At 68.3% G+C, this 48,141-nt stretch carries 56 protein-coding genes, 1 tRNA gene and 3 pseudogenes (1 of these 60 running past the window's edge); 24 read left to right on the forward strand and 36 right to left on the reverse strand.

What is annotated here, in order from left to right; translation table 11 throughout:
- Window positions 1-125, reverse strand: partial view of a phosphoribosylaminoimidazolesuccinocarboxamide synthase gene (locus NDI65_RS16150; RefSeq protein ID WP_089776656.1) — the 5' portion only. Its footprint begins 895 nt before the window's first position; the window shows 125 of its 1,020 coding nt (coding positions 1-125); it begins with the start codon at window positions 123-125; the stop codon falls past the left edge of the window.
- Between the two features lie 138 nt (window positions 126-263).
- Between NDI65_RS16150 and NDI65_RS16155 the strand changes: the two genes are divergently transcribed.
- Window positions 264-1,022, forward strand: coding sequence for a Sir2 family NAD-dependent protein deacetylase (locus tag NDI65_RS16155; protein ID WP_089776655.1), 759 nt, complete (start codon window positions 264-266; stop codon window positions 1,020-1,022).
- Window positions 1,023-1,060: 38 nt separating this feature from the next.
- On the opposite strand, the gene NDI65_RS16160 is transcribed toward NDI65_RS16155, so the two are convergent.
- Window positions 1,061-1,309, reverse strand: coding sequence for a hypothetical protein (locus tag NDI65_RS16160; protein WP_089776654.1), 249 nt, complete (start codon window positions 1,307-1,309; stop codon window positions 1,061-1,063).
- 107 nt (window positions 1,310-1,416) lie between these two features.
- Here NDI65_RS16160 and NDI65_RS16165 point away from each other — a divergent pair, with 107 nt between their 5' ends.
- Window positions 1,417-3,462 (forward strand): ATP-binding protein, encoded by a 2,046-nt coding sequence (locus NDI65_RS16165; protein ID WP_310893840.1) that lies wholly within the window; start codon window positions 1,417-1,419, stop codon window positions 3,460-3,462.
- A 24-nt stretch (window positions 3,463-3,486) separates the two neighbouring features.
- Here the strand turns inward: NDI65_RS16165 and NDI65_RS16170 are convergent, their stop codons facing one another.
- The gene (locus tag NDI65_RS16170) at window positions 3,487-3,909 is read right to left on the reverse strand and encodes a DUF5518 domain-containing protein (protein ID WP_089776652.1); all 423 of its coding nucleotides are present in this window, start codon (window positions 3,907-3,909) and stop codon (window positions 3,487-3,489) included.
- 108 nt (window positions 3,910-4,017) lie between these two features.
- Between NDI65_RS16170 and cofH the strand changes: the two genes are divergently transcribed.
- From cofH to NDI65_RS16185, 3 genes are all read left to right on the forward strand, one after another.
- Window positions 4,018-5,385, forward strand: coding sequence for a 7,8-didemethyl-8-hydroxy-5-deazariboflavin synthase subunit CofH (gene cofH / locus NDI65_RS16175; protein WP_310893841.1), 1,368 nt, complete (start codon window positions 4,018-4,020; stop codon window positions 5,383-5,385).
- 1 nt (window position 5,386) lies between these two features.
- A complete protein-coding gene (locus tag NDI65_RS16180) occupies window positions 5,387-5,935 on the forward strand; it encodes a hypothetical protein (RefSeq protein WP_089776650.1) in 549 nt (182 codons plus the stop codon).
- 130 nt (window positions 5,936-6,065) lie between these two features.
- Complete coding sequence (locus NDI65_RS16185) at window positions 6,066-6,668, forward strand: hypothetical protein (RefSeq protein ID WP_089776649.1); 603 nt, start codon at window positions 6,066-6,068, stop codon at window positions 6,666-6,668.
- A 39-nt stretch (window positions 6,669-6,707) separates the two neighbouring features.
- Here NDI65_RS16185 and cofG read toward each other — a convergent pair whose 3' ends face one another.
- The 6 genes from cofG to NDI65_RS16215 all read right to left on the reverse strand — a co-directional run bounded on the left by cofG (window position 6,708) and on the right by NDI65_RS16215 (window position 12,274).
- Window positions 6,708-7,874 carry a 7,8-didemethyl-8-hydroxy-5-deazariboflavin synthase subunit CofG gene (gene cofG, locus NDI65_RS16190; protein ID WP_089776648.1) on the reverse strand — a complete coding sequence of 389 codons (1,167 nt, stop codon included), beginning with the start codon at window positions 7,872-7,874 and terminating at the stop codon, window positions 6,708-6,710.
- Window positions 7,875-8,197: 323 nt separating this feature from the next.
- Window positions 8,198-8,818 carry a 2-phospho-L-lactate guanylyltransferase gene (gene cofC / locus NDI65_RS16195; protein ID WP_089776647.1) on the reverse strand — a complete coding sequence of 207 codons (621 nt, stop codon included), beginning with the start codon at window positions 8,816-8,818 and terminating at the stop codon, window positions 8,198-8,200.
- 6 nt (window positions 8,819-8,824) lie between these two features.
- Window positions 8,825-9,619, reverse strand: coding sequence for a hypothetical protein (locus NDI65_RS16200; protein WP_089776646.1), 795 nt, complete (start codon window positions 9,617-9,619; stop codon window positions 8,825-8,827).
- Window positions 9,588-10,775: a tubulin/FtsZ family protein gene (locus tag NDI65_RS16205; protein WP_004969204.1), complete on the reverse strand. Its 1,188-nt coding sequence runs from the start codon at window positions 10,773-10,775 to the stop codon at window positions 9,588-9,590. Before NDI65_RS16205 ends, NDI65_RS16200 begins: the two co-directional genes overlap by 32 nt.
- A 211-nt stretch (window positions 10,776-10,986) precedes the next feature.
- A complete protein-coding gene (locus tag NDI65_RS16210) occupies window positions 10,987-11,892 on the reverse strand; it encodes a complex I NDUFA9 subunit family protein (RefSeq protein ID WP_049920600.1) in 906 nt (301 codons plus the stop codon).
- Window positions 11,893-12,028: 136 nt separating this feature from the next.
- Window positions 12,029-12,274, reverse strand: a complete 246-nt coding sequence (locus tag NDI65_RS16215; RefSeq protein ID WP_007275612.1) for a hypothetical protein — start codon at window positions 12,272-12,274, stop codon at window positions 12,029-12,031.
- An 85-nt stretch (window positions 12,275-12,359) separates the two neighbouring features.
- Between NDI65_RS16215 and tmk the strand changes: the two genes are divergently transcribed.
- The gene (tmk, locus tag NDI65_RS16220) at window positions 12,360-12,953 is read left to right on the forward strand and encodes a dTMP kinase (RefSeq protein ID WP_007275613.1); all 594 of its coding nucleotides are present in this window, start codon (window positions 12,360-12,362) and stop codon (window positions 12,951-12,953) included.
- 24 nt (window positions 12,954-12,977) lie between these two features.
- On the opposite strand, the gene NDI65_RS16225 is transcribed toward tmk, so the two are convergent.
- Window positions 12,978-13,298: a hypothetical protein gene (locus NDI65_RS16225; RefSeq protein WP_007275614.1), complete on the reverse strand. Its 321-nt coding sequence runs from the start codon at window positions 13,296-13,298 to the stop codon at window positions 12,978-12,980.
- 160 nt (window positions 13,299-13,458) lie between these two features.
- On the opposite strand from NDI65_RS16225, the gene NDI65_RS16230 reads away from it, so the two are divergent.
- A complete protein-coding gene (locus NDI65_RS16230; protein WP_089776645.1) occupies window positions 13,459-14,505 on the forward strand; it encodes a thiamine pyrophosphate-dependent dehydrogenase E1 component subunit alpha in 1,047 nt (348 codons plus the stop codon).
- A gap of 15 nt (window positions 14,506-14,520) precedes the next feature.
- On the opposite strand, the gene NDI65_RS16235 is transcribed toward NDI65_RS16230, so the two are convergent.
- On the reverse strand, window positions 14,521-14,754 hold the full coding sequence (locus NDI65_RS16235; RefSeq protein WP_089776644.1) for an Lrp/AsnC ligand binding domain-containing protein: 234 nt from the start codon (window positions 14,752-14,754) through the stop codon (window positions 14,521-14,523).
- Window positions 14,755-14,862: 108 nt separating this feature from the next.
- On the opposite strand from NDI65_RS16235, the gene NDI65_RS16240 reads away from it, so the two are divergent.
- Window positions 14,863-15,546: a TrkA family potassium uptake protein gene (locus tag NDI65_RS16240; protein WP_089776643.1), complete on the forward strand. Its 684-nt coding sequence runs from the start codon at window positions 14,863-14,865 to the stop codon at window positions 15,544-15,546.
- A gap of 2 nt (window positions 15,547-15,548) precedes the next feature.
- Window positions 15,549-15,785: an Lrp/AsnC ligand binding domain-containing protein gene (locus NDI65_RS16245; RefSeq protein WP_089776642.1), complete on the forward strand. Its 237-nt coding sequence runs from the start codon at window positions 15,549-15,551 to the stop codon at window positions 15,783-15,785.
- A 66-nt stretch (window positions 15,786-15,851) separates the two neighbouring features.
- Here NDI65_RS16245 and NDI65_RS16250 read toward each other — a convergent pair whose 3' ends face one another.
- From NDI65_RS16250 to NDI65_RS16270, 5 genes are all read right to left on the reverse strand, one after another.
- On the reverse strand, window positions 15,852-16,349 hold the full coding sequence (locus NDI65_RS16250) for a DUF5813 family protein (protein ID WP_310893842.1): 498 nt from the start codon (window positions 16,347-16,349) through the stop codon (window positions 15,852-15,854).
- A 394-nt stretch (window positions 16,350-16,743) separates the two neighbouring features.
- Window positions 16,744-16,920 (reverse strand): hypothetical protein, encoded by a 177-nt coding sequence (locus NDI65_RS16255; protein WP_167344077.1) that lies wholly within the window; start codon window positions 16,918-16,920, stop codon window positions 16,744-16,746.
- Between the two features lie 52 nt (window positions 16,921-16,972).
- Window positions 16,973-17,758, reverse strand: a complete 786-nt coding sequence (locus tag NDI65_RS16260) for a tetratricopeptide repeat protein (RefSeq protein ID WP_089777272.1) — start codon at window positions 17,756-17,758, stop codon at window positions 16,973-16,975.
- A gap of 211 nt (window positions 17,759-17,969) precedes the next feature.
- A tRNA-Leu gene (locus NDI65_RS16265) sits at window positions 17,970-18,054 on the reverse strand.
- Window positions 18,055-18,095: 41 nt separating this feature from the next.
- The gene (locus NDI65_RS16270; protein ID WP_148416170.1) at window positions 18,096-18,440 is read right to left on the reverse strand and encodes a ferredoxin; all 345 of its coding nucleotides are present in this window, start codon (window positions 18,438-18,440) and stop codon (window positions 18,096-18,098) included.
- 289 nt (window positions 18,441-18,729) lie between these two features.
- Between NDI65_RS16270 and NDI65_RS16275 the strand changes: the two genes are divergently transcribed.
- Window positions 18,730-21,294, forward strand: a complete 2,565-nt coding sequence (locus NDI65_RS16275; RefSeq protein WP_089776639.1) for an extracellular solute-binding protein — start codon at window positions 18,730-18,732, stop codon at window positions 21,292-21,294.
- A gap of 91 nt (window positions 21,295-21,385) precedes the next feature.
- Entirely contained in the window at window positions 21,386-22,735 is a 1,350-nt protein-coding gene (locus NDI65_RS16280) for a hypothetical protein (protein ID WP_310893843.1), read from the forward strand.
- A gap of 39 nt (window positions 22,736-22,774) precedes the next feature.
- Here NDI65_RS16280 and NDI65_RS16285 read toward each other — a convergent pair whose 3' ends face one another.
- Window positions 22,775-23,293: a peptidylprolyl isomerase gene (locus NDI65_RS16285; RefSeq protein ID WP_058566607.1), complete on the reverse strand. Its 519-nt coding sequence runs from the start codon at window positions 23,291-23,293 to the stop codon at window positions 22,775-22,777.
- A gap of 83 nt (window positions 23,294-23,376) precedes the next feature.
- On the opposite strand from NDI65_RS16285, the pseudogene NDI65_RS16290 reads away from it, so the two are divergent.
- Window positions 23,377-23,472, forward strand: a pseudogene (locus NDI65_RS16290) (DUF2892 domain-containing protein); the annotation flags it as partial.
- Between the two features lie 69 nt (window positions 23,473-23,541).
- Window positions 23,542-24,567 carry a succinylglutamate desuccinylase/aspartoacylase family protein gene (locus NDI65_RS16295; protein WP_310893844.1) on the forward strand — a complete coding sequence of 342 codons (1,026 nt, stop codon included), beginning with the start codon at window positions 23,542-23,544 and terminating at the stop codon, window positions 24,565-24,567.
- Window positions 24,568-24,636: 69 nt separating this feature from the next.
- On the opposite strand, the gene NDI65_RS16300 is transcribed toward NDI65_RS16295, so the two are convergent.
- Window positions 24,637-25,719: an anthranilate phosphoribosyltransferase gene (locus tag NDI65_RS16300; RefSeq protein ID WP_310893845.1), complete on the reverse strand. Its 1,083-nt coding sequence runs from the start codon at window positions 25,717-25,719 to the stop codon at window positions 24,637-24,639.
- A gap of 108 nt (window positions 25,720-25,827) precedes the next feature.
- Between NDI65_RS16300 and NDI65_RS16305 the strand changes: the two genes are divergently transcribed.
- Window positions 25,828-26,871 (forward strand): Lrp/AsnC family transcriptional regulator, encoded by a 1,044-nt coding sequence (locus tag NDI65_RS16305; RefSeq protein WP_089781882.1) that lies wholly within the window; start codon window positions 25,828-25,830, stop codon window positions 26,869-26,871.
- A 79-nt stretch (window positions 26,872-26,950) separates the two neighbouring features.
- On the opposite strand, the gene NDI65_RS16310 is transcribed toward NDI65_RS16305, so the two are convergent.
- Window positions 26,951-27,820 carry a PHP domain-containing protein gene (locus NDI65_RS16310; protein WP_310893846.1) on the reverse strand — a complete coding sequence of 290 codons (870 nt, stop codon included), beginning with the start codon at window positions 27,818-27,820 and terminating at the stop codon, window positions 26,951-26,953.
- 206 nt (window positions 27,821-28,026) lie between these two features.
- On the opposite strand from NDI65_RS16310, the gene NDI65_RS16315 reads away from it, so the two are divergent.
- Window positions 28,027-29,772: a Rieske (2Fe-2S) protein gene (locus NDI65_RS16315; protein ID WP_089781879.1), complete on the forward strand. Its 1,746-nt coding sequence runs from the start codon at window positions 28,027-28,029 to the stop codon at window positions 29,770-29,772.
- 64 nt (window positions 29,773-29,836) lie between these two features.
- Here NDI65_RS16315 and NDI65_RS16320 read toward each other — a convergent pair whose 3' ends face one another.
- Window positions 29,837-30,871, reverse strand: a complete 1,035-nt coding sequence (locus tag NDI65_RS16320) for an FAD-dependent oxidoreductase (protein WP_089781877.1) — start codon at window positions 30,869-30,871, stop codon at window positions 29,837-29,839.
- A gap of 156 nt (window positions 30,872-31,027) precedes the next feature.
- Here NDI65_RS16320 and NDI65_RS16325 point away from each other — a divergent pair, with 156 nt between their 5' ends.
- From NDI65_RS16325 to msrB, 5 genes are all read left to right on the forward strand, one after another.
- The gene (locus tag NDI65_RS16325; protein ID WP_089781875.1) at window positions 31,028-31,759 is read left to right on the forward strand and encodes an HAD family hydrolase; all 732 of its coding nucleotides are present in this window, start codon (window positions 31,028-31,030) and stop codon (window positions 31,757-31,759) included.
- Window positions 31,756-32,532 carry an aldo/keto reductase gene (locus NDI65_RS16330; RefSeq protein ID WP_089781873.1) on the forward strand — a complete coding sequence of 259 codons (777 nt, stop codon included), beginning with the start codon at window positions 31,756-31,758 and terminating at the stop codon, window positions 32,530-32,532. Before NDI65_RS16325 ends, NDI65_RS16330 begins: the two co-directional genes overlap by 4 nt.
- Before the next feature lie 86 nt (window positions 32,533-32,618).
- Entirely contained in the window at window positions 32,619-33,323 is a 705-nt protein-coding gene (locus NDI65_RS16335) for an ATPase domain-containing protein (protein WP_089781871.1), read from the forward strand.
- A gap of 13 nt (window positions 33,324-33,336) precedes the next feature.
- Window positions 33,337-33,756: a hypothetical protein gene (locus NDI65_RS16340; protein WP_089781869.1), complete on the forward strand. Its 420-nt coding sequence runs from the start codon at window positions 33,337-33,339 to the stop codon at window positions 33,754-33,756.
- Window positions 33,757-33,819: 63 nt separating this feature from the next.
- On the forward strand, window positions 33,820-34,221 hold the full coding sequence (msrB, locus tag NDI65_RS16345) for a peptide-methionine (R)-S-oxide reductase MsrB (protein ID WP_089781868.1): 402 nt from the start codon (window positions 33,820-33,822) through the stop codon (window positions 34,219-34,221).
- Between the two features lie 93 nt (window positions 34,222-34,314).
- Here the strand turns inward: msrB and NDI65_RS16350 are convergent, their stop codons facing one another.
- The 3 genes from NDI65_RS16350 to NDI65_RS16360 all read right to left on the reverse strand — a co-directional run bounded on the left by NDI65_RS16350 (window position 34,315) and on the right by NDI65_RS16360 (window position 35,767).
- On the reverse strand, window positions 34,315-34,767 hold the full coding sequence (locus NDI65_RS16350) for a hypothetical protein (protein WP_089781866.1): 453 nt from the start codon (window positions 34,765-34,767) through the stop codon (window positions 34,315-34,317).
- Window positions 34,764-35,063 carry a winged helix-turn-helix domain-containing protein gene (locus NDI65_RS16355; RefSeq protein ID WP_089781884.1) on the reverse strand — a complete coding sequence of 100 codons (300 nt, stop codon included), beginning with the start codon at window positions 35,061-35,063 and terminating at the stop codon, window positions 34,764-34,766. The genes NDI65_RS16350 and NDI65_RS16355 overlap by 4 nt, the downstream gene beginning before the upstream one ends.
- Before the next feature lie 266 nt (window positions 35,064-35,329).
- Window positions 35,330-35,767, reverse strand: a complete 438-nt coding sequence (locus NDI65_RS16360) for a hypothetical protein (protein WP_089781864.1) — start codon at window positions 35,765-35,767, stop codon at window positions 35,330-35,332.
- Between the two features lie 247 nt (window positions 35,768-36,014).
- Between NDI65_RS16360 and NDI65_RS16365 the strand changes: the two genes are divergently transcribed.
- Complete coding sequence (locus NDI65_RS16365; RefSeq protein WP_089781862.1) at window positions 36,015-36,293, forward strand: hypothetical protein; 279 nt, start codon at window positions 36,015-36,017, stop codon at window positions 36,291-36,293.
- A gap of 46 nt (window positions 36,294-36,339) precedes the next feature.
- On the opposite strand, the gene NDI65_RS16370 is transcribed toward NDI65_RS16365, so the two are convergent.
- Together NDI65_RS16370 and NDI65_RS16375 are read right to left on the reverse strand one after the other, a co-directional pair.
- Window positions 36,340-36,768, reverse strand: a complete 429-nt coding sequence (locus NDI65_RS16370; RefSeq protein ID WP_089781860.1) for a universal stress protein — start codon at window positions 36,766-36,768, stop codon at window positions 36,340-36,342.
- Between the two features lie 147 nt (window positions 36,769-36,915).
- Window positions 36,916-37,719 carry a DUF4332 domain-containing protein gene (locus tag NDI65_RS16375; protein ID WP_089781857.1) on the reverse strand — a complete coding sequence of 268 codons (804 nt, stop codon included), beginning with the start codon at window positions 37,717-37,719 and terminating at the stop codon, window positions 36,916-36,918.
- Between the two features lie 83 nt (window positions 37,720-37,802).
- On the opposite strand from NDI65_RS16375, the gene NDI65_RS16380 reads away from it, so the two are divergent.
- Entirely contained in the window at window positions 37,803-38,822 is a 1,020-nt protein-coding gene (locus NDI65_RS16380) for an NAD-dependent epimerase/dehydratase family protein (protein WP_089781856.1), read from the forward strand.
- A 77-nt stretch (window positions 38,823-38,899) separates the two neighbouring features.
- Here the strand turns inward: NDI65_RS16380 and NDI65_RS16385 are convergent, their stop codons facing one another.
- Window positions 38,900-39,511, reverse strand: a complete 612-nt coding sequence (locus NDI65_RS16385) for a class I SAM-dependent methyltransferase (RefSeq protein ID WP_089781854.1) — start codon at window positions 39,509-39,511, stop codon at window positions 38,900-38,902.
- A 149-nt stretch (window positions 39,512-39,660) separates the two neighbouring features.
- Between NDI65_RS16385 and NDI65_RS16390 the strand changes: the two genes are divergently transcribed.
- A complete protein-coding gene (locus tag NDI65_RS16390) occupies window positions 39,661-39,888 on the forward strand; it encodes a hypothetical protein (protein WP_089781852.1) in 228 nt (75 codons plus the stop codon).
- A gap of 126 nt (window positions 39,889-40,014) precedes the next feature.
- Here NDI65_RS16390 and NDI65_RS16395 read toward each other — a convergent pair whose 3' ends face one another.
- Entirely contained in the window at window positions 40,015-40,623 is a 609-nt protein-coding gene (locus NDI65_RS16395) for a translation initiation factor IF-2 subunit beta (protein ID WP_004975572.1), read from the reverse strand.
- 138 nt (window positions 40,624-40,761) lie between these two features.
- On the opposite strand from NDI65_RS16395, the gene NDI65_RS16400 reads away from it, so the two are divergent.
- A complete protein-coding gene (locus tag NDI65_RS16400) occupies window positions 40,762-40,980 on the forward strand; it encodes a hypothetical protein (protein ID WP_042662293.1) in 219 nt (72 codons plus the stop codon).
- A gap of 63 nt (window positions 40,981-41,043) precedes the next feature.
- Here the strand turns inward: NDI65_RS16400 and NDI65_RS16405 are convergent, their stop codons facing one another.
- The 9 genes and pseudogenes from NDI65_RS16405 to NDI65_RS16445 all read right to left on the reverse strand — a co-directional run.
- On the reverse strand, window positions 41,044-41,763 hold the full coding sequence (locus NDI65_RS16405; RefSeq protein WP_042662292.1) for a fumarylacetoacetate hydrolase family protein: 720 nt from the start codon (window positions 41,761-41,763) through the stop codon (window positions 41,044-41,046).
- Between the two features lie 91 nt (window positions 41,764-41,854).
- Window positions 41,855-42,076, reverse strand: coding sequence for a hypothetical protein (locus tag NDI65_RS16410; protein WP_089781850.1), 222 nt, complete (start codon window positions 42,074-42,076; stop codon window positions 41,855-41,857).
- A 182-nt stretch (window positions 42,077-42,258) separates the two neighbouring features.
- A complete protein-coding gene (locus tag NDI65_RS16415) occupies window positions 42,259-43,101 on the reverse strand; it encodes an ion transporter (RefSeq protein ID WP_089781848.1) in 843 nt (280 codons plus the stop codon).
- A gap of 91 nt (window positions 43,102-43,192) precedes the next feature.
- Window positions 43,193-44,011 (reverse strand): hypothetical protein, encoded by an 819-nt coding sequence (locus tag NDI65_RS16420; RefSeq protein WP_089781846.1) that lies wholly within the window; start codon window positions 44,009-44,011, stop codon window positions 43,193-43,195.
- Window positions 44,012-44,139: 128 nt separating this feature from the next.
- The gene (locus tag NDI65_RS16425; RefSeq protein WP_310893847.1) at window positions 44,140-45,510 is read right to left on the reverse strand and encodes a nucleobase:cation symporter-2 family protein; all 1,371 of its coding nucleotides are present in this window, start codon (window positions 45,508-45,510) and stop codon (window positions 44,140-44,142) included.
- A gap of 145 nt (window positions 45,511-45,655) precedes the next feature.
- A complete protein-coding gene (gene hpt / locus NDI65_RS16430) occupies window positions 45,656-46,201 on the reverse strand; it encodes a hypoxanthine/guanine phosphoribosyltransferase (RefSeq protein WP_042662288.1) in 546 nt (181 codons plus the stop codon).
- A gap of 69 nt (window positions 46,202-46,270) precedes the next feature.
- Window positions 46,271-46,513, reverse strand: a pseudogene (locus tag NDI65_RS16435) (L-lactate permease); the annotation flags it as partial.
- A gap of 576 nt (window positions 46,514-47,089) precedes the next feature.
- A complete protein-coding gene (locus NDI65_RS16440; RefSeq protein ID WP_310893848.1) occupies window positions 47,090-47,908 on the reverse strand; it encodes a hypothetical protein in 819 nt (272 codons plus the stop codon).
- A 138-nt stretch (window positions 47,909-48,046) separates the two neighbouring features.
- A pseudogene (locus tag NDI65_RS16445) lies at window positions 48,047-48,141 on the reverse strand (IS5/IS1182 family transposase); the annotation flags it as partial.

The following is a 48,141-nucleotide window of genomic DNA, read 5'->3' on the forward strand; positions in this document are numbered from 1 at the left end:
GGGACGTGGTCGGGCATCTCGCCCCAGTCGAACACCGAGTAGCGGTCCGAGAAGACGAAGCGGCCCCGCCCGAGGTCGGTCGCCGTCGGCTCCTCCTCGACGCGGAAGTCCTTCACGCTGGTCATGGTCGTCCTCTGGACTCATCCCACTAAGAAGCTTCCACTTCCGTGCGTATCTCGACCGATGACGAGAGGAATGTATGCACAAACGCGCGCACCGAGCGAATCGTATCGCTTTTTCGCGGCTGGCCCGTCCGTCGGGCTATGGACGCTGCCCTCGAATCAGACGCCGCGTGGGTCGCCCGCCGACTCCGCGAGGCCGACACGGCCGTCGCCTTCACCGGCGCGGGGATGAGCACGGCCTCGGGCATCCCCGACTTCCGCGGCGACGACGGCATCTGGGAGACCGAGTTCGACCCGGCGTCGTTCCACCGCGACCGCTTCGTCGACGACCCCGCGGGGTTCTGGCGCGACCGCGTCCGCTTACAGGAGCGCATGTTCCCCGACGGCGTCGAGCCGAACCCCGGCCACGAGGCGATTTCGGCCCTCGAATCGCGGGGCGTCCTCGACGCGGTCGTGACGCAGAACACCGACGGTCTCCACCGCGAGGCCGGTTCGGACCGCGTCGTCGAACTCCACGGCAACGCCGCCGAGGTCGTCTGCGAGGACTGCGGCGCGCGAACCGACGCCGAACCCGCGTTCGAGACGGTCCGCGCCGGCGACGCGCCGCCGCGGTGCGAGGACTGCGGCGGCCTGCTCAAGCCCGGCGTCGTCCTGTTCGGCGAACACCTCCCGCGGGTCGCCTACAGCGAGGCGAACCGCCTCGCCGGCGACGCCGACGTGTTCCTGTCGCTCGGGTCGTCGCTGACGGTCCACCCGGCGGCGGGTCTCGCCGGCCGCGCCGCCGAGGCCGGCTCGCTCGTCGTCGTCAACTTCGACGCGACGCAGTACGACGACCGCGCCGACCGCGTCGTCCGCGGGGACCTCGCGGCGTTCCTCCCCGAGGTCGAAAAACGAATCTGACCGCGACCGCGTGACTTCGTGACCGCGCGACCGCCCCGTCAGGAGTAGAACGGTTCGTCGTCGCGGTGGTTGTCGACGTTCTCCGTCTCGGCCGCCTCCTCCTCGCGCATCTCGTCTTCGGCGTCCGGTTCCTCCCCCTCGTCCGGACGCTCGGCGTCGACTTCCTCGGACTCCTCGGGCGACGACGCGCCGGCGTCGCCGCCGCCGTCGACCGTGACGCCGTGGCCGTCGTCGTCTTCGACGCTCGGTTCGCGGTCCGTCACGTCCGCTTCGGTGTCGTCGGACATCGGGCCACTAGCTCACGGCTCACGCGGCAAATAGGTGGTGGCCGACTGTCACGAACGTCGGTCGCGCCCACCAATCAATTGATGCTCCCTCCCCGTCATGTCGGTGCATGACTCGGTTTGCCTCGCCGGGAGCGCCGGCGAGGACGGCACCGTCCGTTCTCTTCGTCGCTCCCGACCGAACCCGGGCGGACGCCGTCGCGGCCGCGCTCGACCGCCACGACGTGTCCGTCACCGTCGAATTCGACCTCGGAACCGCGCTCGGCCGCGTCGACGACCGGACGGTCGACTGCCTCCTGATTCCCGGCCAGTTCGGCCGACACACCGCCGTCGACCTCGTCGCGCTGGTCCGCGACCGCCATCCCGAACTCCCCGTCGTCCTCCTCGGCCCCGGTCGGTCGGACGACGACGACGCGGCGGCCGCCTCGCCCGCCGGTCCGCTCGTCGCCGACCCCGCCGTCCATCGCTTCTCCGACGACATCGAATCCATCTCGTACGACCGCCTCGCCGACCGCGTCCGGGCGTCGGTCGCCCGCTACCGCAGTTCGCAGGCCCAGCGCACCGAACGCGACATCGTCTCCCGGCTCGAACGCCGGATTCAGCGCACCGAGCGCAAGATAACGTCGCTCCACGGCGTCGCCATGCGACTCGCGTCGGCCGCCGACGCCGACGACATCTACGAGGAGACCGTCGAGGCCGCAGAGCGCATCCTGAACCTCGACATCTGTTTCGCCTTCGAGGCCGAGGCGGACCGGTTCGTCCCGCGGGCGCAGTCGTCGACGCCGACCGCCCGCGAACTCCGCCCGGTCCCGAAGGACGCGGGCGCGATGGGCGAGACGTTCCGCACCGGCGAGTCCCACCGCGCGGTCGACATGGAGCTCCACGCGTTCGGCCGCCCCGAGTTCGGCGACTACCGCTCCGGGCTCAGCGTCGCCATCGGCTCGTTCGGCGTGTTTCAGGCGGTGTCGGAACAGACCGGCGCGTTCGACGAAATCGACCTCGAACTCGCGGAACTGCTCGTCGCCCACACGAACGCGGCGCTCCAGCGGCTCAGCTTCGAGCGCCGGCTCCGTATCGAACGCGACCAGTACGCCGCCCTGTTCGAGAACAGCGCCGACTGCATCATCGACTCGGAGTTCGTCGACGGCGAGTCCGTCATCCGCGCGGTCAACCCGGCGTTCGAGGCGACGTTCGGCTACGACGAATCCGAGGTCGTCGGCCGCGCCATCGACGACGTGGTCGCGCCGGACAACCGTCTCGACGAGGCCGCGAAGCTCACCGAGATGGTCCGCGCCGGCGACTTCGTCCAGACGGAGGTTCGAAGGCGGACCGCAAACGGCGAGCGGGACTTCCTCCTCCGGTCGGTCCCGGTCGGCGAAGACACGATATACGCGGTGTACACGGACATCACGGCGCGACGGGACGTCGAACGCGAAATGGAGGCCCAGAACCGCCGGCTCGACGAGTTCACGAGCGCCGTCTCCCACGACCTCCGAAACCCGCTTTCGGTCGCCACGGGCCACCTCGACATCGCCCGCGAGGAAGTCGACAACGACCACCTCGCGGCGGTGGCGCGGGCGCACGACCGGATGAGCGCGCTGACGGAGGAACTGCTCGTCCTCGCGCGGCAGGGCACCGACGCGTTCGCCACGACGCCGGTGCCCCTCGCGGAGACCGCAGCGCGGTGCTGGGAGCACGTCGAGACCGGGGACGCGGCGCTCGTCGTGGCGACCGACCGGACCGTCGTCGCCGACGCGGGTCGGCTCCACCAACTGTTCGAGAACCTGATGCGGAACGCAGTCGAACACGGTTCGACGGGCAACCAGACTGCGTCTGGTGACCCCGTGGAACACGGCTCCCCGGAGCGACCGGGGTCCGACTCTACCGACGGCGGCGACGACGCCGAGACCCGCCTCACCGTCACCGTCGGCGCGCTCGACGACGGCTTCTACGTCGAAGACGACGGTGCGGGCGTCCCGCCCGAACTCCGCTCGCGCATCTTCGACACCGGCTTTTCGACCGGCACCGCCGGAATCGGCTTCGGACTCACAATCGTCTCGAACGTCGCCGACGCGCACGGCTGGACGGTCTCGGTCGGAGAGAGCGACGCGGGCGGCGCTCGCTTCGGGTTCACCGGCGTGGAATCCGAGCCCTGAGCGCCGAATCGGGGCGGAGCGGACTCAGGCGAACTCCTCGTGGAGGTACGCGCCGAGGTAGCCGCCGAGCGCGCCGAGGCCGACGGTGTAGACGAGGAGCAGTGCGAGGCCGAACAGCGCGACGATGACGATGCCGAGGATGCCGAGGCCGAATCCCAACTCGAACGGGGTGACGCCGATGGCGAAGATGCCGAAGAAGCCGAGGACGACGACGCCGAGAACCACGCCGACGAGACTCACGAACAGCCCGGAGACCGCGCCGGATTTCACGCCGAGTTCGCGGTCGCTTCCGGTCAGGTAGCCGGAGATTGCGCCGCCGAGGACGGTCGACCCCGGAAGCGGCGAGAGGACGATGCTGGCGACCGCGCCGACGAGCGCCGAAAACAGCAGGCTCTCGCGGTCGTCGCGGAGAGCGGACTCGGTTTCCGAAGACGGGGTGTGTTCCATACCGGACACAACACGACCGGGGGTCTAATGCTTTCTCCGCCGCGGCGTCCCGCGGTCGGTGTTCCGGTACCGCCCCGTTTTTAGGACCGTGGCGCGTTGCAAACGAGCATGACCGGTGCCGCCCACGACTTCGGGTTCGACCACGTCCCGGAGACAGACCAGTCGTTCGAGAACGCCTTGGCGAAGGCGCGAGCGGGCGAGCGCCTCACGGTCGACGACGGCGTCGAACTCATCACGACGGGGACCGACCGCGAGGGAATCGACGCCGCGCGCAAGGAACTCGTGCTCGAAGCCGCCGACCGGCGGCGCGCCGAGATGGTCGGCGACGACGTGACGTTCGTCGCCAACCTCAACAACAACGTGACGACGGCCTGCAACACCGGCTGTCTGTTCTGTAACTTCAAGAACACCGCCCACCTGTTCGAGTCCGACTCCGACGCCGACCACGGCGGCTTCACGAAGACGCCCGCCGAGTCCCGCGACATCGTCGCCGACGCGGTCGAGATGGGCGTCTACGAGGTCACGTCCGTCTCCGGCCTCCACCCCGCGCTCGTGCTCGACGAGGAACACCGCGAGATTCTCGAAGCCCACGACAACCCCGCCGCCGAGGTGAACTACAAGCCGCCCGAGGCGTACGACACCGACCCCGCGAGCTACGCCGAACAGCTTTCCGCCATGTCGGCCGACGGCGCGCACGTCCACTCGATGACCCCCGAGGAGGCCCACCACGCCAAGCGCGGCACCGACTGGAGCTACGAGGAAGTCTATCGCCGCCTCGCCGACGCGGGCCTCGCCAGCGCGCCCGGCACCGCCGCGGAGATTCTCGTCCCCGAGGTGCGCGAGGTCATCTGCCCCGGCAAAATCGGCACCGACGAGTGGGTCGCCGGGATGGAGGGCGCGATGGAGGCCGGCCTCGACGTGACGGCGACCATCATGTACGGCCACGTCGAGACCGAGAAACACCGGGTGCTCCATCTCGACGTGATTCGGGACCTGCAGGACCGCTACGGCGGCATCACCGAGTTCGTCCCGCTGTCGTTCATCCACCAGAACACGCCGCTGTACGACCGCGGCCTCGTGACCGGCGGCGCGTCCGACGACGAGGACGAACTGATGGTCGCCGTCGCGCGGCTGTATCTCGACAACGTCGACCACATCCAGTCGTCGTGGGTGAAGTTCGGGAACGCGAAGGCGCTGAAGCTCCTCAACTGCGGCGCGGACGACCTGATGGGGTCGATTCTCTCCGAGGAGATAACGAAGCGCGCCGGCGGCGGCTTCGGCGAGTTCCGCTCGTTCGACGACTACGTCGACATGATAACCGCCATCGGTCGCCGGCCGGTCGAGCGCTCGACCGATTACCGGACTCGCCGCCCAATCGACATCGACGACGGCCCGCACGGCCCGACGCTCGGCCCCCGCGCCGACGGGACGCCGCTCCTCGACGGTCGCCGCGGCCCGGCGACCGCCGACGACTGAGATGATGGTGACCACCCACGCGGCCGTGGGGCTGACCCTCGCCGCGCCGCTGGTCTGGGTCGCGCCCGAACTCGCCACCGCGGCGGCCGTCGGCGCGCTCGCCGGCGGCGTCTTCCCCGACGTGGACCTCTTCGTCGGCGTCCACCGCAAGACCCTGCACTTCCCCGTCTACTACAGCGTCGCCGCCGCGGTGTCCGGAGCCGTCGCCATCACGTCCCCCTCGTCGCTCACCGTCGCGGCCGCCTTCTTCTTCCTGTCGGCGGCGCTCCACTCCGCGTCCGACTGGCTCGGCGCGGGCGGCGAACTCCGGCCGTGGGACCGCACCTCCGACCGCGCGGTGTACGTCCACCCCGCGAAGCGCTGGCTCCGGCCCCGCTATCTCGTCCGCTACGACGGCGCGCCCGAGGACCTCGCGCTGACGCTCCTGTTTTCGGTCCCCGGGTTTCTCGCCTTCCCCGGCGGCATCCGCGTCGCCGTCGCGGTCGGCGTCGCCGTCGCGCTGTTCTACACCGGCTTCAGAAAGCGGATGCCCGAGTGGTTCGGCATCTGAGTCCATCGAGCGGGGCGCTGTGACCCGATTCGCGGGTGTTCGACTCGACCACGAAACTCATACGTCTCGGTCGCCGAGTAGGCGAAGCGATGACACTTCGACGACTTCGTCCGGGGGCGGTCGCCCCGTGATGGCCCCGACGCACGTGGCGATGAGCCTCGCGCTCGCCGCCGCCGTCGTTTTCGTCGCCCCCGCCGCCGCACCGCTCGTCGTCGCGGCGGCACTCGTCGGCGGCGTCTTCCCCGACCTCGACATGGTCGTCGGCGTCCACCGCAAGACGATCCATCAGGTCGAGGCGTTCGTCGTCGGCTCAGTCGGAGCGGGCGCGGTTGCGGTCGTCACGGGCGACCCGCTGGCCGCGGCCGCGGCGACCGGATTCGTCGCGGCGGCGCTCCACTGCGCGGCCGACTACCTCGGCGGCAGCAGCGAGGCCCGCCCGTGGGAGGCTCGAACCGACCGCGGCGTCTACGTCCGCAGTCTCGGCGGCTGGGTCGAACCCCGGCGTCTCGCCGCCTACGACGGCTCTCCCGGCGACCTCGCGCTCGCCGCGGCGCTGTCGGTGCCGGGGTTCCTGACGCTCGGCGACGGCCCGCGTGGGATTCTCCTCGCCAGCCTCGCCGTCGGCGTCGCCTACACGCTCGTCAGAAAGCGCGTGCCACAGCTCTCGGGGCGCGCGCCCGCCGTGACCGCCACGGTCGTCGCGCTCTACTCAGTTCTCGTTCGTCGTCGGTAGCACGCGACGCCAGACCGCCGACCGACGGCCGCGCCGCTCTCACCGCGGAATCGACAGCGGCCCGTCGCCCCGGGCGACGTTTCGGAACCGCCGCCCGTGAACGTCGTCGGCGTCGAGACGCTCGGTAATCGGGTCGCGGAGCCACTCGCGGTCCGGCGCGGTCGCGGGCGGGTCCCCGGTTTCGCCGGCCGGTCCGAGCGCCCCGTCCGGCAGGAACCGCTCGTAGACCGGCAGTCGCTCGCGGAGCGGCACGCCCGCCTCGTCGGCGATGTCGGCGAGCTCCCGCAGCGCGGGCCACTCGTAGTCGGGGTTGACGTAGTCGTCCGTGACCGGCGAGACGCCGCCGAGGTCGTCGACGCCGCAGGCCACGAGGTCGGCCGCCGCCGAGAGGTTCGGCGGCACCTGTACCGACACCTCCTCGGGGAGCGCGACCCGCGCCATCGAAACGACCCGGCGCATCGCGTCGAGCGACGGGCGCTCGTAGTCCGACCGCTCGTTGGGGACGACGTTCTGGACGATGACCTCCTGTATGTGGCCGTAGCGCTCGTGGAGCGCGCGGATGGCCAGCAGGCTCTCCGCGCGGTCGCGCCACGTCTCGCCGATACCGACGAGGATGCCCGTCGTGAAGGGGACGCCCACCTCGCCCGCGGCGCGGATGGTGTTGAGCCGCTGGCCCGGCGTCTTCCGGCGGTTCCCCGAGTGGGCGGCCACGTCGGCGGTCGTCTCCAGCATCACGCCCATGCTGGCGTTCAGGGGCGCGAGGTCGGCGAACGCCTCGCGGGTCAGGTCGCCGGGGTTCGAGTGCGGCAGGAGGCCCTCGTCGAGCGCGACCTCGCAGGCCGCCGCGAGGTAGTCGAGGATGTCGTCGTAGCCCCACTCGTCGAGCTGGCGGTGAATCGCCGTGTAGCGCTCGTCGGGGGCGTCGCCGAAGGTAAACAGCGCCTCCGTGCAGCCGGCGTCCGCGCCCGTTCGGACCACCTCACGGACCTCGTCGAGCGACATGAGCGTCGCCTCGCCGGGCACGTCGTAGTAGGTGCAGTAGGTGCAGGTGTACCGGCAGGCGGTCGTCAGCGGGACGAAGACGTTCCGCGAGAACGAAAGCGACGCCGGCGCGTCGGCGTCGGCGGGGGTGACGGCGAGCAGTCGGTCCACCTCGGCGTCGTCGATAGTCAGGTCGACTCCGTACTCGTCGGCACCCGGGAACATGTCTCCCGGTGCGTGACGAATCACTAAAAGCGTGTCACTCCCGGCCGATACGGCGGCGTCGAGACCGAAGAACGGAAGTCGGAGCTTCGGGGCCGGATAGTTGGTGCCAGACACGTCACCGGCCCGTCCGAAGCGGCGTCAGACGCTCGCCCCGTGTTGGTTTCGACCGAGACTCGCGTCGTCGCCGCGACGTTCGGACTCCACTCCACTTCGCCCCCCCGCGCCGTCTTCGCGACGCGGAACGCGCGGCACACGTCGCCTCAGTTCCCGCCGGGCAGACGGACGACCGCGCCCCTTAACGTTCACCGCGTACCGTTAAGGCCCTATCGGCGCTCGCGGACGGCCTCGACCCGACCGGTCCCGCGTTCGAGTCTGACGCCGGCGTCGACCAGCCACTCGCGGGCGCGGCCCTCGCCGTGGACGAGCACCTCGACGAGGTCGCTCGGCTCGTCCACGTCGACGGCGAGTCGCATCGAATCCACCTCGGCGAACGAACAGCCGGCGTCGCGGGCGATTCGCCGGTGGTCGAGGATGGACGCGCCGTGGTAGTCGACGGAGAACTCGGGATGCCGGACGACGAGCGCGTTCGTTCCCCCGCCGAGGCCGGGCGCGGCGACCACGTCGGCGTCGGTCTCGAACAGTCGCGCGAGCGCCGCGGGCGTCGCGAGCGCGAGGTCGGCCATGACGACCGCGACGGGGTCGCCGTCGAATCCGTCGAGTTCGTCGCCGACGACCTCCGTGAGCGGCCGGTCGTCCACGGCGACGGGTGCCTCGACCGAGACGGGCGCGTCCGCGACGACCGCGGGGTCGCCGCCGGCCGCGCGGACCGCGTCGAGCACGTCGCGGAGCATCGAGACCGCAAAGTCGCGCCGCTCGTCGGCGTCGAAAAACGGGGCGAGTCGGGTCTTCGGCTCGCGTCCCCCGAAGGGAACGACGACTCGCACGGGAAATCAGCCCAGTTTGTCGTAGGTCGACTGCTGGGACCGCCAGTAGAGGAACCCACCGACGATGAGCGCGACGACGAGCAGGCCGCCCGCCGCGTAGATGAGCAGTTGGGTCGTCTGACTCGACTGCCGGGCCTGGTTCGCGCTGGTCTCGGCCTCGTTGGCGAGGTTCGTCGCGAGGTTGAACTCCTCGCCGTTGTACGCTTCGACGGCGTTGTTGAACGTCTGTTCGGCTTGCTGCGTGTTGGCCCCACTCGCACGCTGAATCGCGTCCCGCGCGCTGTCGAGTTCGTCGCGCGCGGCGGCGCTCTCCTCGGTGTAGTGGTGGACCGTCCACGAGTCGATATCGTTACTGGAGCCGCCCTCGCGGGTCTGGTCGAGCGAGATTATCGTGAACGTCTGTGCGGGGTCGTAGCTGTACGACTCCACCTCGGGAACGATTCCCGTCACGGTGACCTCCACCTCGCTCGTCCCGTCGGCAGTGGCGATTTCCGCGCCGCTGAAGTTCTGCCCGTCGAAGGACTGCTGGTCGACTCTCGCGCCCGTCTGGTCGTAGTACGCGACGGTCCACGTCACGTCCTCCAGGTCGGTCTGGCCCGCGAGCGTCCACGATTCGAGTTGCGGGCTCCGGTACAGCTCTTCGAGGGTGACCGACGCGGTCACCTGCGTACCGACCTGCGCCTCGTCGGGGACGTCGTCGGACGCGACGCTCACCGCCCCTGCCTGCCCCGCGAAGGCCGACAGGAGTACGACGAGCGCGAGCGCCAGCTTAGAAAAGCGACTCCAGTTCGTCCTCGTCATCGTTTATGAGGGTCTCCAGATTCGAATCACTCTCTTGGCGGATCTCTTCGATGTTGTCCTGTGCTTCGATGGCGACCTGTTGCAGTTCCTTGATGCGCGGGACGTTCGTCACGCCCGACAGGAGGATGACACTCGCCACCTTCTCCGCGCCCGGGATGGGGTAGTCGCCGCCGCGAACTTCCATGGAACCGGTCTGCTCCTCGATCCACTTCCGCCCGCGCTCTATGCCTTTCCGGTTCAGATGCTCCGGCGGACCAGCGAGAACGAGCAGTGCGCGCTCCGCGCCTTCGATCTCACACGGGAGCGTGAGTCGACCGAGCGCGGCCTTGCGGACGAGGCTCGTGATTCGATTGGTCGTGTGCGCCGTGTCGAGGTTGTCGTCGGGCTCGTCGCCGCCCGTCAGCCGAGACAGGAGGCCGCCGCCCTTGTTCTTCCGCGGTTCGACGCCCTCGGAGGCGTAGCCGACGGTCGAGACGCCGCCGCCGGCCAGCGTGTTGATGATCTCCGAGGAGTCGACGACGGACTCCGCGACTTCCTGTCCGTCCTGGACCTCGCCGGCTCCGAAGAGCACGCCGAATCGGTTGACGATTTCCGCGTTGATCTCGTCGTATCCCCCCTGGACCGACTCGCCGGTCTTCCGCCAGGCGTCGTTGTCGAACACGAGGAGGTTGTCGACCTCGCGGACGAACGTCTGGAAGGAGCGCGCGGCGTTGAGCGTGTAGATACCGCCCTCGTCGGACCCCGGCAGGATACCGATCCCGTAGACGGGCTCGGTGTAGATGCGCTTGAGGTGTTTCGCGAGGACCGGCGCGCCGCCGGAGCCGGTGCCGCCACCGAGCCCGGACACGACGAGGAAGGCGTCGACTTCGTGGACGGGGATGCTGTCGATGGCACCCTGTACCTCGTCGATGTCCTCCTCGGCGATTTCGGCACCGAGTTCGTTGTCCGCACCGACGCCGTGTCCCTTCACGCGGGATTGGCCGATGAGGACGCGCTGGTCCTTCGGGATGTTCTTCAGTCCGAGCAAGTCAGCCTTCGCGGAGTTCACCGCGACCGCCGCGCGGACGATTCCCGCGTTGCGCTCCCGGTCGTACTCGACAAACTTGTCGACTACTTTTCCCCCGGCTTGCCCGAATCCGATCATTGCGAGCTTCATAGGTTCAGTCCCCTCGCCATTGCGTGAATTGCAGTACGAACGCGGACATAAGCGTTGTGATGGGGAAGTGTATTTCCAGCATCAGATTATCGGCGAAAAACGGCGACTCGAAACCGGTGTTAATCGGACGTTATCCCCGGAGAGCGTCTCATACCGGCGAAATGGGGCGCAGTTCACGACCGCTTAACTTCGGAAAACGGTTGGAGCGCCGTCAGTTTCGCTCGGCGAGATACGTGCCGAGCGTCTTCATCGACGACACGTCGACGCCGAAGACGCCCACGTCGTTCCGGTCGGTCGTGTTGTCGAACTGGAGCGAGCGGTACTGGTCTTTCCCCATCGGGAAGCCGGGGACCGCCCCCAGAACGGTCAGGCCGACGCCCGCGAGACCCATCGGGAGCGGGACGATGGTGATGGACCTGTTCTCGGCGTCGTACACCATCTCCGTGATCTCGCGGAGCGTGAGCTTTTCCGGCCCGCCGATGCGGTAGGTCTCGCCGACGTGTTCGTCGCCCTCGACGGCGTCGGCGAGCATCGGCACGAGGTCGCCGACCCAGATGGGCTGGAACCGCGTCTTCCCGTTGCCGGGAAGCGGGTACAGCGGGACGCCGGGCGCGAACATCCCCTTGAGCCGCTTCGTGAAGGAGACGAACTCGCCGCCGTCGCCGAAGACGACCGAGGGACGGAAGATGACCCAGTCGAGGCCCGACGACTTGACCGCCCCCTCGGCTTTCCCCTTCGAGCGGATGTAGGCCGTGTCGCCGTCGGTGTCGGCCCCGAGCGCGCTCATCTGGACGAGTCGGGGCACGTCGTGGGCCTCGGCGGCCTTCACGACGTTTTCGGTCCCCTGCCAGTGGACGATGTCGTGCATCCGGTTGCCGCCGCTCGGCTCGAACAGCGGCGAGAGCGCGACGAGGTTGACGACCGCGTCCTTCCCCTCGAACGCGCCCGCGATGGAGTCGTAGTCCGTCACGTCCCCCATCGCCTTCTCGACGCCGTCGGGGAGGTCCTCGCTGTTCGGACTCCGCGACATCGCGGTCACGCTGTGGCCCCGCGACTGCAGTTCGCGGCAGAGGTGGCTCCCGATGAATCCGCTTCCGCCGACAACAAGGACTTTCATGCCGTAATATTCGGCGGAATGAGGGTAAAGCTAACGGGGGAATGAGGTCGATTTCGCCGGCGAACGCTCAGATGCGAAAGACGTTCTCGCGCTCGGCCGCGGTCCGCATCCGCACCGCCCGCGACTGCGACCGCGCTCAGAACAGCACCGAGGGCGCGACCGACCCGTCCGTGCGTTTCACCATCCGACCGATTCGGTCGTAGACGACGAGCTCCTCGGCCGCCGCGGGGCACTCGTCGGGCGCGTCGTTCGGGTGGTCGACCTCCGACTGCTTCGTCGCGAACGCCGGGTCGGTCGGGGACGCCCGCTCGTCGAAGCGGACGACGCTGTACTGTTTGTCCCTCGGTCGGAGGTCGTCCCACCGCTCGCAGGTGGGTGCCACTACGGCGTATATCGGTCCGCGTTGACATTATCGTTGCGGCGGCGCGCTTCGGCGCGCTTTTTCGGGAGCGCCGAGTTGGTAGGGTATGCTCGTCACGCTCGAAGGGCTCGACGGGAGCGGGAAGACGACCGTCTGGGAGGCGCTCCACGACGCGTACCCCGACGCCGTCTTCACGCGCGAGCCCACGTCGGACTCGTGGTACGGAGAGGCTGTCAACCGCGCCATCGACGACGACGACGCCGACCCGCTGGCCACGCTGTTCCTCTTTACCGCCGACCACGCCGACCACCTCTCGCGGGTCGTCCGGCCGGCCCTCGCCGACGGGAACCTCGTCGTCTCCGACCGCTACTCCGATTCGCGGTACGCCTATCAGGCGGCCGCGCTCAGCGACAGCGACCTCCGCCGCCCGATGGAGTACATCATGGGCATCCACGCGGCCTTCACCCGCCCCCCGGACAAGACCATCTACCTCGACGTGGACCCCGAGACGGCCGCCGCGCGGAGCGGCGCGACGAACAAGTTCGAACAGGCGGCGTACCTCGCGGACGTGCGCGCCAACTACGAGCGACTCATCGATGCCGAGCCGGAGCGGTTCGTCCGCGTCGACGCGACGCAGTCGCCCGAGGACGTGCTCGAAGCGGTCGAGGCGGCGCTCGAAGAGATTCTCGCGGAACAGTAACAGTAACTCCCGACCGCTCGCGGCTCACCGCGAGTTCGGGAGGTTCTCGTACTCCTCCGGCGGCGGAACGTAGAGCGTGTCGATGGTGAAGCCGAGCGCGAGCGGCATCCCTATCATCACGCCGAGCGCCGCCGTCGGACTGCCGAGGTCGACGCCGATGCCGAAGACCCCGGAGAACACCAGCGTCGAGACGAACAGCACGAGCGGGATGAGAAACAGGGCGTACAGGACGGACCCCCACCGCGTGTTCAGCCGCAGGCGGAAAAACCGGGTCATGACCGCCGCGATGAGGGTGTGGAGGACGATGAGCGCGCCCATGAGCACGAGGTTGACCACCGAGACCATAGCCGACCTAGGGAGGCGGTGGTCTTTGGCCTGTCGCTCTCGGCGACCCGCTCGTCCGGCGTCGCCGTCGGTCGGACCCCCCGACTCGGAGCGCCTCCGACCGCCCCCGACCGCCCCGCAGACGGGTGACGTTTATCACGAAGGACCGTGACTCACCGCCATGCACCGACTCATCGCAGAGCGCGGGCTGGACGACACGGGGTTCACCGCGGACGACGCCCGCGCCGCCCTCCGCGACATGATTCGAGCGCGCCGGTTCGACGAGCGCGCACTCGCCCTCCAGCGGCGCGGGTGGATGAGCGGCTACCCGCCGTTTCGCGGGCAGGAGGCCTCCCAAATCGGGGCCGCACACGCCATGCGCGACGACGACGTGTTACTGCCGACGTATCGGTCCAACGCCCTCCAGCTCGCCCGCGGCGTCCCGCCGAGCGACATCTTCCTCTTTCGCCGCGGCCACGCTGAATACAACTCCGACCACGACGTGCCGGTGTTCCCGCAGGCGGTCCCCATCGGGAGCCAGATTCCCCACGCCGCGGGCGTCGGCATGGCCGCGAACTACCGCGGCGACGACCACGCGGCGCTGGTCTGTTTCGGCGACGGCGCGACCTCCGAGGGCGACTTCCACGAGGGGCTGAACTTCGCCGGCGTCTTCGACGCGCCGGTCGTCTTCTTCTGTGAGAACAACGGCTGGGCGATTTCGCTCCCCCGCGAGCGCCAGACCGCCAGCGAGTCCATCGCGGCCAAGGCCGACGCCTACGGTATCGACGGGATGCAGGTCGACGGCAACGACCCGCTGGCGGTCAGGGAGGCCGTCGAGCGCGGCTTCGAGAAGGCCCGCGCCGGGGAGCCGGTTCTCATCGAGAGCCTCACATACCGGCAGGGCCCGCACACGACCGCCGACGACCCTTCGCGCTACCGCGACGACGAGCCGGACCTCCCCGAGTGGCGGACGCGCGACCCCCTCGACCGCTTCGAGTCGTTCTGCCGCGAGGGCGGCGTCGTCGACGACGCGGCCGTCGAGACCATGCGCGACGACGCCGACGAGGAACTGCGCGAGGCCGTCGAGCGCGCCGAGGCGACGCCCGAACCGGGGACCGACGAGCTGTTCGACAACGTTTACGAGGAGCTGCCGACGGAACTCGCCCGCCAGCGCGAGGAACACGTCGCGTTCGTCGAGCGCAACGGGCCGTTCGACATCGAGCGCTGAGTCGCGCCCGCCCCCTCAGTCGTCCAAGGAGATGTACGTCTTCGTGTCGGCGACGCCCTGTAACCCCTGCACGTGGCTGGACGCCGTCTTCAGCACCTCGTAGACCGCGTCGGTGTCGACCTCGGCGATGATGTCGTACGCGCCCGCGACGATGTGGGCCTCGGTCACCGTCTCGAAGTCGCGGATGGGACCGAGCAGCTGTTCCGACTCGCCGGCTCCGGTCTTCACCATGATGAACGCGTGAACCATGCGTGAGATATTCTACCACGGTCGTCAAAAGCCTTGCTTCGACCGACCGTGCCCCGCTCGGCCGAACCGGGGGAAGGTTATTTGCCTCCGCCGACATACCTCTCTATCATGCGGTTCGTTATCATTGGTGCTGGACGGGTTGGGCTGCGCACCGCTCGCGTCCTCCGCGAGGAGGGCCACGACATCGTCCTGGTGGAGTTGGACCGCGACCGGGTCAAGCGGGCCCGCGAGGCAGAGTTCGAGGTGGTCGAAGGCGACGGCTCTCGCGAGGAGGTGCTCGTCGACGCCGGTATCGAGGCGGCCGACGCCCTCGGCGCGCTCACCGCCGACCTCAACGTGAACTTCGCGGCGTGCATGATCGGCAAGCACTTCGGCTGTCGGACGGTGCTCCGGGTCGACGAGGACTACCGCGAGGAGGTGTACCAGAAGTACGCCAAGGAGGTCGACGTAATCGTCTACCCCGAGCGACTCGGCGCTATCGGCGCGAAGAACGCGCTGCTCGGCGGCTCCATCCGGGCCATCGCCGACATCGCGCAACACCTGCAGGTCATCCTCGTGACGGTGACCGAGGAGTCGCCGATGAACGGGTACAGCATCGAGGAGGTGGCGCTCCCGGCGAACGCCCGCATCCTCGCGTTCGGGAAGAGAGACGGGCCGATGGGCATCCCGCTTTCGGACGACTCGCTTGAGACCGGCGACCGCGTGGCCGTCCTCGCGGACTTCGACGTGCTCGACGACGTGCGACAGCTGCTCGTCGGCGACGAAGTCGCCACCGCGGCGGGGGGTGCGTGACGATGGTCTACGCCTACATTATGGTCAAGGCCGCGCCCGTCTCCGGCGGCATCGACCAACTGAAAGAGGACCTCTTGGCCGTCTCCGACGGCATCGTCAGCGCCCACATCGTCGCCGGCGACGTGGACTTCATCGTCAAAGTCGAGGTGGACTCGCCCGCGGACGTAAAGGACATCGCCGGCGGCATCCAGTCGGTGTCGGGCATCGAAGACACCCAGACGTACATCGCGATGGACTGAGCACGGACAACGGGGCCAGCCCCGCGGAGCCACCCGAGCCGCGCTCGAACCGAATACGCTCGTTTTTCAGAAGCCCGCGCCGGCGGCGTCTCTCGCGTTCTGGATGAGACTCGTCACCGGCTCGCCGTAGTCGTAACCGGGGATGATGCCCTCGACGAACGTGCCCTCGACGTAGTCGATGACCGCGCCGGCGTCGTCGACGCCGCGGCGCTCGTTGATATCGGCGAAACTCGCCCGGACGACCGCCTCATCGCCCGCGCGCGTCACGTCGGGGTCGAGGTCGTGGTCGCCGGCGACGACGCCGCCCACGTCTTCGAGGCGGAGTTCGAACGTCTCGTACCAGCCGTCTTCGACCACGGGGGCCACGTCGTCGGCGACCGCCGAGAGCATCGGGACGCGCACCTCCACGTCGAACTCGACGCGGCCGCCGTCCCGCGCCGCGACGCCGACGGTGCCGTCGAACGGCGTCGTCACGGACTCGAAGGTTCGGTCGTCAACCGGTTCGAACGACCCGTGGTCGCCGAACGCGCGGCGGACTCGACCGGGGATGTCGTCTTCGCTCATGCACGGACGAAGGTGCCGACGGGAGAAAAGCCCGTTGCGTCGCGAGCGCCCTCGAATCGCCCGCCTGCGGCGGTTTTGGGCGAATGGCGGCACGTTTAAGTATCTCGCCGCACTCCGTTCAGGTGACGCTTCGCTTTGGAGGGCCGAAGCGTCAGCGGGGACCAATCTAGGGCGGCATTCGCCGCGCGGGCCGATCCCGTGCGGCTGCCTATCCCTTTCTCACGAAACTCACGTCCGAGAGCCGCCGGCTCGCGTTCTCGCGCGCCCGAATGGAATCCGAATCGAGTGACGTCCGCCCAGTGCGCGTTCCAGAACCCGAATCGTGACCGACCGAGCCGTCGGTGGCGAGGCCGTCACGGCGTCGCTCGCGTCCGACGGCGATGCTGACGCTCGGCTACAGTTCGCTCGCGGTGACGCCGAGCGCGAGAGCGGCGGCACCGGTCGCGCCGCCGCCCGCGGCCAGCGGCGTCGGGAGGGCGGACACGACGCCGACGACGGCTCCGACGAGGAGACAGACGGCCATGCCGAGGAGCGCGGCGTCGAATCGCGTGATGAGGTGTCCGGGTGTCACGGTCTAATTACATCTCATTATTCGAACTGTCAAAATAGTTGTGGGTGCGGTCCTACTCGCCTCGCTCTCTCACCTCCGGGCCGGTCGCGTCGGCGGTGACCTCGCGCGTCTCGGGTTCGTCACCGACGCGGGCCCGTTCCGGAGCGGCGCTTTCCCGCGCTTCGGTCTCGCTCTCGACGGCGTCGGCTTCGAGGAACGCCGCGGACCGCTCGCGCTCGCCGCGCACCGAGGCGTCGCGCATCCCGAGGGCGATGGCGGCGTCGAAACAGCGGACGGCCTCCTCGTGGAGGCCGCGCTCGGCGAGGAAGAAGCCGCGGTTGTACCACGCCTGCGGGAGTCGCGGGTCGAGTTCGACGGCGCGGTCGGCGCGGTCGAGCGGGGCCGACGAGTCGCCGAGCTCCCACAGCGCGTACGCGAGGTTCGTCTCGGCGACCGCGGCGTACTCGCCGTCGCCGTCGATGCGGAGCGCCTCGCGGTACGCGCCGACCGCCTCGTCGTACTCCCCGAGCTGCGCGTGGGCGACCCCCCTGTTCACCCACGCCTCGCACGCGGTCGGCGAGTCCTCGTCGGCGTAGGTGATTGCGCGTCCGAAGCTGTCGACGGCCTGCTCGTACTCCTCGACGGCGACGTAGGCCAGTCCGACCTCGACGAGCGCCGCCGGGTCGACCGCCTCGGGGTCGATTCCCGCCTCGTCGACGAGTTCGGCGAGGGCGTGGTCGTCCGCCGGGTCGACGAGCCGCCCGTTCACCCGGTACGTCGGCGGGTCGAGGTCGAACCCGTCGTACGGGTTTCCGAACCCCTGTCCCTCCGAGTAGCGGTGTCTGCGCGTCGAAACCATTCGTATCACTTGGCGGGGAACCGAGATAACGTGGTCGCCGCCCGCCGCGGCGGACCGGTCCACGGCGGTGAAACGGAGGACGCGCCGCTCGGCGACGAACATGCGGGGGACGAGATTCGAACTCCACTCGCTCCGCTCACTCCGTTCGCGACGCTCCCTAGCTCAAATCTCTCTGGCCGCATCGCTCCCTTCACTACGTTCAGAGAATCGATGCGGGGGACGAGATTCGAACTCGCGAACCCCTACGGGAGCGGATCTTAAGTCCGCCGCTTTTGGCCTGGCTCAGCCACCCCCGCGCACTCTCCCGTTCTTCGAGGGGGAGAAAAGTGCTTTCGCTTTACCAGTCGACGGAGAGCGTCCCGTCGCCGTGTGGGTTCGGCGAGAGCTCCTCGTCGGTCCGGCGGTCGATGACGTGGATGACGCCGCGGCCCTTCTTCGCCGGGCAGACCTCCGCCGCGTCGACGTTCTCGTCGAGTTCGTCCTCGCCGATGAAGTAGGATTTGGCGCGGGCGAGGCCGGTTTCGAGGTCCATCTCCCAGTTGTCCGCGACCTCCGCGCACCGGCCGGCCCCGAAGCACTTGTTCGCCTCGAAGATTATCTTGTAGGGCTTTTCGTCGACCGGCGGGGCGTTCTCGTCGGTTCCGAAGTCGCTCGGCTTCGGACGGTCGGACTCCTCGCTCATCGTCGGCCCTTGCCGCGCGGTGGTCTTTGCGCTGTCGGTCGCGCGGCGACGCCGCGGGCCGGACCCGCGCCACGATTCGAACTTCTGTCACGTCCGTCGAAGCGACCGCTCCGCGCCCGCTCCCAAGAACCGGCGAGTACACGTACCGTATTCTCTCGGACGAATCCGGACTCAGTGGAACGCTGCCGTCGAACGGGCAGTCGACTGATTCACCGCCAGTCACGAATACGTTCTCATATTTGATACCCGAAGGCGTGGTCTTATCACCGACCAGAGACATTCCGGACCAATGGACGACGACAGCCACCTCCGGAGACGAGCGTCGTCGGTTCGCGCAACCGTCCGGGCCGCGCTCGGTTCGCGCGCGACCGACGACGAATCCGAATCGGACGCCGCAGACGCGCCGGCGCGCGACGACGCGCGGAGCGACGGCGGGGGACCCCCCACGGTCGCCGTCGGGTCTGGGGCCGGGGAGCCTCGCTCCACCGATGGCGATGCCACCGCGTCGGCGGGCTCGAACGACGCCGCGCTCGACGACCTCGACGACTTCTCCGCGGCTATCGAACGCTGTATCGACGGCGACCTGACGGTCCGGGTCGACGTGCCCGACGACCCGGCGCTCGCGCGCCACGCCCGCCTCCTCAACGAGCTGTTCGAGGAGTGGCAGGCCGCCATGCGGGACGTCGACGCCTTCGCCGACCAGGTCTCGGCGTCGACCCGAATCGTGGCCGACGCCGCCGAGGAGAGCCGCGAGGAGAGCCGGTCAGTCGCGGACTCCGTCGACGACATCGCGGCGGGCGCGCGCCGGCAAAGCGAGAGCGTCGAGGAGGTCGCAGACGAGATGCGGAACCTCTCGGCGACCATCGAGGAGGTCGCCGCCTCCGCCGACGAAATCAGGCACGCGACCGACGAGGCCGTCTCGCGCGGCGACCGCGGCAAACGCGCCGCCGAGACCGCCATCGACGAGTTGACCGCCATCGGCGAGCGGACCGACGCGACCGTCGAGCGCGTCGAGGAACTCGACGACCACATCGACGACATCACCGGCATCGCGACCAAGATTTCCGACATCGCGGAGCAGACGAACATCCTCGCGCTCAACGCCTCCATCGAGGCCGCCCGCGCCGGCGACGCGGGCGCGGGTTTCGCCGTCGTTGCCGACGAGGTGAAGGCGCTCGCCGAGGAGACGCAGGCCGCGACCGCCGACATCGAATCGACCATCGAGACGGTTCGCAGTCGGTCGGCCGCGACGGTCGACGACATCACCGACACGAGCCAGCGCCTCGACGAGGGAAGCGAGACGATTCAGGACGCGCTGTCGGCGCTCGACGGCGTCGTCTCCGACCTCGAAGAGACGAACGGGAGCCTCCACGAGATTTCCGACGCCACGGACTCGCAGGCGGCGACCTCCCAAGAGGTCGTGAGCCAGGCCGACGGCGTCGGCGAGATAAGCGACGAGACCGCGGCGCTCGCGGTCGACGCCGCCGGGTCGGCCCGCCGACAGACCGTGTCGCTCTCCGAGGCGGTGACGAAGATAGGCGCGCTTTCCGACCAGGCCGACCACCTCCAAGACTCCATCGACGACTACCGCCTCCACGCCGAGGCGACCGAGTCGGGACAGACCGTCGTCCAGTTCTGGCACGGCATGTCCGGCGACAAGGCCGAGGTCCTGGAGTCGCTCGTCGACGAGTTCAACGCCGAACACGACGGCGTCCGCGTCGACACCGCGTCGAAGGGGAGCTACCGCGGCACGTTCGACGCGACGCTCGCCGCGGCCCGGTCGGGGACGCCGCCGACCATCGCGCAACTGTACGAGGTCGGCACCCAGCGCGCCCTCGACAGCGGGGCGTTCATCCCCGTCGAGTCGGTGCTCCCCGACGGGGCGTCCGCGGGCGAACTCGTCCCCGAAATCGCCAACTACTACCGCCACGACGGCGCGCTCTGGTCGATGCCGTTCAACGCCTCGAACCCCGTGTTGTACTACAACGCCGACGCGTTCGAGCGGGCCGGCCTCGACCCCGACGACCCGCCGGCGACGTTCGACGCGGTCACCTCCGCCGCGGCGACGCTGCAGACGAGCGGCGCGGTCGACTACGGCGCGACGTGGGCGAACTACAGCTGGTTCGTCGAGCAGTGGTTCGCCGCCGCCGGCGAGTGTCTCTTCGACGCCGACAACGGGCGGAGCGGCACCGCCCGCACCTCGAACCTCGACGGCCCGGTCGGGACGCGCGTGTTCGAGTGGTGGCGCGACCTCGAACGCAACGACCTGCTGTACAACCCCGGCGTCGAGGCCCGCCGAGACGCCCGCGAGGCGTTCCTCGACGGCCGCGCCGCGATGCTCGTGGACTCCAGTTCGAGCGCCGCGTCGGTCGTTCGAGGGGCCGCAGAGCGCGGGTTCACCGCCGAAGTCGGCCGGTTCCCCGCCCCCGGGTCGTCGCGGGAGGGCGTTGTCGTCGGCGGCGCGTCGCTGTGGGTCGCAGACGGCGTCGAATCCCGGAGACGGGCCGCCGCGGGCGAGTTCATCGCGTGGCTCACCCGGCCCGAACAACAGCGTCGCTGGCACCGCCGGACGGGGTACTTCCCGGTCCACCGCCGGACGCGGGACCTCCTCCGCGACGACGGCTGGTTCGACGAGCACCCCGGCTTCGCGGTCGCGTTCGACCAACTGGCCGAGACCGTCGACACGCCGGCCACCCGCGGCGCTCGCGTCGGCCCCTTCACGACCGTCAGGACCATCGTCTCCGAGGGGCTGTCCGAGCTGTTCGGCGGCCGCGACCTCGACGCCGTATTGACGACGATGGACGAACAGGTGTCGGCCCGGCTGTCGGAGTACGAGGACTCGGCGGACCGCTGACCGGGTGGGACCGGGTCAGTGCGAGTCGGAACGGGCCGCCCCTCAGCGACCGCCCGGAGATTCTTTCGCCGTCGAGCCCTAATTCCGAGCGATGCGGCAGTCCCGTCGCTCGCGGTTCGGCGACCTGATTCGCGCCGTCGGCCCCAGCGACCGCCGCCGATTCCTCGCCGACCTCTGGGCCGCCCGCGGGTGGGAGACGACCGTCGAAGACCGCCTCGTCGTCGCCCGCAGAGGCGACCGAACCGAGCGACTCGCGGTGGTCTCGCGCTCGCGGTTCCGCCTGTCGCCGTCGGTTCCGGCCGACGCGACAGTCGTCGTCGCGCTCGGCGACCCGGAACGGACCCGGCGCGCGGCCCCCGACGCCGCCCGGATTATCTCTGTCGACGACCTCTACGACCTCGTCCGGTACGGTGTCCCCGAGGGCCGCGGCGACGACCTCGTCGCCGACCACTTCGGCGTCCGCCTCGCCGACCTGCCGGGCGATGACGGCGGCGTCGGTGCGAGGGGTGCGGACGATGCGGGCGGCGCAGTCGTCGCTCCGCTTTCTCGCTCGCTCTCGTCGCTCCCGGTCGTCCCGCTTCTCTTCGTCGCGCTCCTCCTCGCGGCGGTCGTCGTGACCGCCGGTCCGGGCGGCGTGCTGGAGTTCGGGCCGGCGCTCGGTGGACAACAGCCGCCGGTTCCGACGCCGGCCGCGACGACGACTCCCGACCCGACGCCGACACCCGAACCGCGGACGGTCGCCCCCGGCGTGACAACCGCGGGCGTCGAGAACGCGACGCGCCTCGCGGCCGCCCACCGCCGGGCCGCGGCGAACCGGTCGTACCGGTGGACCCTCCGATACCGCGAGTCAATCGCCGGCGACGAGACGGGCCGCGAGGTGGAGGTCGTCCGCGTCGAGGCCCCGAACGTCTACGCCTCCGAGGTCGAGCGCGCCGGACAACTCAGGGCGTTCCCGCGCCCGACCGCCTCGGAGGACGCGTACGCCGACGGGACCACGCGCTACGCCCGCCGCCCCGCCGAGCCGGACGGCGTCGCCGCCCGCGTCCTCGACCCCGACGTGCGCGACGGCCCGGGACGGCAGGCCTCGCGCGCCGCCCGCTACGTCGAGTGGTACCTCTCGACCGACGAGACGAGCGTGACGCGCGTAGAGAGCGTGACCGACGCGACCGCCGAAAGCGGGACCGCGCTGTACCGAGTTCGGGGCCGCGGCACCGACTTCCCGCGGTCGCGCGACTATCGGGTCGAAGCGATCGTCGAAGAAGGCGGCTTCGTCCGCTCGATGCGCGTCACCTACGAGACCCGCGACGGCCTCGGCGTCGAGGTCTGGTTCGCGTACGACGCGGTCGGCGAGACGACGGTCACGCGACCGGCGTGGCTCGACCGCGCCGACGGGTCGACCGGCGGCCGGACCGTCGCCCCCGCGACGAACGCGAGCGGGTAGCGTCCGGCGCGCTCGGTCGCGTCTCGGTGCTCGCGGCGCTTACTGCTCGACGTCGACCGATTCGAGGACCACGTCGGACACCGGCTTGTCGTTGCGGTCGGTCGGGACCGAGCCGATGTCCTCGACGACGTCCATGCCGTCCGTGACCTTCCCGAAGACGGCGTGCTTGCCGTCGAGGTGGGGCTGGGCGTCGAGCGTGATGAAGAACTGCGAGCCGTTCGTGTTGGGGCCGCGGTTCGCCATCGAGAGCACGCCGGGGCCGTCGTGGCTGAGGTCCGAGTGGAACTCGTCGTCGAAGGTGTAGCCGGGGCCGCCGCGACCGGTTCCGGTCGGGTCGCCGCCCTGAATCATGAAGTCCGAGATGATGCGGTGGAAGAGGATGTCCTCGTAGAGGGGCTCGCCCTCCATCGTCTCGTCGGTCTCGGGATGGACCCACGTCTTTTCGCCCGTGGCGAGGCCGACGAAGTTCTCGACCGTGTTCGGGACCTTGTCCTCGAAGAGTTCGACCGTGATGTCGCCCTTGTTCGTGTGGAGCGTGGCCGTTGGGTTGTCGCTCATACTCGCCCCGTCGGGCGGCCGAGTAAAAACCGTGCCGCCTCGGGTTCGGGCCGGTTCCCGCGGCGCTCGGTGTCGCGTTCGTCGCCGCCGTCGGCGTCGTCCTGCTCGTGACCGGGTTCCGGCGAACGTGCCCGCTGTATCTCCCGTTCGGCATCGACACCTCGGACGACCGGAACTGACGGCCGCCCCACGCCGTCTGTCTTTCTCGCTCCCCTAACTACAAGACACCCCACCGCGATGCGTCGGATATGCACACCGCGGAGACCGTGACGCTCACCCGCCTCCCCTCCGGCGTCCCGGTACAGACGACAGTTCACACCTACGAACCAGCAGACGGGACCGACGGCCCGACGCTCTACGTGCAGGCCGCCCAACACGGGCGCGAAATCAACGGTACCGAAGTGCTCCGCCGACTGCACGGCCGCCTCGAACGCGCGGAGCTCTCGGGGCGCGTCGTCGCCGTCCCCGTCGCCGACCCGCTGACGTTCGACCGCGTCTCCTACGTCACCCCCGAGGTGCTCGACTCCGTCAACTCCAACATGAACCGCGTCTGGCCGGGCGACGCCGAGGGCTCGCTCCACCAGCGCATGGCCGCGAAGCTCTGGGAGTACATCAGCGATTCCGACGCCATCGTCGACCTCCACACCGGGAGCCCGGACATGCTCACCCACACCGTCTACCTCCGGGGCGACGAGTCCTCCCGCGACCTCGCGCGGGCGTTCGGCGTCGACATCCTCCTCGCGGAGGCCGCGGGCGACGAGGCCGACGACGAGTGGACCGAACGGAGCTTCGACGGCAAACTCCGCGTCGCGGCCACGAACGCGGGCATCCCCTCCATCACGCCCGAACTCGCCCACAACAAACAGCTCGTCGAGCCGGCCGTCGTCGCCGGCGTCGAGGGCGTCCTCAACGTCTGCCGCGACATGGGCATCCTCTCGGGCGCGGTCGAGCCGTGGGACGGCCGCACCTACCGCAACCACCTCGGCCGCGTGAAAGCCGACGCCTCGGGGCTGTTCGTCGCCCGCGAGGACGTCGAACTCGCCCGCGAGGTCCGCCCCGGCGACCACCTCGGCTGGGTGTACGACCCGACCACCTACGAGGTGTTGCAGGAGGTCGAAGCCGAGCGCGCGGGCATCGTCTACTCCATCGCCCGCGAGGCCACCGTCACGGCCGGCGAGACGCTCGTCGGCATCGCGCTCCCGCTGGACGACGGCGAGGCCGACGCCGAGGGTGACGACCCGTTCGACGAGACCGACGGCGACCTCGACATATAGAGAACGGCGGTTCAGTCGAACAAGAGGGACCGACGTGTTGAACAGAAAGCGTTCGAGTCGGCCGCGAGTTCAGAACGCGCGCAGGTCTTCGAGCACCGCTTCCGCGTCGCCGGAGGCGATGGCGTCGCGGGCCATCTCCAGTCCCTCGTCGATGGTTTCGGCGTCCTCGCGGGCGTAGATGCGGAGCGCCGCGTTGAGGGCGACGGCGTCGGCGAAGCGGTCCTCGCGGTCGCCGGCGAGCACGGCTTCGGTGATGTCGGCGGAGTCGCCGGCCACGTCGTCCTCGTCGACGCCGAGGTCGTCGTACTCGAAGTCCATGCCGTACTCGGCGGTCTCGATGTCGAAGTCGTCGAAGGTGGCCTCGCCGTCGTCGCCGGCGGTCCACTCGGCGACCTTCGTGTAGCCGGGGCGGATGTCGTCGTAGCCCTCCATCCCCTGGAACATGAGCACGCGGTCGAGGTCGTGGTGCTCGCTTTCCTCGAAGGTGTCGACCATCTTCTTGGCGAACGCGAGGTGATAGAACGACCCGAGGTGGACCGAGGCGTTCGCGGGGTTGGCGATGGTCTCGATGGTGTTGACGAACGTCCGGACGCCCATGTTGTCGCGGCGCTCCCAGAGGGCGTGGATGGCGGGGTTAAATCGCGGCTGGTAGTAGAAGCCGAAGCCGGTGTCGTCGACCATGTCGGCGGACTCCTCGGGGTCGAGTTCCGTGCGGACGCCGAGTTCGTCGAGGACGTGCTTGTAGGCGTCCTGTTTCTGCGTCGGGACGCGGTCGCCGGAGTGGACGACGACGGGCGTGCCGGCCGCGGCGGCGACGACGCCGGCGGCGACGCCGAGGATGGCGGTCTTGCCCTTGCCGTCGTAGTTCGCGCCGCAGTCGACGGGGTCGGCGTCGGGTTCGGCGTACTCGACGCCTTCGGCCATCACGTCGGCGTAGGCGGCGAGTTCCTCCGCGTTGTTGTGCTTCCAGCGGTTGGCGAGCCAGAACGCCCCGAGCGTCGTGTGGTCCGGTTCGCCGGCGAGAATGCGGCGCATCGCCTCGGACGCCTGCTCGCGGCTCATGTCTTCGGCGGACTTCGTGCCCGTGCCGACGACTTCCGTCATCAGACGCTTCAGCGGCCATTCCCCGAACTCGCTTTCGACTACTGCCATGCGCCTGTGTTCGCGCGAGCGGTCAAAAAACGTCCCGTTCGGTCCCGTCGCCCGGGAGCGTCGACGCCGTCCGAAAGCGATAGGCTTCCCGACTCCTAACGCGGGGTAATGAGCGCGTTGGCGGACGATTGGCGGGACGGCATCGACGAGGTCGATGCGGCGCTTATCGACGGCTACCAGAGCGGCTTTCCGGTCGAGCAACGACCGTTCCGCGTCGTCGCCGAGGAGCTAGGCATCGACGAGGACGACGCCATCGACCGCGTCCGCCGGCTCCGCGAGGACGGTATCTTCCGGCGGTTCGGCCCGGTGCTCAACCCGCCGGTCATCGGCAGTTCGACCCTCGCGGCCGTCGCCGCACCCGAAGAGCGCTTCGAGGAGATAGCCGAAATCATCAACGGCTACCGGCAGGTGAACCACAACTACCGCCGCGCCCACGAGTGGAACATGTGGTTCGTCGTCACCGCCGGCTCCCGCGAGACGCGCGACCGCATCCTCGACGAAATCGAGGAGCGCACCGGCTGTGCGGTGCTGAACCTCCCGATGCTCACCGACTACTACATCGACCTCGAATTCCCCATCGTCAACGACGACCGCTTCGCGCGCGAGAGCCTCGGCGCGACCGACGTGAGCGCCACCCGCATCTCCGAGGACGCGACCGGCGACCTCTCGGCGCTCGAAGCCCGCCTGCTCGTGGCGATTCAGGGCGGCTTCCCGCTGTCGAAGACGCCCTACCGCGACGTGGCCGACGGCCTCGGCGCCGACGTCGACGACGTGCTCGTCGCCGTCGAGCGCCTCCTCGCGGACGGCTGTATCAAGCGCATCGGCTGCGTCGTCAACCACATCGTCACGGGCTTTCGGAACAACTGCATGGTCGTCTGGGACGTCCCCGACGACGAACTCGACGCCCGCGGCGAGGCCGTCGGGAGCCTCCCGTACGTCACGCTCTGTTACCATCGGCCGCGCCGCCCCGAGCAGGGCTGGGAGTACAACCTCTTTACCATGATTCACGGCCGGGACGCCGACGCCGTCGACGAGAAGATAGACGAACTCGCCGCCGACCACCTCCCGTTCGACCACGAGCGACTGTACTCGACGGCGAAACTGAAGCAGACCGGCGCGCAGTACGAGGAGCTCGTGGGCTCCGACGACTGAGAGAGAAAACGGACCAAAGCCGGCCCGAACACCGCTCGTTTTCGACGCTTGCGCCGCCGTCCGCGTCACATCAGTCCGCCTACCGCGACAGCGGCGACAGCCGGTAGAGCATCCGCGCGGCCTGCGCGACGCCGGTCTTCGCCAGCGACCCGCTTTTGAGCGCGCCGAGTTTCGCGTAGTAGCCGGACTTGAACGCGCCCTTCTTGGCGAGGAGCGCGCTCCCGAGCGCCCCGCGTTTGGCGTAGTACGCGGACTTCCGGCCCGCCGCGCCGGCGTAGTGCTTCGTGCTCGTCGGAATCGGCGTCCGACGGCCCTGCACCTCGGTCGAACCGTTTCGGATGGCGTCCAAGATGTCGTCGGCGGTGAGGGAGGCCCGCGACACGTCGGGGATGTCGATTTCCGTGTAGGCGCGGCCGACGTACCCGACCCTGTGGGCGTCGCTGCCGGCGACGCCGGGGTACTGCCGATTCGCCGCGAACCGGCGGGCGCGGCGGTTCTTGTAGCCCGTGAAGAGCCACGAGTTGTACGTCTCGATGGCGTCGAAGGCGTCGCCGCCCGCGGCGTCGTGGTACCGACCGAGCCGGCGGCGACCGATGCCGTGTCGGCTCCGCTGGAACGGGTGCGGGACGATGGCGACGCCGCCGCGCTCGCGCACCCACCGGGCCGTCTCGTCCAGCGGGCGACGCCGCGGGGGAAGCTCCTCCACGCCGAGCGCGAGGAGGTGGCCGTCGGCCGTCGAGACTTCCACGCCGGGGATGCCGACGAGGCCGTACATCGGTGCGAGTTGCGCCGCTCGGACCGACTCGTCGATGACGTCGTGGTCGGTGACGACGACGGCGTCCAACCCGATTTCGGCGGCCTGCTCCAAGATGAGCTCCACCGGGTCGTGCGCGTCGTACGAGCCTTCCGAGTGCACGTGGGGGTCGATGCGGACGGTCAGCGCGGACACGACTCCTCGTTAGGCCTCGGTGACGAAAAAGACACGCCCGAATCGTGCTAGCTCGCAGCACGGGAAGGGGCGGGGACGGTGAAATCCCAAACCCACGCTAATCGGTCGGGAGCGTCCGCGACTGGGTGATTCCCGGAAACGGTCACGTCGCGGACGTAAATTCGTTTCAGCGAATCTTTAGGATTTTCCGTGTCGAACGTGTACACATGGCATCCGAAGACCGCTTTCGACCGGCCGCCGACCTCGCGGACCTCCGCGAGTCCGGCCGCGAACTGGTCGCGCTGGACGGGCGCTCTATCGCCCTCTTCGACCACGAGGGTTCCGTCAGGGCCGTCGACAACGCCTGTCCGCACATGGGTTTCCCGCTCGTCCGCGGCACCGTGGACGAGGGCGTACTGACCTGTCACTGGCACCACGCCCGGTTCGAGCTCTCCTGCGGCGACACCTTCGACCCGTGGGCCGACGACGTGCGGACCTACCCCGTGGAGGTGCGCGACGGGACGGTCTACGTCGACCCCCGCCCCGACTCGGACGAACCGCCGGCGGTCCGCTGGTCGAACCGGCTGGAAGACGGCCTCGAACAGAACCTCCGGCTGGTGGTCGCGAAGTCCGTCATCGGCCTCCTCGACGCTGGCGTCGAGCCGACAGAGCCGCTTTCGACCGGCGTCCGGTTCGGCTGTCGCTACCGGCGCGACGGCTGGGGGTCGGGGCTCACCATCCTGACCGCGATGGCGAACGTCCTCTCCGACCTCGACCCGGACGACCGAAAGCGCGCGCTCTATCAGGGACTCGTCCACGTCGCGGGCGACGTCTCCGACGAGCCGCCGCGGTTCGAACAGGACGCCCTCGGCGCGACCGACGCCGATTTCGACCGCCTGCGGTCGTGGTTCCGCGAGAACGTCGAGGTCCGTGACCCCGACGGCGCGGAGCGCGTCCTCCGGACCGCAATCGCGGCCGGTCACGACGACGCCGAACTCGCCGGCATGGTCGCCGCCGCCGCCACCGACCACCGCTACCTCGACACGGGACACGTCCTCGACTTCGTCAACAAGGCCTGCGAGGCGCTCGACCACGTCGGCTGGGACCGCGCCGACGAGGTCCTCCCGAGCCTCGTCCGCGGACTCGCCCGCGCCGACCGGGCCGAGGAGTCCGCCGAGTGGCGTCGCCCAATCGACCTCGCGGGCACGCTCGACGACGTGTTCGCCGACCTCGACGACCACGTCGACGCCGGCGCGGGCGAGACGTGGTCACGCCCCGACGACCTGCTCGATACCCTCCTCGGCGACGACCCGAACGACGTCGTCGACGCGCTGACCGAGGCGATTCGGGCCGGCGCGACGCCCGTCCAACTCGCCGACGTCGTCGCCTTCGCCGCCGGCACGCGGGTCGCGCGGTTCTCGACCACCAACGAGTTCGGCGACTGGAACACGGTCCACCACACCTTTACCTACGCCAACGCGGTCCACCGGCTCGCCGAGCGGACCGGGGCCGCGGAGCTCTATCGGGGCGTGTTCGACGCCGCAGTCAACGTCTACCTCGACCGGTTCCTGAACACGCCGCCGGCCCCGCTTCCCGACCCGACCCCCGACGCCGACCCGGCGGCGGCGCTCGAAACGCTCTCCGCGGCGTTCGACGCCGAGGGGCGGGTGAACGACGCCGGTCGCGCGGCCGCGGGGTTCCTCGACGGCGGCGGCGACCCGGCGAGGCTCCGCCGCGAACTCGGTGGCGCGCTGCTCCGCGAGGACGCCGGCTTCCACACCTATCAGGCGCTCGAAGCCGGGTTCAGACAGGCGGCGACGCGGCCGCCCGAGGAGGCGCGGACGCTCCTCGTCGGCGTCGCGCGCTACCTCGCGGCGCACTCGCCGACGCGCCGGGAGCGAGAACAGACGTTCGGTATCGCCGCTCGGCTCCAGCGCGGCGAGTCGGTGTACGGCGAAGACGCCGACCTCTGAGCCTGAGTCGGGTCGTCGCGCCGACCCTGTGGATGTCGTCGCCGTCGCCGTCGGCTCTTTTCGTCTACTGCTCGGCGATTCGCTCGCCGGCGTCGACGCCGCTCCAGAGCGCGGCGTGGACCCGGCCCTCGCCGACCGTCCAGTCGCCAGCGAAGTAGAGGCCGTGAGACTCCCCGCGGCGGAGTATCTCTCGGTCGGCGACGCCGTCGGGAAGCGCGTACCGCCAGCCCTGGTCGTCCACCCAGTCGGGGTCCCGCAGGCGCTCGTCGTCGAGGAGGTCCGCGACCATCCCCGCGACCTCGTCGGCCGCGTCGTCGAGCGGGTCGTCGTAGTGCGCCTCGGACCACTCGGGGCTCGGTTGGACGACGAGCAGGCTCTCGCCGTCGGGGACGTGGCCCTCCTTGCACTCCTCGCGGGCGACCCAGCCGACCGGGTGGGTCTTGTCGGTGTTGACGAGCGCGTACCACGGCTCCTCGCGCTCGAAGGGGTAGTGGAGGACGACGGTTCGAATCGTCCGGTACTCGACGCTCCCGATGGCCTCGCGGAGCGCGACCATGCACTGGTCGCCCCAGCCCATCTCGGTGAGAATCCCCGCCGTCTGCGGGGCTGGCGGCGTCAGAAGCACCGAGTCGTACGGACCGTGGCGGGTCCCCGACTCGTCGACGACGGACCAGTAGCCGCTGTCGGGGTTATGGTCGATTGCGGCGACGCGCGTCTCGCGCTCGACGGTCGTCTCCGTCTCGGCGAGCAGGCGCTTCGCCAGTTGGGTGATGCCCTCGGTCCACGACCACTTGTGTTGGTCGCGGGCGTCGCCCTCGGAGATGACGCCGTCGCCGTCGAACGTCCAGACCGGTTCGTCGATGTCGACCAGTCCGTCCGCGCCCAGTCCGCGGACGAGTTGCGCCGTGCGGCGGTCGTAGTCTTTCACGTAGTTCGCGCCGTGGTCGTACCGACAGCCGTGTCGTCGGCGCGTCGCGGCGCGCCCGCACACCCCGCGGCTCTTTTCGAGAACCGTGACGTTCGCGTTCGCCTCGCGGAGCGCGTACGCCGCGCCAGCCCCAGCGGCCCCGGCTCCGACGATGCACACGTCGCGAGTCATCTCGCCACCCCGCGTGAGAGTCCAGCCAGCATCGGCTACAACTGCGACTTCGAGGCGCTAAAAGACTCGCAACGCGGCGGGAATAGGGACCGCGTCCGCGCCCGCCGCCCCGGCGGGAGGCGAAAACGATTCACGTCGCGCCGCCGGAGTCGGTGTATGTACGACTCGGTCATCTTCGACCACGACGGCGTGTTGACCACGCTCGTCGACCTCTCGCCCCTCCGCGACGCGACGTGGGACGCCTTCGCCGAACTCGGCGTCTCCGACCCCGACCCGGACCACGTCGAACAGGTGGTCATCCACGTGTCGCCCGAGGACGTGCGCGCCGCCGCCGAACCGTACGACATCGACCCCGAGACGCTGTTCCGCGTCCGCGACGAACGCCAGTCGGCCGCCCAACGGCGGGCCATCGCCGACGGGCGGAAAGTCCCCTACGACGACTTCGACGCGCTCCGCCGCATCGACGCCCCGATGGGCATCGTCTCCAGCAACCAGCAGGCGACCATCGACTTCGTCGTCGACCACCTCGACGCGACGGACCTGTTCGGCACCGCCTACGGCCGCGAGCCCTCGATGACGAGCCTCCACCGCAAGAAGCCCGAACCCTACTACCTCGAACGCGCCATGGCCGACCTCGGCGTCGAATCGCCGCTGTTCGTCGGCGACAGCGACAGCGACATCGCCGCCGCCGAGGCCGCGGGCGTCGACTCCGCGTTCATCCGCCGCGGCCACCGCGCCGACCACACGCCGACGCCCGACCCGACCCACGAAATCGCCGGCCTCGACGACCTGCTCGAACTCGACGGCGTGCCCGTCGTCGGCGACGCGTCCGCCGCGTCGGGTCCCGCGGCCGACGGCGGCCGCGAGGGCGGTGAGTCGTCTCGATGACCCGGTCGCTCCCCCGCATCGGCCTCGGGACGATGGGCCTCGACACGCCCGGCGAAGCCGCCGCCGTGACGGCGGCGCTGGAACTGGGCTACCGCCACGTCGACACCGCGCAGATTTACGGGAACGAGGCGGTCGTCGGCGACGCGCTCGCGGCCGCCGACGTCCCCCGCGAGGACGTGACGCTCGCCACCAAGGTCTGGGCGGACAGCCTCGCGCCCGCCGACGTGCGCCGGACGACCCGCGAGAGCCTCGACCGACTGGGCGTCGACTACGTCGACCTCCTGTACGTCCACCGCCCCATCGACACCTACGACCCCGAGGCGACGCTTTCGGCCTTCGACGAACTCGTCGACGACGGCCTCGCCCGCGGCGTCGGCGTCAGCAACTTCACCGTCGCCGAGGTAGACGAGGCGCTCGACCTGCTCGACGCGCCGCTCGTCGCCCACCAGACGGAGTACCACCCGCTGTTCCAGCGCCCCGAACTCCTCGACCACGCCGAGCGACACGACTACGACGTGGTGGCGTACTCGCCGCTTTCGGGGGGCCGCGTCCGCGACGTGGACGAGGTCGTCGCGGTCGCGGAGAGTCACGGCGCGACGCCCGAGGCGGTGAGCCTCGCGTGGCTGGCCGAAAAGGGGCTGTGCCCCATTCCGAAGGCGTCGAGCGAGAGACACCTCCGGGCGAACCTCGACGCCGTCTCGCTGGAACTCGACGCGGCCGACGTGGCGACCATCGACGGTATCGAATCTGAGGTCGAACTGTTTCCCGAGTGACGAGTCGGGCGTTCGATGCCGTCCCGAAGTCTCAATTTCGATACCAGTCCCGGAACGATTATATCAGGGCGGGCGAGTGTCCGACCATGCGGATTCCGAGTGGGGTAAGCGGGTTCGACGAGCTCATCCAGGGTGGTTTCCTCCCGCGCCGACTGTACGTGCTGAGCGGACCGCCGGGGAGCGGGAAGACGACGTTCACGGCGCAGTTCATGGCCGAGGGGCTTCGCAACGGCGAGAAGTGCATGTATATCACCATGCACGAGACCGAAGACGAGCTGATAAACGATATGTCGGGGTTCGACTTCGGCTTCGAGACGCTCGCCAGCTCCGATGGCTTTCACTTCATCAACCTCGTGAGCCCGAAGGGGAAACACATCCTCAACCAGTTCTCTCAGAGCGGGGGGTCGTCGAGCGTCCAGAGCCTCACCGACAAGATCGTCGCGTTCGTCAACTCCCGGCAGGTCGACCGGCTCGTCATCGACTCGACGATGCTGCTCCGGCTGTTTTTCGCCAACGGCTCCGAGGAGATGACGCGGTTTCTGACGGCGCTCAAGCAGGGCGACGCCACGACGCTTCTCATCTCCGAGATGACCGACCCCTCGTCGTACTCCGACGAGCACTTCCTCGCCCACGGCGTGGTGTTCTTCCACAACTATCTGGAGGCGACGGGGATGACACGCGGCATCCAGGTCATCAAGATGCGCGGGTCGGACATCGACTGCGACATCCGCTCGATCGAGTTCACCGACAACGGGCTGGTCGTCGACCCCCGCTCGAAGGTCGACCTCTGAGGTACTCACAACTATGTACGAACGGGTCTACGGGACGGACTGGCGGACGATTTCGGACGAGGAGGCCATCCGCCGGATGTACGCCCTCGGTGTCTCCAGCGCGCTCGGCCACCCGAACCGCGGGGAGTTCGAGCGCATCCGCCGACAGGCCGGCACCGCCTACGGCCGGAGCGTCCTCCAGCTCGCCTTCGAGGAGGGCAAACAGCGCGTCGCCCGCAACGAGTCGGAGTACGACTCGAAACAGGACGTCTGGGAGGCGCTCGTCGACGAGGAGACGACGCCCGCCACGACGGGTCGCGCCGACGTGACGATGCAGAAGCCGACGGACAAACAGGGCATCCCCGACGCCGTCGGCCGCGCGTCCGTCCTCGATGGCGACGGCGGCGACGACTTCGCTCGGATTCGACTGCCTGAGTTCCTCCGTCGCGGGTAGCCGGCCACGCCGCCGACGCGGGTAGCCGACGGGCCTTTGGGCGTCCGAGTCCTCTATGAACCCATGAGCGACAGCGAATTCAGCCTCTCCGAGTCCGAGTGGCGCGAGCGCCTCTCGGAGGACGCCTACCGCGTCCTCCGCGAACAGGGGACGGAACCGCGGTTCTCCGGCGAGCACGTCGACCGGAGCGACGACGGCGTCTACCGGTGTGCCGGCTGCGGGACCGAACTGTTCGACTCGGAGACGAAGTACGACTCGAACTGCGGGTGGCCGAGCTTCTACGCCGCCGAGGATTCGAACATCGAGCTTCGGCGCGACCTGAGCCACGGGATGGACCGCACCGAGGTGGTCTGTTCGACCTGCGGCGGCCACCTCGGCCACGTCTTCGACGACGGCCCGGAGCCGACCGGCAAGCGCTTCTGTATCAACTCGGTCGCGCTCGACTTCGAGGCGGACGAGGAGTAGCGCGAAGAGAGAACGCGACAGAACGGAGAACGCGCGACGGAAGGGAGAACGGGGCGGACCGAATCGCCGCCTACGACCCCGGTACCCCCCGCCTCACGCCGAACTCTGGTACGTGAGGAACGTCACGGCGACGGCCGCAAAGAGGTCGGGCAGGAACGTGAAGGGACCCAGCCCGCTGCCCCTGAACCCGAGGAGGAGAGACGCCAGCGGGTTCGACGTGAGGGCGTACAGGAGCAGCGCCACCGTGAAGAGGAGCAGGCTCAGGGTAAAGCGGTTCGGAAGCTCCCGGTAGAGCATCGCGTAGGTGCCCGCGAGGAACCCGAGCGCGACGAGGTTGTACGTCGAGACGAACAGCTTCAACTGGATGAACAGGTCCGGGATGGGCGGGCCGCCGGGGCCGCCCGGCTTGTGCGGGCCGAACAGTTCGGGGGCGAACCACGCCACGAGCTCGGGGGTGAACCACGTCGCGAGCGCCGCGACGGCGAGCGAGACGCCCACGACGATGGCGGTTCGTCGCAGGGGGTCTCGGTTAGACGCGTCGCTCACGCGTCGTCACCTCCCGCGGAGACGTCGGTCAAGTTGGCCTTTCGAGCAACCTCGTCGAGCACGTCGAGGTTGGCTTCCATCCGGTCGGTCAGGAAATACGTCTTTCCGTAGTTGTCGCCCATAGTCATCAACACGTTGTTCTCGACGAGGAGTTCCAGGTGGTGCTGTGTGGTCTTGTAGTCGAGGTCGAGTTCGTTCGAGAGTTGGTTGGCGTTCATCGGCATGTCGTCGAGCGCGCGGATGATTCGCAGGCGGTTCCGCCCCCCGCGCGATCCGCCGATTAGCCACCACAGCACACGTCGCATCCGGGTAAACCGTCAAATCCGGACGTATTAAAACGGCGGGCCTCGCGTCCGCGCCGGCCGAGGCCCGCGGTGATTCGCACGTGGTGGTGTGTGGTGGGTGCGTTCGGCAGGGTGCGTTTCGTAAGGGGTTCGAGGGGAGCGAGTCGATGCGTGCTGGTGGGCGCGACGGTGGTGTTTCGGTGGGTCGCCGCGGGTGAATCGGCGTGGGGAGTGGTGTGCGTCGGGAGGGGAGTCGTCAGCGGGGGGAAACCCGGGCGTCAGTCACCGCGCGGCCCGAAGCCGCCGCGACCGCCCGCGCGGACTTGGATACCGTCGCCGTCGCCGTCGCCGTCACAGGCGAGCGCCGACGTGTCGACGCCGAACTCGGCGAGCGTCTCGTGGACGGCGGTCCGGACCTCGTCGGTCGTCGCGCCGTCGGCGCGGAGGTCGGCGACGAGCGTCCGAATCTCGTCGGCCTGTTCGTCGGTCAGGTTGTAGCGGTCTTGCAGGCGGTCGCCCGGCGCGTACCGGGTTTCGTCGTCGGTCCCGGCGGCGGGACCGTGCCAGCCGCCGTCGGCTCTGACGGCGGTCCCGTCGGTCGCTTGGACGGCGTCCGACGCATGCGTCTGGACCCCGAGGCCGGCGGCGGCGGCCGTCCCCGCGAAGACGAGCGAGGCGACGACGAGCGCAACCCCGAGCGTTGTGAGTCTTGTCATAATCTGTTCCTCCGTCTTATCGGACGTTCAGCGGCTAAAAGAGGATTTTCCGAACTCGAACACGAGTCCACCGTGAATCCGTCCGGAGTTAGGCCCAAATTACGCCGGAAACCCCGACTGACGGTGGCGAACGGCGGTGCGCGCGACGCTCCGAGAACGCCGGTATCGGGATGGTAGGTCGCGTCTAACGGTCGTCTAGTGCGAGTAGCCGACACGTACCAAACTAGGGTGACAGCGTATGTGGTGTATGTCTCGCAGCTACCCCGTCGGCCGTCATACGACCCGGACCCGGCGGAGTCCCTCGCTCACGCCGTACGCGTTCGTCGTCGCCGGCCTGCTGACGTTCTGTGTCGCCGTCATCGCTCCCGTCGCCGACCTCTCGGCGGGCATATCGGTGATGAACATCGCCGGCGGCGGGACGCCTCCGGCGTTCGACGGCGGCACGCTCGTCGTCAGCGGGGGCCTGCTCCTCGTCAGCGCCGCCTCGACGTTCTTCGGCGTCCTCCTGTTGCTCCTCCGACTCTGAGTCGGGCGCAACGGCGGGCGGGCGACCACGGGCGACCGCGGGCGACCTAGCGGCGCTCGATAGGGGTGGCGAGCACGGGGACCTTCGACTGGACGACGACCGACCGCGAGACGCTTCCGAGGATGTTGTCCTCGAACCGGGCGTGGGTCCCCATCGAGATGAGCGCGGCGTCTATCTCCTCGGCGACGGCGAGAATCTCCTCGGCCGGGTCGCCGCGGCGGAGTTCGGTGGCGGCGTCGACCCCGTACTCGGCCATCGTCTCTGCGGCCTCACCGAGTGCCGCCTCGCCCTGCGATCTGAGTTCCTCGTACACCTCGTCGACGCGCTCGTCGGCGAGCGTCAGGAAGGCCCGTTCGTCGACGACGTAGAGCAGGGAGACGGCGGCGTCGCGTTCGGCCGCGAACGCCGCGGCGTCTTCGATGACCGGTTGCATCGAGTCGCTCCCGTCTATCGGCACGAGGATTGTGTCGTACATCAACCGGAAGTTAGGCGGGGAAACTATCACTCTCTTCGCCGGTTCCCGGACGGTGGGAACTACGCGGGACGTGAGACGCTACGCGGGGCGTGAGACGCCGACCGAGACTCTCGGGGGACAATCCGCACAACAAAATCGACGGGCGACTCACTCGCCGTCGGTCGCGTCGTCGGCCGCCTCACCGGTGTTGGCGTCACCGTCGTCGGCGTCGCGTCCGGTGCTCGCGTCGCTCTCGGGTTCGGCATCGTCCTCCGACGCCGTGGGCTCCGCGTACCGGTCGGCCCGTCGCTTCCAGTCGGTGACCCGTCGCGCCGACACGCCCGCGGCCGCCGCGAGCTCCTCGTCAGACGCCTCGCGGAGTGCCGACACGGTGTCGATGCCCGCCGCCCGGAGTCGAGTCGCGTACGCCTCGCCGATGCCGCGGACGTTCCGCGGGTCCTCGGGGTCGCGGTCCGCTTCGGTCTCCCCGGCACCGCCGCCGCCCGCCGAGGCGACCGCCGCGAGCCGTTCTGTCATCGCGTCCACCCGGCCGTCGAGGCCGTCCACTCGGCTTTCGACTGCGCCGATTCGCCCGACGAGGTCGGTGTGGGTGTGTTCGGCCTCCCCGTCGACGGGCCCGGTCACGCCTGCGACCTCCGAGTCGATACCGGCCTCGACGGCGGTCCGAGCGGACTCGTCGCTGTCGGAGCCGGCCGCCTCTCCGTCTCCGGCCTCGGCTTCTCGTTCGTCGACTTCGGCTTCGTCGCCCGCGTCGTCGTCTCCGTCGCTGTCCTCGCCCAGCGAGTCTCCCGGTTCCACGTCGTCGGGGAGGACGTAGACCAGCGCGTCCGCCGGCACGTAGCCGACGACGCGTTTTCGCTTCTCGTCTTCGGTGAGGACGACACCGCCGGAGTCGAGCGCCTTGTAGCCGCCGCACTCGAAGCTCGTCCCGTCCGCGAGGTAAACTTTCATAATCAATTATTGTATTTGTGGCGAGATGAGTGTTGTCGCTCCGCTGTCCGGGGTTTATCACCGTTCGGCGCGCCCCACGACGCATGGACGTGTTCGTCATCGGCGGCACGGGACTGCTCGGCACGGGAATCGTTCGGCGACTCGTCGCCGCCGGCCACGACGTGACCAGCCTCCAGCGTGGCGAGACCGACGACGACCTTCCCGAAAACGTCGAGCGGGTCGCCGGCGACCGCGACGACCCCTCGGTGCTCCGCGGTGCGATTCGAGACGCGAGCCCCGAGGTCGTCGTCGACACGGCGTGCTTCGACGCCGACACCGCCCGCGACGCGGTCGAAATCTGTCGGACCGTCGTCGACCGCTACGTCTTCTGCAGCACCATCGACGTGTACCACCGACCCCCGCCGAAGAACCCCGTGACCGAATCCAGCCCGCGAAACCCGGCGGTCAGCGACTACGCGGCCGGGAAAATCGCCGCCGAAGACGCGTTCTTCGACGCGCACGACCCCGGCGAGTTCGAGGTGGTCGTCCTCCGCCCGTGGAACACCTACGGCGAGGGCGGGACGCTCGTCCACACGCTCGGCACGGACTCGTCGTACATCGACCGAATCCGCGAGGGGAAGCCCATCGTCGTCCACGGCGACGGGACCTCGCTGTGGGGACCGTGCCACCGCGACGACGTGGCGCGGGCGTTCGTCGGCGCGGTCGAGCGCCCGGGCGTCGGCGGCCGCGCCTACAACGTCACGAGCGAGGAGACGATGACGTGGAACCAGTACCACGAGCGCGTCGCCGCCGCGCTTGACGCGCCCGAACCCGACCTCGTTCACGTTCCGACCGAGGTGCTCCGCGCGGTCGCGCCCGACCGGACGCGGATGCTCCGCGACCACTTCCGGTACAGCACCGTCTTCGACAACGGGCGGGCGAAGGCCGACCTCGGGTTCCGCTACACGGTCGGGTTCGAAGAAGGCGTCAGCGGGGTGGTGTCGTGGCTCGACGCTCACGACGCGGTCGAGCCGTGGGACGCCGACCCGCTCTCTGACGACCTCGCGGCGGCGTGGCGGGACGCGACCGACGCGTTCGTCGCGGGGTTCGAGTCGGGCGGGTGAGCGCCCTCGTGCGGTGAACGAACCGGCCGAGTCGAAACCAGTCGGCCTCCGGACACACTCCGGTTTCTGCGGAAAAATCACTCCGGTTTCTGCAGAATCAACTCCTCGCAGGCGTGTCGGTGCGGTTCGCCCGCGGAGTCGTCCGCGAACACGTACTCGTCGCTGTGCCGGACGTCCCAACCGTCGTAGTAGCCAGCAAGTTCGCCGGGGTCGTAGAGATGTTCGTTCTCACCCCAATCGGGGGCCGGCGCGACCTCCGGGTGGTCGACGAAGGCCCACACCGCGTGGACGCCGCCGGGGTGCGTCGCCTCGCGGAACCGCCGGAACTGCGAGTCGCGGTTCTCCGGGCGGACGTACTGGAGCGTCCCGATGGAGTAGACCACGTCCCAGCGCGACTCGAACGCGAGGTCGTTCACGTCGGCGCGCCGGGTCGCGAGTTCGACGCCCCGCTCTTCGGCGAGTCGTTCGGCCTTGTCGAGACCGTTCGGCGAGATATCGACCGCCGTCACGTCGTGGCCGCGCTCCGCGAACCGGACCGCGTCGCGCCCCTCGCCCGCCCCGAGGTCGACGACTTCGGGGTGCGTCTGCGGCGAGACGGCGTCCGCAGTCCGGGTCGCCAGCTCGTTCGGTTCTGTCCCCCAATAGTAATCCGCGCCGTCGTACAGCCGCTGTAGCTCCTCGAATCGCATGACGTAACCGATTTGAGGCGGCCTGATACGACTTGTGGCTCGGTCGGCCGCGACGGCCGCGGTGACCGTGACGCCCCGCGAACAACGGTCGCTCCCGCGGTGTGAGAACGGACGGCGGTTTTTCACCGATTCCGCCCCGATATTCGAACATGCTCCGAGCCCTGTTAGCGGCGTTCGGCCTCGTGGAACTGCTCTTTCCGGACAAACTGGTCGCCGCGATGACGCGCCTCGCCTACGAGGACGGCGGCGAGATGACGGCGAAGCCGTGGGTGACGACCGCGGCCCGCGTCGAGGGAGCGACGCTCCTGTTGGTCGCGCTCGTCGGCCTCCGCGGTCGGTGCGGCGGTGACGGCGAAGGCGAAGACGAAGACGAGTAACTGCGTCTCGCGGGCGTCATCGTCGCCGGTGACCCGGCCCGCGAAAGAAGCGACCGCGGCGAGAGAATATGAGACTGTGCGCGGAATTCGGTCGCCGAGCGACTCGTGTTCCGCCGTGGGACCGATTCAGGCGAGTCGCGCGAACGCGAGCGACCCGCTCGTGTTCTTGATGTAGACGCGGACGGTCTGTCCCTCCTGCGCGCCGGGCACGAAGATGGTGTACTTCCCGCGCTGGGCGACGCCGTCGCCCTTGCGGCCGGTCCCGGTGATTTCGACCTCGTAGGTGCGGCCCTCTTCAACGGCCTCGCGCTGGCGCTTGTTGCTCACGCTGGAGCGCTTCTGGACCGGCCGGAAGGCACCACAGGCCTCACAGCGAAGCATGTCGACGCCGTCCTCGGTGACGAGGCGGGTGTCCGGCAGGCCGCACTCCGAGCAGATGACGTACTCCTCGACGTAGCCGTCGATGGCCTCCTCGAAGTCGTTGATGGAGAACGACCCGCTGTAGCGGGCGCGGTCGCCCTCCAGCTGGCCGCTCGTCCCGAGCGTGCGCTGGATGGCGCTGTGGAGGTGCGCGGGCGTCCGCGAGAGCGCGTCCGCGATTTCCCCGAGGTTGGTGAGACGGGTGAACGCGCCGTCGGTCTCGCCGGACGGGTCCGGGACTTTGAGGCGTTCCTGTTCGACGTTTCGTTCCGGTAGGACGTTGAGCGCTCGGTCGAGCGCAGTCTGATACTCCATAGGGGTTCGAGTGTCTGGCGACGTATAGCCGTTCCGTGACCGTCTTTGCCGCGGCACCGGCGCGACGACTTCGTTTCATCATCCCCGACGACGGAACCGAGCGCCACGCCTTCGGCGCTGGCGCTCTAACGACTCGTCATGGGCTACACGTGGCAGTACTACGATCTCGTACTTCTCGGCATCCTCGGGAGCCTCGTCGCCGGCGTCGTCGTCGGCCGGGTCACCCCGATGGAGCCGCAGACGACGCTCGTCGCCTTCAGCGCCCTCGCCGCGGTTGTGATGGCGCACGGCCTGTTCGTCAACGGCCCCGTGGACGAGCCGACCGACCTCGCGGACGAGGTCGACGCGCTGAACTGAGTCGGACGAGCCGACGACCGTCGGCCGTCCGCCCACCTCTCGTCGCCTTGTTCTCGCGCCTTCTTACTCGCCGTCGACGACGCGGTTCGTGAGCGTGCCGACGCCCTCGTACCAGATTTCCACGTCGTCGCCGGGTTCGACCAGTCCGGGGTTCGCGGGACTGCCGAACGAAATCACGTCGCCCGGCTGGAAGGTGTAGCGCTCCGAGAGGAACGAGACCACTTCGGCGGGCGAAAAGAGCATCCGCTCGGTGTTGGCTTCCTGCCGGAGTTCGCCGCCGACGTGGGTCGTCATGTCGACGTTCGACGGCTCCACGTCTGTCTCTATCCACGGACCGAGCGGTCCGGAGCCGTCGAACGCTTTTCGAGCCGTTCGGCCGGGCTGGTCGAGCGCGTCGAGGTCGTTGAGAATCGTGTAGCCGCGGACCACGTCCGACACGTCGGCCTCGGCCACGTCCGAACACTCGCGGTCGATGACGGCCGCGAGTTCGCCGGCGTAGGTTAGCTCGTCGGTCCAGTCGGGGTACTCGACGTCCGCGCCGGGGTCGAGCACCGACACCGGCGGCTTGATGAACCAATCGGGCTGGTCGGGGATGTCGTAGTCCATCTGGTCGACCGTCGCCGCGTAGTTCCGGCCCACGCAGTAGAGCGCGGTCGGCTCGCAGGGCGCGAGCAACTCGGCGTCGACGCCGACTTCGTACTCCTCGCCGTCGGCCGTCACGACGCCGTCGTCGTACCGGCCCGACACCACTCCGTCGTCGGTTCGAATCCGTGCCAATCGCATTACTCGCCCCTGCGGCGGCCACTCACTTCAAGCGACGTGTCTCCGCAAGCGAACGCGGAGAGTGCGAACACGTGCGGGCCGCCGACGCGACTCAGTCGGACGCCGACTCCCGGTTCATCCGGGGCATCGACCGGTTCTCGCGGTCGACGAGGTTGTGGATGCGCTCGGTCCGCGCCGATTCGAACTGGCGCTGACACCGGGCGACGCCCGACGTGGAGTCGGCGCGGTCGGGGGTAGTTGTCTCGCTTTCGGCGGACTGTTCACGGGCTGTTCGCAGGGTCGGCTCGTAGGTCGGGGTGGCGTTTGTGCTCACGATTTTGGATGGTTCGGGTCGGTCGGACGGCTGTGCGGCGGCGAGAAGAGTTATCGAAGTACGCGTACGACCGACATTGTTGTACCCGGCAGTACAGGCCAATCTATAATAAATATTCATGTTCGAACAGCGGGCGCGTTCTCACGCCCGCGAACCGTTCGACCGCGTCCGCGGACGCGCGTTCACTCCCGCGAGTCGTACTCCTGATAGATGACGTGGCCGCAGGACTTGCAGTGCGAGGCGTCGGCGTCGTGGTAGGCCAGCCCGCAGTTCTGGCAGGTGACGTTGACCTTGTCGCGGTGGCCCCACTCCTTGACGATTTTGCTCGCCTGCCACGGGATGAGGATGACGCCCGCGAGGATGGCGGCGACCGTGACCCACCGCCCCGCCTCCGTCACCGGGACGATGTCGCCGAAGCCGACCGTCGAGAGCGCGACGACGACGAAGTAGAACGCATCGCCGAACGTCCCGACGGCGGGGTTCACCCGGTGTTCGAACGAGTAGAACATCCCCGCGGCGACGAAGAAGATGGTCAGCACCGTCAACAGCAGTTTCATGACGCGGAGCGTCCCGACCGAGACGGTACCGAAGAAGAACTCCTCGTCGCGCGTGAAGCGGTAGAACCGGAGGACGCGAACCACGCGAATCGCCCGCAGGAAGCCGATGTTGGCGGCGACCGACGAGACGGGGAGCACGAGCACCGCCAGCGTCGGCAGAATCGCAAGGAGGTCGACGAACGAGTAGACGTTGAACAGTTCGGCGGTCCGGTCTCGCGCGCCGTAGAGGCGGAGGAGATACTCCGCGAGGAACACGACGGAGACGGCGGCCTCGACGGACCAGAGCGCCGACTGGACCGCCGCCGAAAGCGGGTAGGTCTCGGCGACGAACAGCCCGACGAAAAGCAGGTTGAGCGCGAGGAGCGCGATGTCGATCGCCTTGCCGACCGGGGTCCGGTGGTCGAGGAGGTAGAACCTGACCACGTCCCGCGGCGTCTCGCGGCGCGACCTCCGCGCGTGACCGTCCATACCCCGCCTTCGGCGGTGAGATACTTATACGGTCGTCTGTGGGTCGATGGCCTGACGGAGACGAGTCGGCGGCGAATCGGCGGCGGCCGTCTCAGAGGACGATTGCGCCCTCGGGGAGTAGCTCCCGCTCGGTCCGCCGCGCCTCCTCGCCCTCCTCGACGAGCGTCGGTTCGCCGACCGGCTCCGAAAACCGGTTCGGGTCGGGTTCGACCCGCTTGAGCATCGACGAGAACACCGGTCCCTTCCGGCCGCCGGCGGAGGTGATGCCGCCGTACTGCCGCTCTTCGAACGTCGACTCGTCGGGGCTGGGGAACTCCTCGCGGATTATCTCCGCGGTGTCTCTGATGTACTCGGCGGCCTCCTTCTGCGAGTAGAGGCTCTCGTTGTAGTAGCGCTCGGCGTACTCGTCGTCGAGTTCCTCGGTGGAGTGTTCCGGCGACTCGTAGAGGACGGACTCCGTGGTCGTGTAGCCGCTGGCGAAGCGGATGTTGACGGTGAAGCAGTCGGGGTACCGCAGGATGATGGGGAAAAACAGCATGTCGGTGACGGTGATTCGCTGCTGCATCCGCCAGAGCCCCTCGAAGTAGTAGGCCGTGAGCGCGCCGATACGGTCGTCGCGCTCCCCGCGGTTGTACGCCATCGCAATCTCCTCGAAGTCGTCGCCGGCGATGTGGCGACAGCGCCGCTTGTAGCTCTTGGCGATGCCTTCGAGTTGCGTCTCGTAGGCTTCGAGCAGGGGGACGTCGGGGTCGGCGAGCATGTCCGCCTTCCGCTCTTGGGCGTCCGCGATGTTCATCATGTTCTCGTAGAACAGTCGCTCGGCGTCCTCGTCCGGCAGGGGCGTTCGAACCGCCTGCCGGTACAGCACCCGCGTATCCCCGTTGAACGTGACCCGCTGCTGCTCGCTCATCGTACACTGGTAAGGCAGCGAACAGAAATGAACTCGTCGGTAATCCGGACGGTTTCCCGACAGTCACGAGACACGAACTATAACACGTCCATTGAAACCGTAATCAGTTATCATCTGTTCGATGTGTATCAGTCGTCGGTTGACGCGCGGCCGTCCGCGGCGACCGACTCGTCGGCCGCGTCGAAAAGCGGGCTCTGGTCGCCCGGCGCGAGCGTGTTGAGCACGAGCGCCGTCAGCGCGGTCACGATGACCGGCTGGCCGAAGAACGTCGCGGCGGCCTGCGGGAGCCCCGAAAGCGCGTCGGGGCGCGTGGCGACGCCCAGACCGAGCCCGAGCGAGGCGGCGACGACGACCATGTTCCGGCGGTCGAGGTTCGTGTGGAGGAAGACGAGGCGGACGCCGCTGGCGGCGACCATGCCGGCCATGAGCAGGACCGCGCCGCCGAAGACGGCGCTCGGGATGGTCGCGACGGCCGCGCCGACCTTCGGGCTGAGACCGAGGACGGCGAGGACGACGCCCGCGATGCCGACGACGTACCGGCTCATCACGCCGGTGAAGTTGACGATGCCGACGTTCTGCGAGAACGACGTGACCGGGAACGCGCCGAACACCGACGCGATAGAACTCATGAAGCCGTCGGTAAAGAGGCCGCCGCGGAACTCCTCGTCGGTCGGGTTGCGCCCCTCGGCGGCGGTGATGCCGGACATGTCGCCGACGGTCTCCATCGCGGAGACGAGAAACAGGAACGCGAAGGTGACGATGGGGACGGGTTCGAACGTGACGCCGAACGCGCCGGGGCGGGGAATCGCGAACCACGCCGCCTCGGCGACGGGCGTGAAGTCCACCACGCCGAGCACCCACGCCACGACGTAGCCGACGGCGATGCCGACGAGCGTGCTCAGGAGTCGGGTGATGCCGTCGGTAAAGAGGTTGAGCGCGACGGCGACGCAGAGGACGAGCGCCGCGAGACCGATGTTGTATGCCGCGCCGTAGTCGGCGGCACCGGCCCCGCCGGCGGCGTAGTCCATGCCGACCGGGACGAGGTAGAGGCCGATGATGACGACGACGAGGCCCGTCACCAACGGCGGGAAGAAGGGTTTGATGCGGTCGAACTGCCAGCCGATGAGCCCCTCGACGACGAAGCCGGTGACGAGAATCGCGCCGAACACCGCGCTCAGGCCGTAATCGACGCCGATGGTCGTCGCCGCGCCGACGAAGGTGAAACTCGTCCCCATCACGATGGGGAGCCGCGAGCCGACCGGTCCGACGGCGTACGCCTGAACCACCGTCGCGAGCCCCGAAAACAGGAGCACCATCTGGACGACGTAGGCCGTGTCGGCGACGCCGAGGCCGACCGCGCCCGCGACGATGAACGCCACGGCGGTCGCCGGGACGATCATCACCGAGACGTGCTGTATCCCGAGGAGAATCGACTCCAGCAACGGCGGCCGGTCGTCGATTTCGTATTCGAGGCCGAGTTCGCCGCTCTCGTCTGACATCTGTACTCGCCACGAGCGACCCCCGTTCAATAATAGTTTCGCGTTCGAGCGTATTTCACGTCACTCGATGCGTCGAGATATGCATTTACGTGTATATTCGTCGCGACGACCCGAATCGCGGTCGCGCCGGTCAGCGACGTTCCGCTCAGTGAATCTCGACGCCGTCCTCGTCGACGCTGATGTCCACGAGGCTCGTCGCCTCGTAGTCGGTGTCGTCCAGCGCCGTCTCGCCGACCTTCCGGATGGCGACGACGATGTCGGAGACCTCCGCGCCGATGTCGTCGAGCGCGCCGCAGATGGCCGCGAGCGTCCCGCCGGTCGAAAGCAGGTCGTCGACGACGAGCACGCGGTCGCCGTCTTCGATGTCGTTGATGAACATCTCCGACTCGGAGTAGCCGGTCGTCTGGTGGAGCGCGACCTCGCCGTCGAGGCCGTACTCGCGCTTGCGGATGACGACGAGGGGCACGTCCGTCTGGAGCGACAGCGCGGTGGCGATGTGGATGCCCATCGCCTCGGGCGCGACGATTTTGTCCACGTCGAGGTCGGCGGCGCGGGTGATGCCGACGACGACCTCGCGCAGGAGTTGCGGGTCGAGCATCGGCACGCCGTTGCTGACGGGGTGAACGAGATAGGAGTAGCCGTCTTTGTCGATGATGGGCGCTTCGTGTAGGGACTCTTCGAGTCGCTGCATGGGGTCCGTTTCACGAATCGACCCAAAAGTGGTTCGCTCTCCCGAGAACCGGCGTCGCCCGGCGGGCGCTCAGAACACGCCGGGGGCGACGACGTAGACCAGAAGCGACCCGACGACACCGGCGAACAGCGCGAAGACGACCGTCGGGACGACCACCTTCCGGAGGATGTCGCCCTCGCGGCCCGCGATGCCGATGACGCCGGAGATGGCGGCGATATTGAGCACCGAAACCATGTTCCCGACGCCGCCGCCGACGTTCTGAATAGCGACGACGAGCGCGCGGGAGATACCGACGTCCGCGGTCGCGTTGTACTATGGAGTTCGAGTGAGAGAGTGGCCTCGGCACTCACGACTCACGGCCGACTCATACTGAACTGACCATCTACTGGTTTGGATGGCATCGGCAATACCGGTGTTCGTGATTACGTCTGGATATCGAGAAGGGCGATTTTGTCGTTTACCGGGAGTATCTGACTCGTTGCTCGCAGGTGATTCTACCTGAGAAAGGTGCATTCATCGTTGAGGCAGACGTTCGGGATGGTTTTGGCTGGATTGGAGCTTGCTACTACAGGGATTCAACAGAATGGGATGTAAGATACTCTACTGAGGAGGATGATTGCCTTCGTATGTATGTGCCGACACCGACCGAATTTAAGCGGGGGAAAGAACCTAGGAAGGCTATTGACTGGATGAACGGGGCTTATGGCTCTAGAAATCGGTAGAATAGTTTAGCCGATGTGGCCTTCTTCGGTTTCGAGGCCTGCGTTTTCGAGTATTTGTCTTATGTCGTTGACGCGGCCTTGTGCGTCTTCCATTGTGTATGGAGACCACTACGAGGGGATCAAATACGAAGAGGAGGTAGGTGAGATTGGGTGTGGTCGAGAATTTTCATATGCCGGCCAGTACTTGCTGGCCGAAGTCGTCCATTTCTTCTTCTCCTTCCAGTGATGTGTCGACATCGTCCATGCTCATGCTGTACTCTGGATTATCTCGGAGGAACTGATTAAAGTCGTCGTACTCTCCGCTTCTGTCTTCCCATACGTCTTCAATTAGAGAGTCATCTTCTACAACTGCGTACTGTGGGTTCTCAGTGTCTCCATAGATGATGTGGTTGGTATCTTCATCCATGACCATCTTTTCTAATACTTTCGACTGGTTGTATAGAGTCTCGAATTTCATGTCGTTCTGGTTGAAATTTCTAAGTTTTTCTGTGAAGTCAACGACATATTCGGTTGTCGGAGCAACTGTATCAGAAGCTCCTGGTACGGGATTGTTTTCTTTGTGGAGTGAGTTAGACATTCCTCCGAATGCGCTTACTGCACTCCTCTTTTTCTGCTCGAATCCCCATGAAGATGTGTCTTCGTCTTTTTCCCAGCCGAATCTTAGTGGGTGCCAGTACTCTTCGAATCCATCGTTTCCTGGATCTAAGTATCCAGAGTTCTCTATGAGAGGGTGAAGTTGATTATCATCTGCGGTGGCAGTGACTGGAGTTGCCACTGTTTCCATCAATCTGAGTTCTTCTGAGCCGTCAGCGTTTTTACCGTAGATGAGGCCTGTACCGTGACCTAAAGTTTCAACGTCCCACGCATGGACTTCAAGGCCTTGGTTAGTATTTTCCTCTATTGCTCTTTCTAGGGCAGGAGCGTAAAGTGCATCTTCAGTAGATACAGGTCCTTTATCAGTTCTAATTATCTGCCAGTTGAACAAGTAAGGATGTGCCCAGTCAAGGGCCTCGCCCAGAGTTGTTGCTTCTTGGAATTCCTCTAACTGGAACGAGCCTCCGTCTCTACGGCCACTAGCATTTGGATATTTGTGCTCTGTAGGATCGGTATACGGCGCTTGATTTCATGGATATCTCACGCTCCGGCGAAGATTGTAGACGGTGCATTTGAGCACCATTTCACGGAGCTCCAGGTGCCAGCTTCGCGCACGCACGGCTG

Origin of the sequence: Haloferax sp. S2CR25 (assembly GCF_031624535.1) — an archaeon.
GTDB classification, from domain to species: domain Archaea; phylum Halobacteriota; class Halobacteria; order Halobacteriales; family Haloferacaceae; genus Haloferax; species Haloferax massiliensis.

Coding starts and splice junctions, on each gene's coding strand:
- NDI65_RS16155 (WP_089776655.1), top strand. CDS start 264: ATGGACGCTGCCCTCGAATCAGACGCCGCGTGGGTCGCCCGCCGACTC.
- NDI65_RS16160 (WP_089776654.1), bottom strand. CDS start 1,309: ATGTCCGACGACACCGAAGCGGACGTGACGGACCGCGAACCGAGCGTC.
- NDI65_RS16165 (WP_310893840.1), top strand. CDS start 1,417: ATGACTCGGTTTGCCTCGCCGGGAGCGCCGGCGAGGACGGCACCGTCC.
- NDI65_RS16170 (WP_089776652.1), bottom strand. CDS start 3,909: ATGGAACACACCCCGTCTTCGGAAACCGAGTCCGCTCTCCGCGACGAC.
- cofH (WP_310893841.1), top strand. CDS start 4,018: ATGACCGGTGCCGCCCACGACTTCGGGTTCGACCACGTCCCGGAGACA.
- NDI65_RS16180 (WP_089776650.1), top strand. CDS start 5,387: ATGATGGTGACCACCCACGCGGCCGTGGGGCTGACCCTCGCCGCGCCG.
- NDI65_RS16185 (WP_089776649.1), top strand. CDS start 6,066: ATGGCCCCGACGCACGTGGCGATGAGCCTCGCGCTCGCCGCCGCCGTC.
- cofG (WP_089776648.1), bottom strand. CDS start 7,874: ATGTTCCCGGGTGCCGACGAGTACGGAGTCGACCTGACTATCGACGAC.
- NDI65_RS16200 (WP_089776646.1), bottom strand. CDS start 9,619: ATGACGAGGACGAACTGGAGTCGCTTTTCTAAGCTGGCGCTCGCGCTC.
- NDI65_RS16205 (WP_004969204.1), bottom strand. CDS start 10,775: ATGAAGCTCGCAATGATCGGATTCGGGCAAGCCGGGGGAAAAGTAGTC.
- NDI65_RS16210 (WP_049920600.1), bottom strand. CDS start 11,892: ATGAAAGTCCTTGTTGTCGGCGGAAGCGGATTCATCGGGAGCCACCTC.
- tmk (WP_007275613.1), top strand. CDS start 12,360: ATGCTCGTCACGCTCGAAGGGCTCGACGGGAGCGGGAAGACGACCGTC.
- NDI65_RS16225 (WP_007275614.1), bottom strand. CDS start 13,298: ATGGTCTCGGTGGTCAACCTCGTGCTCATGGGCGCGCTCATCGTCCTC.
- NDI65_RS16230 (WP_089776645.1), top strand. CDS start 13,459: ATGCACCGACTCATCGCAGAGCGCGGGCTGGACGACACGGGGTTCACC.
- NDI65_RS16235 (WP_089776644.1), bottom strand. CDS start 14,754: ATGGTTCACGCGTTCATCATGGTGAAGACCGGAGCCGGCGAGTCGGAA.
- NDI65_RS16240 (WP_089776643.1), top strand. CDS start 14,863: ATGCGGTTCGTTATCATTGGTGCTGGACGGGTTGGGCTGCGCACCGCT.
- NDI65_RS16245 (WP_089776642.1), top strand. CDS start 15,549: ATGGTCTACGCCTACATTATGGTCAAGGCCGCGCCCGTCTCCGGCGGC.
- NDI65_RS16250 (WP_310893842.1), bottom strand. CDS start 16,349: ATGAGCGAAGACGACATCCCCGGTCGAGTCCGCCGCGCGTTCGGCGAC.
- NDI65_RS16260 (WP_089777272.1), bottom strand. CDS start 17,758: ATGGTTTCGACGCGCAGACACCGCTACTCGGAGGGACAGGGGTTCGGA.
- NDI65_RS16270 (WP_148416170.1), bottom strand. CDS start 18,440: ATGAGCGAGGAGTCCGACCGTCCGAAGCCGAGCGACTTCGGAACCGAC.
- NDI65_RS16275 (WP_089776639.1), top strand. CDS start 18,730: ATGGACGACGACAGCCACCTCCGGAGACGAGCGTCGTCGGTTCGCGCA.
- NDI65_RS16280 (WP_310893843.1), top strand. CDS start 21,386: ATGCGGCAGTCCCGTCGCTCGCGGTTCGGCGACCTGATTCGCGCCGTC.
- NDI65_RS16285 (WP_058566607.1), bottom strand. CDS start 23,293: ATGAGCGACAACCCAACGGCCACGCTCCACACGAACAAGGGCGACATC.
- NDI65_RS16295 (WP_310893844.1), top strand. CDS start 23,542: ATGCACACCGCGGAGACCGTGACGCTCACCCGCCTCCCCTCCGGCGTC.
- NDI65_RS16300 (WP_310893845.1), bottom strand. CDS start 25,719: ATGGCAGTAGTCGAAAGCGAGTTCGGGGAATGGCCGCTGAAGCGTCTG.
- NDI65_RS16305 (WP_089781882.1), top strand. CDS start 25,828: ATGAGCGCGTTGGCGGACGATTGGCGGGACGGCATCGACGAGGTCGAT.
- NDI65_RS16315 (WP_089781879.1), top strand. CDS start 28,027: ATGGCATCCGAAGACCGCTTTCGACCGGCCGCCGACCTCGCGGACCTC.
- NDI65_RS16320 (WP_089781877.1), bottom strand. CDS start 30,871: ATGACTCGCGACGTGTGCATCGTCGGAGCCGGGGCCGCTGGGGCTGGC.
- NDI65_RS16325 (WP_089781875.1), top strand. CDS start 31,028: ATGTACGACTCGGTCATCTTCGACCACGACGGCGTGTTGACCACGCTC.
- NDI65_RS16330 (WP_089781873.1), top strand. CDS start 31,756: ATGACCCGGTCGCTCCCCCGCATCGGCCTCGGGACGATGGGCCTCGAC.
- NDI65_RS16335 (WP_089781871.1), top strand. CDS start 32,619: ATGCGGATTCCGAGTGGGGTAAGCGGGTTCGACGAGCTCATCCAGGGT.
- NDI65_RS16340 (WP_089781869.1), top strand. CDS start 33,337: ATGTACGAACGGGTCTACGGGACGGACTGGCGGACGATTTCGGACGAG.
- msrB (WP_089781868.1), top strand. CDS start 33,820: ATGAGCGACAGCGAATTCAGCCTCTCCGAGTCCGAGTGGCGCGAGCGC.
- NDI65_RS16360 (WP_089781864.1), bottom strand. CDS start 35,767: ATGACAAGACTCACAACGCTCGGGGTTGCGCTCGTCGTCGCCTCGCTC.
- NDI65_RS16365 (WP_089781862.1), top strand. CDS start 36,015: ATGTCTCGCAGCTACCCCGTCGGCCGTCATACGACCCGGACCCGGCGG.
- NDI65_RS16370 (WP_089781860.1), bottom strand. CDS start 36,768: ATGTACGACACAATCCTCGTGCCGATAGACGGGAGCGACTCGATGCAA.
- NDI65_RS16375 (WP_089781857.1), bottom strand. CDS start 37,719: ATGAAAGTTTACCTCGCGGACGGGACGAGCTTCGAGTGCGGCGGCTAC.
- NDI65_RS16380 (WP_089781856.1), top strand. CDS start 37,803: ATGGACGTGTTCGTCATCGGCGGCACGGGACTGCTCGGCACGGGAATC.
- NDI65_RS16385 (WP_089781854.1), bottom strand. CDS start 39,511: ATGCGATTCGAGGAGCTACAGCGGCTGTACGACGGCGCGGATTACTAT.
- NDI65_RS16390 (WP_089781852.1), top strand. CDS start 39,661: ATGCTCCGAGCCCTGTTAGCGGCGTTCGGCCTCGTGGAACTGCTCTTT.
- NDI65_RS16395 (WP_004975572.1), bottom strand. CDS start 40,623: ATGGAGTATCAGACTGCGCTCGACCGAGCGCTCAACGTCCTACCGGAA.
- NDI65_RS16400 (WP_042662293.1), top strand. CDS start 40,762: ATGGGCTACACGTGGCAGTACTACGATCTCGTACTTCTCGGCATCCTC.
- NDI65_RS16405 (WP_042662292.1), bottom strand. CDS start 41,763: ATGCGATTGGCACGGATTCGAACCGACGACGGAGTGGTGTCGGGCCGG.
- NDI65_RS16415 (WP_089781848.1), bottom strand. CDS start 43,101: ATGGACGGTCACGCGCGGAGGTCGCGCCGCGAGACGCCGCGGGACGTG.
- NDI65_RS16420 (WP_089781846.1), bottom strand. CDS start 44,011: ATGAGCGAGCAGCAGCGGGTCACGTTCAACGGGGATACGCGGGTGCTG.
- NDI65_RS16425 (WP_310893847.1), bottom strand. CDS start 45,510: ATGTCAGACGAGAGCGGCGAACTCGGCCTCGAATACGAAATCGACGAC.
- hpt (WP_042662288.1), bottom strand. CDS start 46,201: ATGCAGCGACTCGAAGAGTCCCTACACGAAGCGCCCATCATCGACAAA.